Here is a 57,671-nt window from a genome sequence, read left to right as displayed (position 1 = left end):
TTTCCAGGATGATCGGCACGCCTTGATCGATTGCGGTTTGCCGAGATTCGGGCGCAGCGGAAGCCGGCTGCAGGACGAATCGGCGATAGCTCATCCCAGGTACGTCTTCGATCCATAGCTGCACGACGGACTGGGAGCGCGTGGAGCGCAATAGGCGCAGCGGCACCGGCTGACCCGACACGGGATCGATTACCTCTTCCCCTCTGGCGATTTCCACGATCACTTCGGAGCTCAATGGCCAGCTATGCGGATTATAGACCACGACCTCCCTGCCGCTATTGTTCCAACGCAAACTATGCCTCGTGGCGGCCGCAAGGAGCAGCCGCTCCCCCCAGCCTTCCGCGGACTCCGCCATCTGCCTCTTGACCTTCCATTGATCCTGCTGCAGCATGGCTTCCGGATCGGAGCCCGCCAGGAACGCGCCCCAGGTATGCTCGTCATATAACAGCACTTCCCGCCAGGCGGCATTGTAATGCTGCAGCGGATAGGCCGCGCCTTCGCCATGGATGACGGCGAGCGCATCCAGCTTCTCGGCGGCGGGCAGCATCGCTTGCGCGCGGCGAACCTTGATCGATTCGGCAATGCTGGAACCGACGCCGTCTTCCCAATAGGCGCCTTGGTCGCCCTTGACCGTCTGCAGCGTATCGCCGAAGTTCTCTTCGACGTAACGGAAGAAGCCGCTGACATCGCACGGGATCAGTTTCGGGTAAGCGTACGTCTCGTTCCACGCCTTGACGAAGCCGATCGGAAAGGGATCGATATCCGTATTGTCCGCATCCTGCCCGTACAGCATCACCGCGTCGGGCGCATAATGATCATGCTCGAACTCGTCCAGCCACACCTGCAGCCCCTTGGCAGCCGTCTCCGCAGTAGCCGGCGATCCGCATACTTTCTTGAGCTCGCAATACATCTTGGCCAGCCAGACAAGTACGCGTCCGCCGTTCACGCCTTCCCAGTAGAACGGGTTCAATTGATGCAGATTGCCGTTCAGACGGAACGGCCCCCGGTCTTGATTATTGGCATGGACCAGGTATCGGACGCCGCTGCCTTCCAGAATCGCCGGAAGCGATCCGCTCGCGGAGGCCACGTCCACGATGGCCGCATGATCGGCGCGCTGTCCGAGCTCGCGCAGATAATCGTCGCTAAACTCGCCATTTCGGATTAAATCCTCGATCGACGCGAATTGCGTCAGCAGATCGGTGTAATTGCTCGGCACGCCGATTTCCCCGCGCCGAACCGCATCCTTCAATGCGTCCTGCATGCTTTCGTCGCGGTAAGCGGCGAATTCCTCAAGCGCCCAAGACGAGTCGAGGACGTACGTAAACGGCGGGTACCCCCAGCGTTCGCTCGTTTCGCGCTCGGACTGCACGAGCTCGATCGTCTTGTCCAGATTACGGCATAGCCGTTCGGCGACTTCCCATTGACGATGGGTATATCCGATATCGGTATGCACATGGGGCGTCGTATAGACCTGCCATTTGCGCCGGCGCCGGAACCGCCCGCGTTCATCGATAGCTAAGCCGTTCGCGTTCCCTTCCAGCACATAATCGACGGGACCCTCTCCATCTTCGATGTCGAAGGACAACGCGGCGTGACCGAACCGGCTCGCTGCGGGCTGCAGCGGTATGCGCATCTTGCGGTCATCGGCGCCCGTAAGCATCAATTTCAGCTCCTCGCCCGCATAGGATCGGCCGAATTCGAGATAGGCGTCAACCCTTTCGAGCAGCTTATCGCCCTCTTGCCGATACAAGACGGATGGCTTCACGCGAAGCCGGACGACAGCCTGGTCCGGCAAGGCGGACAACGCTTCGAATGCCATCCAATCATAGTAGAAGCCGGCAGCATCGGCCATTCGGTCCAGACGAAGGACAGCTTGCGGATTATGGACATGCACGATCGGATCGTCGTCTCGCGCCTCGACGGTCAGTTCATTCCATCCGGTTCGAAGCGCATCGCCCGGAATGATCATCTCCATGGTGCCTTTCGCGAAAATCGTCGTATGCAGCGAATGCTTGGGCTTCATGATCCCGTCGGCCGCTGGCGCGGGATGCAAGAAGCCTTTCCCTTCCGTGCCGTTAACGATGATGGCGACATACGGCGTCCGCGGCGTGGTCACGATGAAATGAAGCGATAACCGGTAAGCGGGCGCGGCGGCTTCCTCAAGCCGAAACCGGACGGTATACGGATGCGGCTTGTAGCCGCCGTCCGGGTCCGCGTTGCTCACATGAAACAACGGCCATGAATCGGCATCCGTCTGCCTTCCGTTCTCCCCGATTGTCCATACGCGCCTCGTCACCGCATCCGGATCCCGATAATTGTCTTGAAAACCGCGTAAATCGCTGTTCGGCTCGCCGATTTGCCAGATTAACTTTCTTTGCTCGTTCACGTGTATGCTCGTCCCTTCATGCCGTTCGTAATGAAACGTTATTTGACGATGGATAACCTTGAGCGGCTCCCTTATTCCGCATGCGCGAAATAAGACCGAACTGTCGTTAGCCCCGGTCCCGTTCATGCTCCCATCGTGTCGTTCGACCGATCAAGTCGCCTCGCAAGCGATGACCTGCACCCCCAGCTTTCGAATTTCAGCCAAAATCATCGGATCTGCCAGCGTGCTTGTTATCAGTATGTCTACGTCCTGGAAGGCGCTGTAGGCGATTAACGCCTGCGCTTGGAATTTCGTGTGATCGGCGACGACGACGACCTTCTGGCCGGCCGCGACCATCGCCCGCTTGATCTCCGCCTCGTAGATATCCGAGCTCGTGAAGCCTTTCCGAAGCGAAATGCCGCTCGTCCCCATGAACACGTAATCGGCGTTATAATGCTGAAGCTCCGTTTCCGCGACGGGGCCGACCAGGCTCATCGATTTTTTGATGACTTTGCCGCCGAGCAGGAAGACATGGGATCCGTCGTTCTCCAGCAACTCCTCGGCGATATTGATCCCGTTCGTCACGGCAACCAGCCCGTCTCGCATTTTGAGATGGCTGGCAACGCACCACGTGGTCGAACCGGAATCGATGATGACGATTTGATTCTCGCCTACCAGCCCTGCCGCATAGCGGCCGATCGCGTTCTTCTCTTCGAAATACTCGAACTTTCTCTGCTGAACGGGAGGGATCGAAGCGGATAGCTGCTGGAAGTCGTCGACTAATATGGCTCCGCCGTAGTTCTTCTGTACAAGCCCTTCCCGTTCCAATTGATTCAAATCCCGGCGAATGGTCTCCTCGGAGACATTGAAGGTTTTCACAAGCTCCGCTACTTTAACGCTCTTCTCCAGCAGCAGCTGTTCTTTGATTTTGTTGCGCCTATGTGCGACGATCACCGTGACCCCTCCCGACAACTGTGTATGAACCGTACGAACTTCGGATACCTATGCATGACGGACGTGATCTGCCGCTTTTAGCAAGAAATCCGGCCGGCCGAAGCTGCCTGACTTCAGCACGAGAAGCAGCGGCTGCCCGCCGAGCGTGACGCAGGACGGCAGACCGGATTCGATTTCGCGATAGATCCGCATGCCGCTGACGCCGAGACTCGCGCATACCGCAGCGGAGGTGTCCCCGCCGGCAATGACGGCGCGATTCTGTCCGGTCTCCGCAAGCACGCGCCGCACGATCGCCGACAGGGCGCCGGATACGAGACGCGACACTTCCTTGCCGGCGATTCCGCGGCGTTCGCCTTCCGCCTTCGTACGGGCGACCGCTTCCGGCGTGTTCGGAGAATGAACCAGCGCGTCTCGTCCGCCCGAGATCGCGGCAGCCATGGACTGCGCGATTCGCTTAAGCTCCGCTTCGCGTTCATCTTCCGTGAACAGCTGCAGCGCGTCAAGCTCATACACCGATACGGTTCCGGCGGCCTTCGCCTCGGCGATCTGGCTGGCGGTTTGCGGCATCAGACTGCCGGCAGCCATCACGACGCCCATGGATTCGCGCTTGGGCACGCCGGAGCCCTCATCCGGCTTATGCTTGGCTCCCCATGCTAGCGCCAGTTCCTCCGAAAGCGCCGACGCTCCGGCCGTCACGCGTTCCTCTTGAACCGCTTCGGCAATCGCGCGCAGCGACGCCTGATCTTCCACGTCAATGATCGCGTAGTGATAATCCTGCTTCTTAAGCGCCGCGATGCGCGCTTGGATTGCCGCCGCGCCTTCGGCAACCGTCCCGCGATCGATAATCGTCACTTTGCGCTTGGTCTGCTGCTGCAAAATGCCGTCCATGTCCGAACGCGTCATCGGATGAACCGGATCGCTCCTAAACTCGGAGACCTCCAGTTTATTCCCGTGCACGTAGTGAATGCCGTTCAGCGTCACTCGGCCGTTCTTCGGAAATCCGAACACGACCGCGGCGAAGCGTTCGTCCAGCGCGTCAAGCATGGCATCGAATTCAGCGCCTATATTTCCCCTGCCAACCGAACAGGTCTTATTAATGAACGCCGAACAGCCGATTCGCCGTAAATCCCGGGTCGCTTGGAATACTTTGGCGTACGCCTTCTCCGGCGAATCGAATCGGGAATCGGTATCCAGCACAAGCACGTCGGGTCGTTCGGCGGCTTGAAGCGTCAGTCCCTTGTCGGCATTGTACGTATACACATGCGTCGCATAACCGGCCTTCGCGTACATGATGCCGATGTCGTTCGCCCCGGTCACGTCGTCCGCTACGATGCCGATCATGGCAGGCGCACGATGTACGAATTCGCTCACGCCTCCCACTCCCTTCTAGGCTTGTATCCGGCATGATTCAAGAAGCGCTGCACGGTCTCTCCAGAGAGCTTCGCTAACGAGACTCCGGCACTCCTGGCCGTGATTAGCATGCGACAGGCCATTTCAAGCGTTTGGAGCGCCATTCGCGCTTCGCGGATGTTCGTATCGTAGACGAGCACGCCATGGTTCTCCAGCAGCAGCACATTCGCATGCTTGACCTTCTCGGCCACAGCAGCGCCTAGCTCCTCCGAGCCCGGATGGCAATATCGGACACGCGCCACGCGTTCCAGGTAGTACATCGTTTCGACGAACAAATCGGACGGCAGCTCCTCGTTCGAGCATGCGAACAACGTGCTGTAGAACGGCGAAGCATGAAGCACCGCCCCGATTTCCGGCCGCTGCTCGTACACGGCCCTGTGCATGGGCATTTCTTTCGAAGCCTTCCGGCCTTGCGGGAACGTCAGCCCGCCGAAGGTGCATTCGGCGAAATCGTCATCCCCCAGCTCGCCCAGGAAGGTTCCGCTCGCGGTAATCAAATACCGGTCGTCGCCCGTCCGCGCGCTAATATTGCCGGCATTGCCCCAAGCGAGGCCATGCGCCATCATATAGCGGCCCGCGGATTGCAGCTCGCTGCGGACCGCCTCAGTTCCTATTAGCATCGAATTCGCCTCCTCTCCCCCGATTTCCTGCAGAGCTGGCCGGAAATCCTCGAAGGACCGCCGGCCGGATCAGGTTTACCATTCGATCATGTTCACTTCGCTTGCCGGTACGCTCGCATCTTTCGATACGCGGAACGTCTTGATCTCGCAAGGGCCGAACGATGCCTTGATGACGCGTCCCCACTGCGGCAGCGCGATCGTGGCGTCCGTCGCGATTTTCGACGTTTCGTACAGCCGGATAATCAGATCGTCGCCGTCCTCGCTGTTCTTCATCGCGCCGACGATAACGTTGTCTTTGTCCACCGACAAGAAGGAATTGGTTTGCGGCAATGCGCCGTCATGGTAGGTTTCGATGACCGAGACGGGCCGCTGGATCAGCTCCTGCGTCCGCTTGACCGTCCCTGCTTCCTCCCAGTTGCCTTCATGCGGCATGATCCGGTAGTTGAAGGTCTGGATGCCTTGGTCGATGAACGTGTAGTGGCCGTTCTCTTCCGGCACCTTCGGATCGTGATGCGCGTAGATCGCGCTGCGAAGCACCGTAATGGCGAGCTCCTTGTTCATGATGCTGTAGCTGTACTTCGCGTCGTTCATAATGCTGCATCCGTACACGACGCCCTTGTCCCGCGCGATGCCGCCGTAATCGACCCATGCCTGCCCCGGCTCTTCCTCGCCGTTATGCTCGCGTTCCTTGAAGCCGTACGGAATTTCGTACGTTTGGCGCGTGAAGACGAAGTTCATCGGGAAGACCAGCTTCAGCATCTTGAACTGCTCGCGCCAGTCCACGGTCACTTTCACGTCGATGTAATCCAGATCCCGGTACATGGTGAAATCCTGAACCAGCCTCGAGCTGCCGTACGCGGAGGTTACGCGGATGACCGATTTGACCGGACCGTGCTCGACCCGCTTCACGCTGGTCGCGTGGAATTCGCCGATCGTTTGATTGAAGTGAAACACGTTATGGCTCCATGTATCGCTCTTGTCTTCGATGACGACCGGCTTAGCCGCGCCGCCGTTCTCCGGTCGGAACACCTCGAAGCCGAGCTTCTTGTCGTTCAGGCTGCTGATGAAGCCGGTAGCCGGATCGAATTCGATGCGGAAACGGTCGTTCTCCATGGCGTAATCGTTCGCCTTGATCGGGTTGATCTGCAGCCGGGCTTCCGTTGCTTCCGTACGAAGCTTGTAGACCCGATAGCCCATCGGAGGCAGCTCGGCAACGAAGCTCAGACGATAACGGCCGTTCGCCGTCGCCAGCGACTGCACGCTCTGGAATGCGATCTGTTTGCCCGTCTCGTCCACGAGGATCGTGCCGTCCTTGACGGAACCGCCCATTTCAAGCTCGATGTTCGCCGAATAGGCCCAAGAGTGCGGATTGAAGACGACGATCGGCTTCATGCCCTGTTCTTCCTCGATCCCGATGTTCCACGAAAGCGATTGGATCGCGTAGTTCAAATTGCGGTCCGCGATGGCGAGCGCTTCGCCGTACAGATTCCGCGCGTCCTCGTATGCGGGTTCAATCGACGTCCCGGCAAGGATATCATGGAACTGATTGAACAATACGCCCTTCCAGGCGGTGATGAAATCCTTCGGATAAGGCTGATTGGCCGCGCGCTCGGCAATGGCGGAGAACTTCTCCGCGGCGATCAGCATATTCTCGGACTTGCGGTTGAATTTCTTGATTTCCGAATGAACCGCGTAGCAGCCGCTCGCATGGTGCTGCAGGTCGTCATGGACGACCGGATACCGGACGTCCTTCTCCTCGACGGCCTCGAAGAAGCGGTTCGGCGTGCTGAATACGAGCTCGGGGAGAGCGGGATCCTCGTTCATCCGGCGAATGCTCGCGATATTCTCCTTTGTTGGTCCGCCGCCATGGTTGCCGACGCCGTAGAAGCACATCAGCTCGTCGATCGGCTCGCGCAGCTCCGCGGCGCAGCGCGCGACATGGAGATCCAGTTCTTTGCCCCAGGTGCAGTATTCGAACATGATGCGGAAGGTCAGCACTTGCGAACCGTCATCCGATTCCCAGTGGAACAGACGGCCCGGAAGGCCCTTCTCGTTCGGCATCGGCCGCATCATGACGTAATAATCCATGCCGGACTTCTTCAGGATTTGCGGCATCATGCCGAAATGGCCGAAGCTGTCGACGTTATAGCCGACTTTGGCGGTAACCCCGAATTTCTCCTTGAAATAACGCTGCGCGTACAAGCCTTGACGCACGAAGGATTCGCCGCTCGGAATGTTGCAATCCGGCTGAATCCACCAGCCGCCGACGATTTCCCAGCGGCCTTCCCGGATGCGCGCGCGAATTTCCTCGAACATGGCCGGATCGTTATTCTCGACCCACTCGTAATAGACCGCGGAGCTGGACGTGAAGAGGAAATCGTCATTCTCCTTCATCCGGTCGAGCGCCGAACGGAACGTCGCCTTGACTTCTTGAAAGCCCTCTTGCCATTGCCAGAGCCACACCGGATCCAAGTGGGCATTGCCGATCATATGAAGCTTCTTTCTCGTAGACATATCAGATCTCCTTCGGATGGAATCAAGTTCTAGCTCTCAGAACGCGGACGGACGCGCGAAGATACTTCTACAGGGTAAAATCCGCGGCTTGCCCTTGGCTGCCCAGGAAGTTCGCGATCTTATCGAGAACGGTCGCTTCTACCGCGGCCAGTCCCGCGTTCAGCTCTTCCGGCGGAAGCGCCTTGAGCTCGGCATTGGTCATCCGCTCTTCCCGTCCCAGCGCTTCCAACAAGGACAGCTCCAGATCCGTCGCAATATTGACCTTGCTGACCCCGCCTTGCGGCAGACGGATCGCCTTCTCGATCATCCAGGCCGGAACGCCGGAGCCTCCGTGAAGCACGAGATGAACGGGAGTCAGCTGCCGGATCGCCTCAAGACGGGCAAAATCGATCTTCGGCTCCTTCACCATATAGACGCCGTGCGCGGTGCCGACGGAGACCGCAAGGGAATCGACGCCCGTACCCTCCACGAACCGCTTCGCTTCCTGCGGATCCGTGTACAGTTCTTCGTCATTGTCCGTCTCGATATAATCCGTCGTGCCGATCATGCCCAATTCCGCTTCCGCGGAGACGCCGTGCGCATGGGCGAATTCAACCGCTTCTTTCGAAATTCGGACGTTCTCTTCGAACGGCTTTTCGGATGCGTCGATCATGATCGACGTGAAGCCCGCTTCGACCGCTTCTTGAATCACCGAGAACGTCTTCGTGTGATCCAGATGGAGAACGGCAGGCACCGTAATGCCTTCGGATTGCAGCCGCGCATAGAATTCATCCGCGAATTCCTTCGGCGTAATGCCGTAGCGCTCGAGCTCCTTCTGCGAAATTTGGCAAATGAACGGAGACTGCGCTTTCTGCGCGGCGCGCAATACGGCCTGAATAACCGGCGTATAACGGGGAGAGAAAGAACCGATCGCATACTTGCCCTTCTCCGCCATGACGGAGGCCTGCTTCAAGGTGACGACGTTTCGTGGCTTGCTGGTTGAATTCAATGTAGTTCACTCCCGTTATCATTTTAAAATGAGTTCGTATGCTAATGAGTTAGTAAGAAAATGAGTGTATACGCGCCTAACGTATCCACAATGAACCTATGAATGTCTCGTATGAACCTATGAATGTCTCGCCGCGGCCGGCTTGTCGAACGCGAACCGTTCAACAAGCCAAAACGATTAGCGATACCGCCTTGCTCCGGGTTACGCCCACCAAGCGCCGCTCGCAGGCGCTTTGCTTGCGGCATCGGCAGTTCCCGCTTGCGCGGCGTCGCCGGCAGTCAAGGCTCCGCGCCTCGCCGCTTCCGCGATGCTGCCATTGCCGCCATTCTTCTCCGACCGTTCCCAAGCGTCGCGAATCAACTGATAGTCTTCTTCTTCAAGCGGTTCCTTCGTCATGTCGAAATGGCTGACATAGTAGAGGGACGGCACGCCGAGTTCCGGCTGCAGCTTCACGTATTCGCGCCAGTCGGAACGGTTCGTGATCGGCCAGTTGTCGGTATCGATGATCGCGTCCGGGCAGCCGATGGCGGCCACTTTCGCCCGTAGGGTCATGGCTTTGATGACGTCCTTGCCCGTATTGATATCGTTAAGCCGAATCATATCGACCACGTCCGCCAAATACGGATGCGGCGTATGCGACATGATAAGCGCGTCCCGTTTCGTTCGTTTGGCTTCATCGTTCAAGATCCACAAATATTTGCGCATGAGCTCAAGTCCCCATTCGTCCCCGTAAGCGCGAATGCCGGGACCGCTCGGTATGCGGGCCGAGAAGTCGATCTTGAAGCCGTCCGCGTCATAGCCGTCCGCCGAGAGCATCTGGCGAATCGATGCGCGCATCCGCCGTTCAAATGCCGGATTCGTCGGGTCGAAAGCAATCGGCAGCCCGGCGGCATTGCGAATGCATTCGTCAGCCGGCAATCCCTCCGGATCCCAAGCCTTCAGCCAGAGCAGCACCTTCTTCCCTTCTTCATGCTGACGGCGGATGAAGCCCATGACGTCCGGCCACTTCGCTTCATCGACGAGGTTTTCGCCGTACTGCGCCTGCCATTTGTCGTCCAGGACCACGATGCCCGGCGTAATCCCGTTCCGGTCGAGCTCCGTCATGAACTGTTCGTACAGCTCCTGCCGCGCATAGTTCGGCGCGCGATCCTGGGCGACCGCCGCGACATAACATTGCGAGCCCCAACCGCAGAAAATCGGGCTTCTCCACCAATCCGGCTTCTCGGCTGGCGCCTTGCTGCTGACCAATCCTTGCTCGCGCAGCGAGCGGACATGCGCCGCGAGCGCGCCGTACTCGGAATCCGCAAAATCGAAACCGACCGCCGGAAGGACATAATGACCGTTGACCGCTGTATGGCCTTCGTAAGATAAGGAAAGATGAAACCCGAATTGCGCATGATAGCTGAATTCCGTAAAGCGGTTATGCCCGGGCTTCGCTTCGACTCCGACGCCCACCCAGCCCTGCTCCGCTTCGAACGCGAAGCAGAACGGCGGAGGCGTGAAGAACCAATCGCCTTTGCCGGGAAGCGGCACGCCCATCATGTCGATCACCGATCCGCCGGTAGGCGCGAAGTAGTTCGTTTCCTGACCGTTGGGCTCCGGATTGAAGCCTTGCTTGAAGCGTTGGCCGGAGCAGAAGAAGCCCGAGCCCCAGCGGACATGCCCCGAATAATAGCCGCCGAAGTAATTCGCTTCGGCCAGCTTGCCCTCCCCGAATACTTCCATCTCATACGAGAAACGATGCGGGTGACACCGGAACCGGTATATTTTCTTCTCCCATGCGGAGCTCTTCGCTTCTATCGAGGCGATAAAGCTTCCATCGCGCTCTTCGATCGTCCACTCGCCGAGAATCTCCACGGTATCGTCCCTGTCGGCCAGCGGATGGATGCTCGAAGGCACGAACAGCTCCATTACGTTGTCGCCGGCGTTGTCTTTGACGTTAACAAACGGGCGATCCTTCGGAAAAGTCAGTTCGTAGCGCTCGGCTTTGATGCACGGGATGTCATTTTCTCTTGTGAACTGCAATATCGTTCCCTCCACTCGGCCTGAACGGATTCGCCCGGCCTCTCTATTTAGCCTTTCGTGCCCGAAGATATATTCATGCCTTCAATAAAGTAGCGCTGGAAGAAGAAGAAGAGCAGGATAACAGGCGCCAGGGCAATCAACGACGCGGCCATGAGGTAGTTCCACTGCGTCAGTTCGGCGCTTCGGAAAGCCGTCAGGCCGATCTGGATGTTGAACATCGATTCTTTATTCACGTAAAGGAGCGGACCGAGGAAATCATTCCATGCTCCCTGGAACGTCGTAATCGCGATGACGATGACAGCCGGCTTCGCGAGCGGTACCATGATCCGCGACCAAATATAGAAATGGTTGGCGCCATCCATCTTGGCCGCTTCGATCAAATCGTTCGGAATGCCCAGATAGAACTGGCGAAGCATGAAGATCTGGAAGGCGCTGCCGAAGAAGCCCGGAATCGTAAGCGGCAGATAGGTGCCTACCCAGTGAAGCTTAGAGAACAGAATATATTGCGGAATGAGCGTACAGAACCCCGGAATCATCATCGTTGCAAGCATTAACGAGAACAGGAAGCTCTTCCCCGGGAATTTGATCTTGGCGAATCCGTAGGCAATGAACGTGTTCGACAGGACGTGCGCGAACACGCCGACGCAGGACAGGAAGAGCGTATTCAGCGCATAGCGGCTGAACCGGCCGCTTATCCAAGCGTGCGTGTAATTGCTCCAGTGGATGGAATGCGGATACTTCGTCGGCGGGAAGCTCATGATTTCCTGCATGGATTTGAGCGACGTCGACAGCATCCACCAGAACGGAGCGAGACAAACGATCCCGATTACGACCATGATGAACGCAATGACGAATTTCGACATTCGTTTGCGCGCTCGCCGGCTTTGAAAATAATTGCCGGATGACGACGCGGTGGTCATGCTCATCGCTGCTCCCCTCCTTCATAGTGAACCCACAGCTTCGACAAGGCCATGTTAATCAAGGTCAAGAGAATGACGGCCACGAAGAGGAACCATGCCATCGCCGTCGCATACCCCATCTGGAAGGACTTGAACGCCTTCAGGAACATATGGAGGTTATAGAACAGGAGCGAGTTCATCGGCGAACCCGGCGTTGCCTGATCCTGCACCATGACGTAGCCTTCCTGGAAGATCTGGAACGCGCCGATCAGATTCGTTACGAGCTCGAAGAAGATAACCGGCGTAATCATCGGCACCGTAACATGCCAGAACCGGCGGAGCGGACTTGCTCCATCCAGCTCGGCCGCCTCGTACAGCTGCTCGGGTACGCCCTGCAGCGCGGCCAGGTACAACAGCATGCCCCCGCCGGCTCCCCACAGCTTCATCAGAATTACGGCTGGCTTCGTCCAGCTCGGATCGGTCATCCACGCAGGTCCGTCAATGCCGATCCAGCCAAGCGCCATGTTGACCAGGCCCGTGCTCGGATTCAGCAGCATCATCCACAGATAGAACACAGCGACGCCCGCAAGAACGGAGGGCAAATAGAAAACGGTTCGGAAGATCCGCATACCGGGAATTTTCTGATTCATCGTTACGGCCAGGAGCAAAGCCGCGAAAGTCGTTAACGGAACGTTAAACACCACGTAGAACAACGTATTGTGCAGCGATTTCCAGAACAAAGAATCATGCGTGAACATATTGCGGTAGTTGCGGACGCCTACCCAATCCATCTGCGAGGTAATGTCGTAGTTCGTGAAGCTCGCATACAGCGAGAAGAGCAGCGGGCCGAACGTGAAGACCAAGAACCCGATGATCCAAGGCAGTACGAACGAATAGCCCCATATCGCTTCCTTGCGCTCCAGCGATAACCGTCTTCTCTTGACGGCTCTATTGGCAGTGGACAAGTCAATCACCTTCCTCATTTACAATTGCTTTCTAGTCCATCACGCGGAGGCGGCTTTCTTGATACAAGAAGGAGTGGCTGACAACCAACCACTCCCCTGTACTGCGGCCATTTACATTAGCCTCCGTTTTGAGCAATCAAGTCAGCTATGTCTTTTTGCGCCTTATCCAGTCCTTCTTTAGGCGTGCTCTGCTTCTGCAGAATGGCGTCGACCTGCGGATCGAGCATTTTGAACATATCCGCCGCGGCCGCCGGACGCGTATACACGCGAGTGTCGGCCAGATTGTCGACGGATGCTTTGTAGACCGGATCCTTGATCAATTCCGCGTCGTTGGACGCCTGCACGTTCGCGACGTTGTCGTAGTTCATCTTCGCCCAGTACGTCTGCGCTTGAACGTCCGTCAGGTACTTGATGAATTCCCACGATTCCGCGGGATGCTTCGCTCCGGCCGGAATCTCGACGACGAAACCGCCGCCCGTGCTCCAGTGGCCTGCGCCTTCTTTGGTCTCGGGGATCGGCGCGATGCCTACGTCCATGCCTTTGCCGAAGTCGCGAAGCTGCGTTTGGAACGTTACCGCATCCGGCCAGATGGCCACTTTGCCTGCGATGAACGGATTCGCTTCTTTACTGCCGAACGCCGCCTTGAACTCGTCGATGTTCTTCTGGCCGAGGCGGTCGGTATAACGCTGCACGTAATTGAAGCCTTCGATTTTGCCCGGCGTGTTGGCATTGGCTTGACCGTTCTCGTCCAGCCATCCTTTGCCGCCGTCAAAGTTGACCGCGATGCTCTTGGCGTCGAACCCCGCGAACTGAGGCGCATACCCGATTCGCGTATAGTTGCCTTTCGCGTCTTTCTTGTCCAGCTTCATGGCTACCTGCTCCAGCTCGTCCCACGTATCCGGGAACTTGTCCGGATCGAGCCCGGCTTCCTTGAAGGCCGTTTTGTTATAGAACATCATGCGGGTGTCCGTCGTGAACGGAAGCGCGTACGGGTCGCCTTTGTACAGGACCGTGTTCCAGAGATCTTCGCGGAAACGATTCTTCACGTCCGGGTCTTTGGCGAGGAAATCGGCCAAATTCGTGTTTTGCTTCTTCGCCGCGCGAAGTCCCGTCTCTTCGATAGCGTTTACAATGACGTCCGGAGGATTGCCGGCCGCGGTTTGCGCGAGCGACTTCGTCCAAATATCGCCGAATGGATAATAGGAATGCTTGACTTCGATCGTACCTTCGTGGGCTTTGTTGAAATCGTCGATAATCTTCTCGATCAGCGGCCGGCGCGTTTCCGAACCCCAGAACGTCCAGAAATCCAGCACGACTTTTTCTTTAGGAGCAGCGTTGTCTTTCGATGCGTTCGACGCGGCCGAATTCGCATTGCCAGTCGCGTTGCTATTGCCGTTGCCGTTGCTTCCGCAGCCTGTCAATAGCGCGCCGGTCGTTAAAGTTAAAACAAGTGATGCAATTGCAGCTTTGTTTACTTTCTTCATCCCATAGACCTCCCATTGTTTATAAACCCACATTAAACCCCACATATATCGCTAAAGCCTTCATGTTTTCAAACGCTTACATGTGGCATTTAATGCTCATGAGTAAGTTATATATCTAATCGGTCATGATGTCAACATAATATTTTGTGGGTTTGAACGTTTCGAGCATTTTGGTCGATATCCCACACGTATAATTTAGCGATCCCTCGTTATCATCCATGAAATTTGTCACAGAAACGTCAAAAACCGTCGACTTCATCACTTCGACGGTTTCGAATCTTACTTATAATTTTCGACTTATCGGTTTTTTATCCCAAAATGGCCATGATCACGCTCGAGCATGCGGGATTCAAGCCTGTTCGGCCAGGTTCAGCGCAACGGAGAGGCTGGCCAGATCCCCGACGGCTTCCCCTAAACCGGCCGGTACGATGCTGCAGGCCCGCATTGAATAAGCCAACGCTTCTTCGCCCAGCGTCTTCATGACGATGGGCTCCAGAAGCGGCTGCTGGCGTCCGTAGATGCTTCCGATGACGATTCGTTCCGGGTTCAACACGTCGACGAGAATGGCCAGCCCATGCCCCAGCTTCTCGCCCACGATATGGAATATCTCGCGTGCAAGCGGGTCTCCCTGACGCGCCGCCTCGCCTATTCGCTGCGTCGTGAGGGAATCCAGCTCTTCCATGGATTCGCAGAACGATGGGACCGCGCCATGCAGCAGCGCTTCCCGGGCCTTCATTCTCCCCAGCTGGGCAATCCCCCCGCCGCTGCAATAGCCCTCGAACGAGCCGGGCTTCCCGTAGCCGACGGGTCCGTCATGCTCCATTCTCATATGGCCCACCTCGCCTGCCATGTCGTTCGTTCCCGCATACAGTCTGCCGTCCAGGATCAGTCCCGCTCCCATACCCGTGCCGAACGTCAGGAAAACCATGTTGCGCGTCCCTCTGCCCGCCCCCCATTTCCATTCGGCCAAAGCGCAGGCGTTGGCGTCATTCTGCAGTCCGACGGGAACGCCGAACCGTGCCCGCAGCGGCGTCACGACGTCAATGCCGTCCCACCCGGGAAGATTGGGCGGAGACAGGACGAGCCCGCTTCGACTGTCGAGAGGTCCGCCGCAGCTAATGCCGATCGCGTCGAGCGTGACCTGCGAATGCTCGGTCAACAAGCGGGTCAGCGAATCGACGAACAAGCGAATGGCGTCGCTTGGCGCGGCGGGAGTTGGAAATTTGGCCTTCGCGATGATTTCCACGTTGTCTTCATGTGCTTTGCCGATGGTTACTGCGCATTTGGTGCCTCCGATATCTACCCCGCCCAGCCATCTCATGATTCGAAGAACGCCTCCTCGAGCAGAATGCAGAGCGCATGGTAAACCGGCAGATGCCGTTCTTGAATGTCCGGCGTCATGTCATGGGGGATGCGGATGGTCGCGTCGCACAGCTCCCGCATACGGCCGCCGGAGCGGCCGGTAAGGCCAACCGTGCGTAATCCGGCTGCCTTGGCAACCGTAACCGCATGAAGAACGTTCGCCGAGTTCCCCGACGTGCTGATGCCGATCAGCACGTCGCCCGGCTTTCCGTAACCGTATACTTGCTGGGCGAACACGAGGTCGGGCGACATATCGTTCGCGAAGGCGGTCGCCAGCGCCGTATGGCTGACAAGCGAAATCGCGGGGAGCGCGCCTTGCAAGGAGTTTGCGACATAATCGGCCGAGTCCGGAGAGACGGCCCTCAGCTGCTCGCGAAACGCCTGCGGAATCGGACGCCGCAGAAGGAAGCCCTTCATGAGCTCCCCGACGATATGCTCGCAATCGGCCGCGCTGCCGCCGTTGCCGCACAGCAGCGTCTTTCCTCCCCGTTCGAACGAAGCCTTCAAGAGCTCGAACGACTTGACGATGTCGGCGCCGCAGGCTTCCTCCAGCTCCGGATATTTCGTATATAATTTGGCCAATGCCGGTTTCATCACTGTTCCCTCGCTCCGTTTTTAATTGCACATCTAATAATCTGAACGCCGTGCTGCTCGATTTCATGCAGGACCGCGGTATCGGCCAGCTCGCTCGTAATGAGAACATCCACCTCTTGGAAGGCCGCGAACGAGACGAAGGCGTTCTTGATGAATTTACTATGATCGGCGACGACGATGACCTTCTGCGCTGCCGTGATCATGGCCCGTTTCACTTGCGCCTCGTACAGATCGGAGCTTGTGAAGCCTTTGCGCAGGGAGATGCCCGACGTACCGAGAATCGCGTAATTGGCGTCGTACTTCCGAAGCTCGTCCTCGGCTTGCGGTCCGACCAGGCACATCGATTTGCGGATTAACTTTCCTCCGATCAGGAAAATGTTGCGCTCCTCGTTCGCGCTGCATTCTTCTGCAATATTGATGCCGTTCGTGATCACGGTCAGATCGGATACCTGCTTCAGATGCCGAGCCACGCACCAGGTGGTGGAACCGGAGTCCAGAATGAGGTTCGAATGATCCTTCACCAGAGCCGCGGCCGCCTTGGCAATCGCGTCCTTCTCTTCGTAGTATTGAAATTTGCGCTGATGAACAGGCGGCACGTTCGCCATCGCTTGCTGCAAGTCCTCCGCGAGTACCGCGCCGCCGTAGTTTTTCTCCACGATGCCTTCCTGCTCCAGCTGCACGAGATCGCGGCGGATGGTCTCCTCCGACACATTGAAGTGTTTGGCCAGATCGGACACCCTCACGCTGCGCTCTTCCATCAACATCTCCTTGATGATATTTCTGCGATGCGGCGCTAACATACCTTGTCCCCCTTCTCGTTCAATCGCTTCTATTCTTCCGGCACCCTTACGACAGCGTGATCAGCGCTTCTGCGTGCTGACCGATTCGCTCCCCGTTCACCTTGAGATCCGCGGCCAATCGGGCGCGGCGCACCGGTGCTCCATTGGGGGTTACGCGGAAGGACAGCGCGGCTTCTTCTCCGCTCCCGAGCAAAATGTTCATCGCAGGGGGATCGGCGGCCCAATCGGAAGGAAGCGCCAGCTCGACCTCGATATCGGCTTCCGTACGCAAGGGATTCGTCACTTCGATCCGAAACGCAATCGTCTCGCCGCTATGCGCTTCACTCTGATAAGGCGTTATACGCGCACCGAAGCCTTCCGCGCCGTAATCCAGCTGGTCGAGCGGCAGCAGCTCGAGATGCATGCGCTCCAGCGCTTCGCCGCGCTCGGCAAGCGCTTCGAAGTAACCCGGCTGCACCCACAACGGATCCCAATGTCCGGTCAATATGACGTCCGGCTTCAACGCCTGGTATAGTTCCGCGCTTGTCCTATAGTCTGCGGCATTGAAACGGTTCTTGTACACATAATTGTACGCCAGCCCTTCGTCGCCTTGATATTGATCGCCTGCGACCAGCACCTTCCGGCCGTCGACCTCCAGCGCGATCGCGACGGCATAGCGCGTATGCCCCGGCAGCGGATAGAGCGTAAGCTCATACTCCTCCCACGGGATCGGCGTTCCGATCGGAAGCTCGCGATCCACCGGAATCGGATCGTACCAGAGGCAAGGAAGATCGTACCGATCCGGATGGCGCAATATATCCGAAAACGCGTCCGCTGCCCACACCTTCGTGCCTTCCTGGCTTCGCAGCAGATTAAAGCCTGCTACGTGATCGTCATGATAATGCGTCGGGACGACCACGTCCACATGGGTGACCCCGTATTGCTTCTTCAACGTGCCGAGCGTGCGCAGCCAAGGGCGGCGGGCGGCGCGATCCGTCTCCGCGGGCTTGCCGGTATGGAAATCATAGCCGAAATCAAGAAACATCGCTTTGCCGCTCGCCGAGAGCAGCACGAAGTAATTGGACTCGCTGTTTCGGCTTCGCAGTAGATGCGGCGTAACCGCTTCGAAGGGCTGCTCGAGAAACAGGAACAAACGCGGATTCTGCTTGCGAAGCTTCATGAGTTCCCATAAACGATCATTGAGCATCGCAATTGCCTCGGCGGGCGGCTCCATCGTCTCGCCGTGAGAGGGCAGCAGCCGCTCAGGGCCGCGTTCCTGCAAATCAAGCAGCGATGCGACCGTGGCCGGCAGCCCTTCTCCCCCGTTGTACGTCCACTGCGTCGCGGCAAGCGACCACAGCTTTCCCGGGCCCGCGATGAGATCGCCCGTGAAGGCGTTAAGCTTCTCGTCGATCCGGGCAAGGATGCTGACGGAGCCCGGCGTATGTCCGGGAGTCGGGACGATCTGAAACCGGCAGCCGGCGAAGGCATAGCTCTCGTAATCCTGCAACGTGCCTGCTATCGGAACCTCGGCCAACAACGAGAAACGCTCCTGACGGACGTTATAATTGTTCAGTACTTGGCGCGCCTGCCAGATGGCGTCCATCTCGGCGAACAATTCTTGTTCGGCATGCGGCACCCAGATCGGAATTGCCGCCGCGGCCGCTCGGGCAAGCCCCTGTCCTTGATCGCGGTGATGATGGGTCATGAGAATGGCGCTGACGCCGGTAACCCCGATCGTGGTCAGCGCGTCGAGCACGTCGCCGCTGCCGAAATCGATCAGCACGGCATGCTCGCCGTTCTTGACCACATATACGCTGCAGGTATCCGGATACATATACAGATGCTCGGAGATTCGCTGCAACATGTCTACAACCCCTTCCTTGCCGCCATTCGGCGCATGACGCTACAGCCGGCGGTAATAATGACGCAATGGCTGCTGCAAAGGCAGATAGCCTTCTTCGAATAAGACTTTATATTGGGCGTGCGAGCGCTCCTGCGGAAGCACAACCTGATGTCCATGCGAGGCCGATACGCTTGCAGCCGCTTGTTCGATATCCGCGTAGACGCCCGCCCCGACGCCGGCCAGCATCGCCGCGCCCGTCAGCGCCGCCTCCGGCAGTTCCGGGTTCCGCAGCAGACAGCCGGATACGTTGGCCTTCGTCTGCAGCCATACCGGATTATGCGTACCGCCCCCTGTAAGAATGAGCTCCTGAATCGATGCGTTCGTCGCCTTCTCGCCCGCGCGGCGAATCCATTCCATCTCGTAAGCGGTCCCTTCCAGCAAGGCCGTCAGCATATCCGGCAGTCCATGCTCGGCGTTCAAGCCGATAAAGGCGGCCCGTGCCCGGGCGTCCGGTTCCGGAGCGCCGCTGCCGGACAAATACGGGAAGTAAAGGATACCGGTCGGCGTGCCCGCATGATGATGGTCAGACCGTTCCGTAAGCAGCTGCAATAGCTGCTCGTAGCTCATCGGAGGATCGGACCAGACCGAACGAAACCATTCCACCGACCCTCCCGAAGCCGACAAGCCGCCCATCCAGAAACGACGGCCGGCTGCCGGATGGCAGCCGAAGGCAAGTCCGGAATGAAAGTCCTCCTCCGTCAGCTCCCGATCGTCCATGACGCCGACGAGCGTTTCGGCCGTCCCCATCGAATCCATCACTTGCCCCGGCCGGATTACCCCCAGCGCGAGGCTGGCAGCGATGTGGTCATGGCCGGCTATGACGACCGGAATGTCCTTCCGCAGTCCCGCTTGGACGGCCGATTCGGCGCGGACGCGGCCGATAACCGCGCCGCTCGGCGCCGCCTCGGGAAATAATGAAGGAAGAAAGCCGAAATGCCGGATCCATTCCAGGTCCCATGCCTTCTTGTCGGTGCGAAAAGCAAATGTACGGGCAGCCAGCGTATAATCGGTCGCTAACGCCCCGGTCAGCTTATACGCGATAAAGTCGGAAGCCGATAACCATACGGCGTCATGAAGGGCTTCAGACCGATGCTGACGCAGCCAAAGCAGCTTCGCCAGCCCGTACTTGAAGCTTGCATGCAGCCCCGTTGCCATGAACCGCTCCCGTGCGTTCCCTTCGGCAGCCATGTCTTCCGCCTGGGGAACGGAACATTTCGAAAACCAAGGAATAAACGGCGACTTGGCCTCCCCTGTCGCCGGATCGATTAGAACGCCGGTTTCCGCCATGCTCGTAATGCCGATCGCCCCTACGGAAACTTCCGATTCGCCGGCCGCCGTCGTAACGACTTCCCGAATAAGGCCGGCAATTCCTGTCCATAGCTGTTCCGGATTGTAATAGACCCATCCGTTATCCGCGTAAGAGATCGTCTTCATCTTCGAGAGACGCAGAATCTCGCCTTGCTCGGACAATAACGCCGCCTTGCAATGCGTCGTGCCGACATCGATGCTTACTAACGTCAGATCTCTAGCGGGCATGATCCGCTCCCGCCGCTATTCGCGATATATACGCCATCCCAAGCCGAGGACTTGCCAGAAACTTCGATTGCAGCCCTTCAGGCAGCGAAGCAACCACCCGTGCCATAGAGGCTTGAGCCAGCACGACGACGTCAACGGATTCAATCAGCTCCAGGAGCGATGCGGCCAGTACGCGATCATGTCCTTCCTTGTCCCCGCTCATCAAGAGCCTGTAGGCTTCGGCTGCCAAAGCCGGTTTCAATTCGATGGCTTCGCCGCGCTGCTCCGCTTTGCGTTCAATCAAGCGAATGGTCGGCTGCAGCGTCGTTGCCAGTGACGCCGCTACGCCGATTCTTCGGCCGCTGCTCACCGCTTCCTCCGCCATTGCTTCATCGATACGCAGCACGGGCACCTTGACGACTTGCCGGGCCATCTCGGCCACCTCGCCGACGGAGGAGCAGGCGCTGACGATGCAAGCCGCGCCTTGCTGTTCAGCATACTTGGCGTAAGCCAGCCAGCGTTCGATGACCGTTTCGGTCATGCCTTCGTTGCGAATAAGCTCCGGGAGAATCGAATCATCGACGAAATTAATCAGCTCCCATCCCGGCAAATATTCGGCCGCCACCGCTTTAAGCGGATCGATCGTGACGGGCGTCGTGTGAATGATAGCTAGCTTGTGCAGGGCCATGATCCAATTACCTCCAGGTTTCCTATACTATGTGCGGACAATGCGACTCTCAACCATGAATGTGGTTTCTTGTGTTGATTATATGAATTGAAACCCACATAAGTCAACAAAAACTATGAATGGTTTGATAGGAACAAAAAAAAGCCTCCGTATCCGTTATAAGCGGACATGGAGGCGGTGCCTGATCGGACACGCTCTTCCGGCGTCTCCCTCAAGACAATCCCAGCTGGGACAGCCGCTCTACTAAGAGCGCTCGCAGTTCATCGGGAATCCGTTCATACGCGACGCCTTTCCCCAGAAACAACAGCCAATCGGCATAATAGGCCAGCGCCTCGGCATCGGTCGCATCCAGCTGAACATTGAACATCCCGCTCGATTGAAACATTCCGGTAAAGGACAGGATAATGCCCGGCGGATGCATGCGCTTAAAGCGCTGAATTCCCGTCGCGTCCAGCTTCACGACAAGATTGGACTCGCGGGCGACAAGCCGCTTTTTGTTCGCGATCTCTTGCTCGGTCCACTTCAGCTCAAGCCCGGAAATGGCCGAATCCCGCAGCAGCGCGACAGGCAAATAACGAAACGCATCCGTAACCAGGTCATAGACCTCGACCAGCCACTGCGCGTTCGAGTTGAAGATATGCAGCACAAACACGTCCAGCAGCTCCGGCCAGCCGGGACTCGGCTCATAGGTCACCCGCAAATGCTTATCCCGCACGGCAAGCGAAATCAACTGGTTCAGCTCCGGAGGCGCCGCATCGTCAAGTTCGAGCAGATTGGGATTGGCGGGATTGGTGTTCTCGAACAGCAGGATCCGGTTCAGCTCGATTAGCTCGTCTTGCTGGGTTTGCGAGGCGATGCCGATGAGTTTCTCGGTGATGGAGCGGCGATTTTGCAGATACGGAAGCTGCGAATTTTTCGAAGCGATGAAGCTGATGAAAATCGCTTTCAGCTCATCCGGCGTGAACCGGGCCGAGGGCAAGTACTGGTTCTGCAGGACGGAGTAGCCGCCGCCGCGTCCTAGCTCGGTCGTCAGCGGGAAACCCATCGCCTGAATCTCATTAATGTCGCGAATCGCCGTCGCGCGGGATATCTTGAACTCCCGCTGGATCTCGGCAATCGTAAAATGCGCGCGGTTATTGATGTAGCGCATGATCAGGTTTACTCGTTCCGTTTTCTTCATGGCTTTATTGTATCAAAAAAACTGCAATAAAAATGCCGGTTCGGAGGAAATACGTAAAAAGGTATCATTTTTTGATACATTCGGCCAATAGAATCGATCTTGTAACCATCATCCCCAAAGGAGCGAATAACATGTCTAACTACGCGATCAAAACCATTTCTGAAAACTTCAAAATGACGGCTTTCGGTGTTACACTTGAAGACTACAACGATTGGGCAGGCAACGCGGCAGCAACCGCGGCGAAAAAAGCCGAAATTACGGAGAACGGCAAGCTTGCCGAGCTACTCGCGCTGGCCGACGGCCAAGAGTACCAGATAAACTACGCCATCGACCGCAAGGCTTGGCGCGGCTTCGGCGTGATGGGAGCGTTCGACGCGGAAGGCGCGGTCGTCCTCGATTTCCTCGCCGGCGACTACCTCGTCGTCCCTGGCACGGGAGCCGACAAGGACCGCCTTGCCGACGAAATCACGGGCCGCGTATTCGGCGGGCTGCTGCAAGAGATCGCCGAATATAAATATGTCGGTCCCGGCAATTCCATCTTCGTCAGAGCGGCCGATAACGGCGGGTTCTACGGCGAAATGTGGCTGCGCGTGAAGAAAGTCGAAGGCTAAGCTTTGATCCAATCGATTGGACAGCCCTTCCGTTTCGAAAATAAAACTGGATACAAGGAGAACGCATATGGCCGAATATACGCTTGACCACAAAAAATCATTCCTCTTGACCGCTTACGGTTTTTCAATCCAGTCGAATTTCCAGGACATGCCGGCGATGCAGAAGGAAAAAGCGGCGTTCTGGGGCAAGCTCAAGGCTGACGGGCGTTTCGATAAGCTCAAAAGTGCCGCAAAGGACGATCGCGAATGGTCGGTCAACGAGGTGTATCAAGGCAAGCCGTGGAATTATTTCGCGGTGGAGGCTGGAAAATCCGTCGCTGACGCAACGCGCATCATCGAGTTTCCCGAGAGCGAGTACATCGTGGTCGCGGGAAACGGCGGCAAGGAAACGTTATTCGATGAGCTGACTTACCGCGCTTTCGGCGAAGTCTTGGCCCAAGTCACGGATTACGCTTACATCGGCGGTCCCAATGCGACGTATCGCCAAGATAACGGCGACGGTACGTTCTACGGTGAATTCTGGGTGCCTGTCGTGAAGAAATAAGTGCGTTTCATTTGGAACGAAGGCGTAAACAGCCGGTCCTAGCCGACCGGCTGCCAGGCTGTCGAGACAATAATAGACGGCATCGCATCGCCTGACGAGGTTGCCCCTATTCAACGGACACAGGATCCGCTATTTGTATGGAAATCGGTGTTTTGGGCCGGCGATCGGATACAGGATTCGTTATTGCCCCCGGATAACACCGAATGTCTACATGTAGAGTGAAATAGCGCATCTCCTGTCCGCAAGCACACGGAAAGACAAGGAAAACCGGCTAATAACGCATCTCTTGTCCGCTTCCTTGCTTCGACGGCCGTGCTGCTGTCCAGCCAGATAAGAAGCCGACGATCCAAGCACGAGAGAAACCCTGCGTTTTGAAAAAAACGCGGGTTTCTCTACAATCTCGCAGCCGGTCATTGCTGACCGGCTGTTGTTTTCGTGTTCGTTCGGAATACGTTGATCCCGAACGGCTACCGCAGCGAGGCAGTTCGTATAAACCGTTAGTTGCCGAATTTTACAAAGGCGGTGCCTTCCGTAATGCCGGGAGAAAGCGGCGCCAGCTGCCCGAAGCCCGTAACAGGCGCGGCGCGGCCGTCCTTCTCGGGGAGGACATAATGCGCGAACCATTCCCCGAGCCTGAGTCTCAGCGTCTCCAGCATTGCTTGGCATTCGGGATCGTCTATGCGGTTGACATCCTCGTTCGGGTCATTGCGTAAATCGTACAACTCATGCGGCCCGTACGGATAGCGATGGACGTATTTCCAATCTCGGGTGCGGATCATCCGGACCGGTCCGTATTCGTCATAGATGACGATATCCTCTCGTGCCCGGCTTTCTTGTCCGATCAACAGATCGTGGAAGCTGCGGCCGGGCAGCTTAACCTTCGAGATATACGGTAAGCCGGCATATTCCAACAGCGTAGGGAATACATCATACTGGCTGACAAGCTCGCTCCGTACTTCCCCGGCCGGAATAACGCCCGGTTGACTGAATATGGCGGGAACTTTCACGGACGTATCGTACATGTTGAGCGGGAACGTCCCATTCCCTTTGCCCCAAACCCCATGATGGCCCATGTTCATGCCGTTATCGCCCATAAATACGATTAACGTCCGCTCCCTCAGCCCCCGTTTCTCGAGCGCGTCCATAAGTTTGCCTATTCCGGCGTCCATGGCGGAGATGGAGGCATAGTATCCCTGCAGCAATTCTTTCCGCCGCGCGCCTTCCCCGCGGGGAGCCGTGGCAATTTGATTCGGATGTGCCGGCAGCTCGGGAACCGACTCGAACGGGCAATGCTCGTACATGGCGACATAAGGCTCCGGATGCTCGGCAAGCTCCCACGGCGAATGCGGAGCCGTATAATGAACGCTCAGATAGAACGGTTTCTCTTGCACGGACAGCTCGTCCAGGAAAGCGAGCGCATGATCCGTAATCAGATCGGTGACGTATTCGTCAGCCATCTTCACCTCGCCGTTCTCGACAATATCCGGATTCATATACGAGCAGCCTCCGCGCGCAATCGAGAACCAGCGGTCGAACCCTTTCCGTGGAACCGTGCTGTTCCCAAGATGCCATTTGCCGCTCAAGGCACAATTATAATCGGCATCGGCAAGCCGTTCGGTATAGGTCTGCTGACCGGCCAAATAATCGACGGCCGTGCGTTCATCCGCGAACGCGGCCCGGCTGCGTACTTCTTCCTGCAGTTCGTCGCGATTCACGTTGCCCGAGCGAATCCAATCATGAACGCCGTGCTGGGATGGGATGCGTCCGGTCAATATCGAAGCTCTGGCAGGCGAGCATACCGGAGACGCGCAGAAGAAGTGATCGAATCGCATCCCTTCGGAGGCAAGCCGGTCCAGATTCGGCGTGCGGACTTCGCGATTGCCAGCGCAGCCAAGTGCCCAGCTGCCCATATCGTCAGCCAATATAAATACGATATTCGGTTGTTGCCTACTCTTTTCCATACCGAACTTCCTCCCCGTCTTTGCACCTCTACTATAGCCGTCTGTTTCTGTTCCTTTTTCTGTTTCCCAGGATTGGAAAGTAAACTCCCGGGCCGCTTATCCAATCATCGTACTCCTTCTTAATTCGTCCTGCGGATATGTTTACCTGCATGGAAGTTGAATAACTGTCCGTCTGCCGGAACGCGAAAAACCGCGTGCCGAGGTCCGTCGTTGACTCCGCGTCGCACGACAGCATTAAGAAGCAGTCGCCGTCCCGCTCCGCGCTGCGCTTGTAATGCCCGTGAATCGTATGATAGATGCCCCCTTGAAGACAGAAGCTCAGCTCCAGCCGCGGAGGGCCGCCCAGATGATCCATCCGATTGGCGAGGTGAAACCTGACGTCGCTGACGACGAGCTCCATCCCTTCCCTCAGCCGAATGATGCGATAATACCCTTCCGAGCCGAAATAGGTTTCGACGGGTATGGTCGATTCCTCCATTTTGAATAACGTGCGCGAAGACTCGACGACCTCGCTGCGTCAATCGGCGTTCGGGTCGAGGCCGGGATTGAATGGCATGATGAATTTCCTCCAACTCCTCATTTTGAATTGCATTATAAGCGAGAACGATTCTCATTGCAATCCTATTCGGATGCCGCAACAAACGAAAGAATCCGTAAATTAAGATTCACGGATTCTTTCGACAGGTCTTATATAGGATAGATGCGAACAGCTAAACGCTGCTGCGGCCCGCTCCTAGCGGAGCCCGGCACGATCACATGAATGAGTCAGCCATTCTTGAAGTCAAGCTTGCCGTTCTTGACTGTAATGATTCTCGGCTTGCCGGAGTTGTTCCATAGCTTTTGAGTCGTGACGGCGTAAGAACCGTTCCGGGTGACGATCGTAATCGTCTTGTTGATGCTCTTGAACTGACTGACGTCGATCGTCACGCTGACCGAAGCAGCGCCAGTACCGGAGAGATCGATGATAATGTCTTTCCCCGAGGCATTCAGAATGGACTGCACAAGCGGCTTGTCCCGCAAATCGACGGCGACCGTGCCGTTGTTCACTGTGAAGCGTACCGGAACGCCGCTAATGTTCACCGTGTCCTGCGGCGTGACCGGCGGAGCTGCCGCCAATACCAGCTTGCCCATGCCCACGCCTTTGGCGCCCGTGGCGATGCCGTCGTAGAAGGCGAGATAGCCCCTGTTGCTGCCGTCCGAGTCGTTGAGCACCAAGGCGATATCGTATAGGCTGCCTGCATGGATATCGCTGCCGTCCAGTCCGAGATACGCCCACTTCATGGCGATTTCATACGTGGTGGTTCCGCTGCTGTCATCCCGCACGATCTGCGTTGTGGCCATATCCGCAGGGATGGCGCTGTTGCCGGTCAGCGTGCCGTCGGCCCCCCAGTTCCATTGCTGGACGCCTTGGACCGGATTAAGGGCGAAGCCCATCTCGCGATACCCCGCCGAACCTCTGACTGCAAGCTGAAGACCGTCCCCTTGCCAGATGTTGCCGCCGGTTTGGCTCTGATTCAAGTCAGGCGTGTTGGCCGTTACGGCAAGATAGAGATTGTCTTCGTCCCAAGCCAGTTTGCCTGCGGCGGTAACCGCTGGCCTCAAGCCGCTGGAAGTACCGTCGTCGAAATGGATCGGTTGCGCGGTTCCCCAGACAGCATCGTCCGTCAGATTGCCGTCGATATTGACCGGCGCTGCCGCCTGAGCGGCGGTCAGCGCGCCGAATTTGACGCTGGCCGATCCCGATCCGCCGTTATCGGTCGTGAAATCGGCCGTGAACGTGGAGCCGATGCCTGCGACTTTAGCCGGATCTACTGCAAAGTTGAATACCTGTTGGCCGCCCGGGGCAACGGAGTAATGATCGGTCGCCCCTTCGAAAGTAACGGTACCGGTCTGAGGGTCTCCGGAGGAGGCCGTATTCGTCAGCGTGGCTTGAATTTGCCATTGGCTGTTAACGGCATCGTATACCGGAGCAAGGCTCAGGTCCGCCGTGTACTTCGGACGATCGTATACGCGGACATAATCCACTCGCATTTCGTCATGCGTGAAATCGGCAGGCAGTGCGCCGCCGGCTTTCTCGATCGAGAGCAAGATATGAAGCGGGTTCTGATCGATGCCGCTGAAGCTGCCTGTCCCGTAACCTTGGTCGAGTATGCCGCCGTCTACTTTCCACATCGCTTTCCCGTCAATGTAGAAGGTATAGCCCGAGGGGGTCCACTGCAAGCCGAGTTTATGGTAATTGCCGTCGTAGATATTGGACGCATAATCGTTATACGAATAGTTCGTGCCGGCCGCTGCGTGCGCGCCTGCATAGCCGTTCCAGTGCAAGGAGCTGTCGGATCCGCCTTCGCCGTTGCCGATCGTTTCAAGAATATCGATTTCCGTACCGTCCAGGCCATCGTTCTGTTCGATCAGTACCGACGGTTCATACAGCCAGAACGCGCCCCAGGTGTTGGCGACATGCGGAAATTTGACACTGGACTCGTAGTACCCGTAGGCGTTCTCGAAGTTGACGACGCTTCGGTCATCCAGAGCGGTCTGCACCGCACCGGCCAAGATAAAGTTAGGGTCCGCGGCTAAGCCGTATTCCGTGCCTTGCTGCGGATCGCGCTCCATGCCTAATGCCAGATGGCCGTCTTCCACTTTAATCAGGCTATGATCCCAAGCGCTTCCCCCTGCGCGTACTTCTTCGACGCTCGGCACCCACTTGGCTGCATCCAGCGAAGTACCGTTGAACTCATCGTCGAACAATAACCCCTGATCTTCGTGAAAGGCCGCCGCGGTGCTGCCTGTAGGCGCATAGGTGATCTTGACCACCAGGTTGTCGCCATCCGTGCCGATATCGGTATTGGTCACGCCTTCTGTAGGCAGACCTGCAAGATTAGCCGTATCGAAGCCGTCGAAGGTCGTATTCGGCTGGATGGGCTCCAAGGTAACGGTCGCCGTATACACCGTATTCGTCTTGAAGGTAGTTGCTATCAACGGATCCCAAGTAATGGTCTCTGCAGCTACGCCTTGGCCGCCGTCTCTATAGGCCCATGCATCCGAGACGCCGTTGTTATAGAGGTAGTGATAACGGCTGGTCGGGAAGACGCCGGCTTGGGGAACGTTAATCGCTCCGATCGTAACCGGATCGGCGATCGTCTGCTTCCCGCCGCTGCCGCCGTCGCCGCCGCCATCGCCCGTCTTCAAGAGCGTGATGGTGAAATGCTCCAGCTTGACGTTGAGATTCTCCGCGGACCACTTCACGCCGCCGGATAACAGCTTGCTATCGTTGGTATCGGTATAAGAGAAGATCTGAGCACCGTCCGCATAGCCGGTGATGGTATTGCCGATCACGTCGAATTCATAGTGAATCGGGGTATCCGTGTACGCCGGCTGTGGGTTAACGCCGGTTAACGTGCCGCCGTCATATCTAACGGAACCGTTGCCGTATAGATTCATGCCCCAGTTGGCGATGTATGCCCAGTAATAATCTTTCGGATTGTTATTCGCATCCGGGCTGCTGTTCCTGAATTGCAATTTGAAATCATTCCAGCCCGCAGGCATCAAGTCGAAGTCGGAGATATCGAACGCGACCTTGTAATCCATCCAGGTGGAATCGCCGTAAGAGGCCGACTGTCCATTGGTCACCGAATAATCGGTTGGGCCGACTGCCGTTACGCCGCCGGGATCCAAGCTGGTGATGGTGAAATCATGAAGCGTTAGCGTGATATTCTCCGCCGTCCAACTCACGCCGCCGGATAACAGCGCGCCTGCATTGTCGTCGGTATAGGCGAAAATCCGGGTGCCGTCCGCATAACCGGTGATCGTGTTGCCGTGCACGTCGAACTCATAGTGGATCGGGGCATCCGTGTAGACCGGCTGAGGGCTGACGCTGGCGATGGGGCTGCCGTTATTGTAGCTGACAGAACCGTTCCCATACAGATTCATCCCCCAGTCGGCGATATAGGCCCAATAGTAATTATCGGCGTTGTTTCTGAACTGCAGCTTGAAATCATGCCAATCCCCGGAAGTATCGGCAAGATTCGAAATATCGAACGCGACCTTATAGTCCGTCCAGCCGGAGCCGCCATAAGTATGCGAATCCCATGCGTTCACGTTATAATCCGTCGGCCCGGCCAGTACCGTCCCGCCTTCGTCCGCGGTAGTCGTCGTCGCCGGACTGCCGGTCATGCCATTGCCGTCGGCAAAGACGCCCGTCGCGGAGCCGAACAACATCGTCACAATCATCAAGCTGGTTGCAAGCGCTTTCAAATTATTCGTATGAAATTTCATTATGCCTGTAAGCCTCCTCCTCTATTCTCGATCAAGACTTGCCCGCATTCACCGAATCATAATCGTCCGATGGCTCCACCTCCAATGCGTGAACAGAAGTGACCTCTGGGATGTATGGGTATAGGTTACTTGGTCGCTAAGCGATGCGAATCATACCTATTCATTATGGACGAGTCGCTCCGGGTTGTATAGGCGGTAATCCTATGATGAACATGGTCGAGAGGTAACGATAATACAAAAAAGCCGCAATTACGCGACTTTAATAAGACGTCCTTGCAACCGCCTCTCGTGTCTCGTGCTATGCCTGCCCTTGCAATAATCCGGTCGTGACCGCGGCATACAGCAGCCGGTTGATCTGCTCGCGCTTCGCTTCGCCCGGATGGCGCAAATAATAGCCGCACAAGCCGTTCAGCATTGTGAGCACGCCGGACGCCGCCATCCGCCCGTCTTCCTGCGCCATTCCGGCTTCGATCAGGATATCCGCAATAAATTGCATATACGCGTCGCGTTCATTCCGTACGACGAGCAGCACGTCTTCCTCGATTCCGTTCGAGATCTCGTTGAAGAAAATATGCGCCAGCTCGCTGTACTCCAGGAACAGATCGACGTTTAACCGAATGACCAGCTCGATCTGCTCTTGAAGCGTACGATCCTGGTTGATTGCCGACTTGATCCGGCCGGTAATCATTCGCATCCCTTCCGTAATCAGCGCCTGGAACATAAGCGCCTTGCTCGGAAAATGATAATACAGCGTTCCCTTGGCAACGCCCGCTTCCAGCGCGATCTCGTCCATGCTCGAACGGTGATAGCCGCTGCGCGAGAACACTCGGACCGCCGCGTCCAATATTTTGTCTCTGCTCATAAGCGATAGCCTCCATTCACAACTTTAGCCGCAGCTGCTTAATGCCGAACATCATATCGCTCTCCAGCCTCTCGAGCGGTTCGTCGCCGGTACGCTGCAGACTGTCGATTCGATCGACGATGGCGCTTAGCGCCACCTTCGCTTCAAGCCGCGCCAGCATCGCTCCCAGGCAGAAATGAATCCCTTGCCCGAATGCCAAATGCGGGTTCGGGCTTCGTCTAACGTCGAACTTCCCCGGGTCGACGAATACATGCTCGTCATGGCCGGACGCGCCGATATAAGTGTAAACCCGCTGCCCCTCTTTCATCGAATGCCCGTTCCAATTCATATCGGCCTTCACCCTGCGCTCCATGATTTGCACCGGCGAGCAGAAGCGGAGCGTCTCCTCGACCGTTCCGGGGATCAGCGAATGATCCAGGCGAAGCTCCTTGTATAATTCCGGACTGCTCTCGAGGCACATGATCATCGAGGCAATAAGATTGGTCGTCGTCTCGTTCCCGGCGACGAGCAGCAGGATACACATGCCGATCACTTCCAGCTCGCTCAGCCCGTTATCGTCCGCCATGCAGGACTGCATGAGCGCCGTGATCAAGTCATCCTGAGGCCGCACTCTCCGCTCTTCGATCCGGATGCGAAAATAATCCGTCATTTCCTTCTGGCATTGCAAATAGCGCGTATAATCCTTCCCCACGAGATCATCGGACCATCCCTTGAACAACGCCCGATCTTCCGAAGGAATGCCCAGCAGCTCCGCGATGACGATGACCGGCAGCGGACTTGCCAAATCGCCGACCACTTCAAGGTACCCCGCGCCGGCGGCCCGGTCAAGCAGCTCCTCTGCGATAATCCGTATTCGGGGTTCCATCGCTTCAATCACCTTCGCGGTAAATGCTTTCGCGACGAGGGATCTCATCTGCTTATGCTTCGGCGGATCTCGCCGCAAAATGCTGCCCTCGATCGGCTCCTCCTCGGATGGATGCTCCTGCATCTGAGAAGAAAAATGCTCGTAATCGGCTAGAATGCGTTTGACGCTGTCATGCGTATAGACCGACCATGAATCGCTATCCGGATCGTACAGCGCCGCTCCTGCCGCACGCTGCTGCCGGTACCGTTCAAGAGGAAGCAAATCATATCGGCTTACCCACTTCATCATAAACAACCCTCCATTATTGTACTGACTAGTCAGTTCAATTATGATTCAGAATGGGTGCTCTGTCAATGGCGTTCACCACATTCTAGCCGCTGCTGGCCTGCATGCGTTTCAATGATGACGACGACATAAAAAAGGCTTGCCGGAATTCGAAATTCCGGCAAGCTTGTTTCCTTCGTATAAGGTCCGACTGAGTTTCGCAATCACTTCATCGTAAAGATCGGGTTAAGCTCGCCTTTATAGGGCTCATGTTCGACGAATACAGTGATCGCTTTGCCGTCTTTGTCTTTGCCCGTTCGTTTATACGTAAACGTATGACTGTTCAATTCCGTTATTTCTACGGCGATCCCATACTTGCTCGTACCAATGGATACATGGGCTCTGACTTTATTGTCGTGCACGATAGCAAAGTAGCCGTAGTCGCCCCTGCTTTCGCCCGTAGTCGCATCGAAGAATTCATATCGGTTCGTCTTGTCGTCGAATTTGGCCAGACTGATAAAGTTGGCGTTGAACGCCGTGACGTCATTTCCTTGTTCGTCCAACACCTGCGTTCCGTGCCAAAGCGTGCTGCCCAAGATTCGAGCGCCATCCGCGTCCTTAGCAATTTCGCCGGTCGTCGTATTCAGGGGCTTGTCCGGATCCGTGAAAGCAAGCTTGCTGCCCGTATACGGAACATGCTCGACGAATACTTCTACATCGTTGCCCTGCGCATCCTTCCCCATTCTTCGGTACGTGAAGACATCCGCATTCAGTTCCGTTATATCTACAACCGCTTGATAGTTCATCGATTCCAAGATCAAGATCCTCTTCGCGCCGTCGTTTGTAATGAAGAAGGTTCCGCTGTCGCCGCGGCTTGCGCCCGTAGCCGCATCGAAGAATTCATAGCTCCCGGGTCGGACACGCTGCCCTTCGGATTGAAGGTTCCGTCGACCGCCTGCATAATGCCTGCTTCGACCAATTCCGCAGCATAAGGATAGTACCATGCGCCGGGCTTGATATCCGTGAAGCCGGCAGGCGACTGAACTTTGTCTTGCCGGTTGAACGTCATGACGACCATTTTCGCCAATTCCGCGCGGCTGACCGGATTGCGAACGGCCGTCGATCCGTCTTCATAGCCCTGCAGGACATGATAATCGGCAAGCGCGTCTATGGCCTGCTGGATGGCTTCATCCGTGAGTTTGACGGAAGCGGCATTCGCATGCAGCGCACCGACTGGAAGAGCTGTAAGTCCTAACGAAGCCGCCAGCATGAGCGAAGCCAGCTTAGTGGAATATTTCATCATTTCCGATTCCTCCTTTATCGTTCTCCATAACTATGTTAGCATGGGGTTATCCAAAGGAAAAATATATATTAAATTGATTTCGTATATGTTTTTCATATAGCCGAAAAGGATGTGCGCAAGGATGGATATCAGACAGCTTCGCTATTTCATTGCGATCGTGGAAGAACGGAGCATATCGGCCGCGGCGAGAAAACTTCATCTGTCTCAGCCGCCCTTGAGCCAGCAGCTGAAGGCCATGGAAGAGGAACTCGGCGCAGCGCTGCTGGAGCGAAACGGTAAATACATGGAAGTGACGGATGCGGGAAAGACGTTATATGCCTATGCGCTGCAAATGGATCAATTAATGCAAGAGGCCCAGATGGAGGTTAAGGAAGTTGGAAACGGGGTGAATGGCAGACTGGCGATTGGCGTGAATACGTTCTCGGTTGCCGATTTGCCGGGCATTCTGCATCGATTCCGGAAGCGCTATCCGAAGGTGACCTATAAAATTCAGCAAAATGAGTCCGCGCATCTCTGCCAGCTCGTCCGGGACCGGGCAATCGAATTGGCATTCATCCGATTGCCGCTTGAATTGGACGATTTTACCGTCCTTCACCTGTACACCGAACCATTTTACTTGATTACCTCCCGGAACCATAAGAGGTTCGAACAGGAAGTATCGCTCGCGGACATGGCGGACGAACGGCTCTTATTGCCAAGCACGCAGGGATTGGGCGTGCATTATCTGATCTTGGAGGCCTTCTCCCACCACCGCCTGCATCCCGCCGTGATCGGCGAATGCTCCGACATTTTGCTGTTGATGGATTTGGTTTCGACCGGCTTTTGTTCATCGATCGTTCCGGAAACGCTGCTTCAACGGTATCAAGGATTTGCGATTCATGCGTACAAGATCTCCCCTGCGGCCGGGATGTCTTCTCCGCTCGGGTTAATTTGGCTGAAAAATCATCGCTTGTCCAACACGGCCCGGAACTTTATCGACGTGTTCCGACAAGAAGGAAAGCATCTGCAGCACCATGCGCATAAGGAACCGGAATAACAGCGATGGCGTTATGCTTCCCTCGGTAAGAGCACTTGCCTCAATCGGCTTCCCGAGAAGATGCCGCACACGAGCAATACGAACCCGCCGAACAGATAAGGCAGGTCGAAATGGACTTCGAACAATATCCCCGCCAGCATCGGTCCGAATATCGTGCCGAGACTCGTGTAGGCATTATTCATTCCGGCCACGAAGCCCTGTTCGGTCCCGGCCGCTTTGGACATCAGCGTATTGATCGCGGGACGCAGGATATTATTGAACGTGAAGAACAACATGGTGACTGCCATGACGTAATAGTAGCGGCCCGAGAATAACAAGCATACGAGCGATACCGCCGATAACAGCAGCATGGCCACGATAATCCGCGTTTCCCCGAATCGCTGCGTGATCCGGTCCGTCAGCAGCAGCTGGTTCAACGTGCCGACGAACGAGCATACGGTAAGCAGCATCGCGATTTGACGCGTCGTGAACCCGTATACCTGTACGACAAAAAGCGGGAAAATCGCTTCGAAATGCGTTAAACCGAAGGTCATTGCGAAAACGACGAGCAGCAAGACAAAATAACGCGACCGAACGGACAGCGCGATTTGCCGGAATACATGGTCCTTCTTCTCCTTCGCATGCCGGCCCAGCCGGCGAATGTCCGCCGACAGCGATTCAGGCAAGCCCCATAGACTGCACAACGTCGCCAATAGCCCAACGCATGCGGATACATAGAATGGCGCCTTGATGCCCCATTCCGCGAGCAGCCCTCCGACGCCCGGGCCGATAATAAAGCCCGACGTCATCGAAGCGCCTAGCCACGACATGGCCTTGCTGCGCCGATCGTCCGCCGTAATGTCGGCAATATACGCGATAATGGGCGGGACCAGGGCGGCTGAGCCCACTCCGCCAATCAATCGCGATACGAATAGCAAGGTCAGATCGTTGGCGAACGCTGCGAGCAGGTTGGAGATTGCGAACAGGATCAACCCTGTAATAATCAGCGGTTTACGACCGTACCGATCCGACAACGTGCCTGCGAGGGGCGAGAACAGGAACTGCGTCAATCCGAAACAAGAGACCAAATAGCCTGCCGCCTGTCCGCTTGCCGAGAACGCCTTCAGAAGCTCGGGCACGATCGGAATGACGAGCCCCATGCTCAGATTGGCGAGAAACATGTTCAATAACAGTAAGGGGAAGGCTGACTTCTTGAGCATTAATGATCACCTATGCCGACTAGACAGAAACCATGAAATCGGAAACCGAATAGCGATCCTCTCTATTTTCCTCTGTATATGTTAGCATGCGGCTATCTCTATGAAAAATATGAAAAACATATACGATCCTAAAACTTTTCATATACATGGCGCGGCCGGCAGAGATGTGTATCCGGGCGCAGCACAAAAAGCCGCGATGACGCGGCTCAGGCTGTTGAGCAAGTTCGACGCCGCATATGCCGCATCTATTGAAAGGGAAAGTTCTCCGCTCCACGACCGCCGGACAGAGGTTCCGTTATTGGGGCGAAATCAGGCTATTTGGGGTATCGAACGGACATAGGATCCGTTAATATGCCCGGATGGTACCGAGAACATGTGAATCAGCTGATATAGCGGATATCTTGTCCGCCAGCACACGAAAACACGTGATCAAGAAGCGATTAACGGATCTCCTGTCCGCTTCCTTGCATCAACGGGCGCATCGTGAACCAGCCGTCATCAAGCCTTATTCTATATTAACGCGGCTTAAAATATCTCAATCCAAATTGCTGCCCGTAATGCGCATAAAAAGGGATTTTAACGGAGTCGTCAAATATTTATCTCGATGGCGAACGGCAATGATTTCGTTTTCCAATACTAGACCTTGAACGGACAGCGGAATCAATTTCCCCTGAGAGAGCGATTCGCCGACAAGAACATCCGGCAAAATTGTGATGCCCAATCCGGCCTTGGCAGCTTCAATCAATGCCAGGGAATTTACGCTTGTCCATACGGGCTGCGCGGTAAATCCGGACAAATAAAGAACGCTGTCCAACGTGTCGCGGATCGCACTGCCCTTCTCACGCAACAACAGCTTTTCGGAACAAAATTGTTGCAGCGTCAATTCCTTGTGAACGACGGGATAGTCAGGAGCGCACACAATATGTAACGGATAAGAAGCAAAAGCAGTACATATATACGGCCCTTGCGGAGACGCGCCTTCAATCAAAGCGATATCCGCTTTGCCCTTCCTCAATATTTCAATGGCATTCGCCGCGCTGACCACTTCTACCTTGATCGGTATATCAGGCCAATCTCCTTGAAAAGATTTCACTATTTCCGGTAACCAGAACGCCGCAATTGTAATACTTGAAACGATGTGCAGGGGGGCCCGTTGTTCCAAACAGCCAATACGTGCATCTAACGCTTCGCACGATGATAATATCGGCAAAATTTCTTCCAGCAACAGCCCGCCGCTTTTTGTAAGCTGGACGCTTTTGGATAATCGGTCAAATAAAGCCGTTCCCGCCTTGATTTCGAGTTCTCGTATCGCATGGGAAACAGCCGATTGCGTTATGAACAGCTTTTCCGCAGCCCTTGTAAAGTTTCCCGTTTCAGCTACCGCACGTAATATTTCAAAATGACGAAGCGTCATGACTGATACGCTCCCTTTCATGAATTTAACTAATCGTGATTGCAAAATCATATCATTTTACGGATGGCTTAACAACCTCCATAATGATAGGGTGCAAGGAGGCGATCGGATGATGAGTCCAAAAACCAGACGATATATCTGGCTGCTGGGGATAAATGTGTTTATCAGCACATTTACGTTTGGCGGCGGGTATGTTGTTGTTCCAATGATTCGGAAGTATTTTGTATCCCGAAAAAAACTGTTTGCTGAAGACGATCTCGTCAGTATGGCTGCTATCGCACAGTCGTTGCCGGGAGCAATTGCAATAACTTGTCGACTCTCGCAGGGCTTCGGGCAGCTGGGATGACGGGGGCTGTAATCAGTTGTATTGCTGCCATCGCTCCGTCGTTCGTCATATTGATCATCATCTCTGCGTTCTATCATGCTTTTGCGTCGAATTCTTTGATCTCTGCGGTATTACAAGGAATGCAGGCTGGCGTGGCGGCTCTTATGGTTGATTACGTTGTTGATATGTGCAGGATGGCGGTCAAGGAGCAATCCCTCCTTCTTACTCTGATGATTCCCGCGGCATTTGCTGCTAATTTTTTCTTCGGCGTCAATGTGGCAATTATCCTCGTCGTGTGCTGTGTGATATGCATGGCGAAGGTGTGGCGGAACGGAAGGAGGCAGCGTTGATTGGAGCAGCTATTGAAACTGTTGTCGGTCTTTTTTCAGATCGGTTTGTTCGGTATCGGAGGCGGATACGCAATCATCCCGTTCATTCAAGAACTGGTAGTTGAAAAATACGAATGGGTAACGCAACGTACTTTTAGCGACATTATTGCCATATCGCAAATGACGCCCGGACCGTTAGCGGTGAATGCCTCCACTTTTGTTGGCTGGCAAATTGCCGGGATTCCCGGTGCGTTCGTCGCAACTTTCGGCTGCATAATTTCCGGGGTCTGCATCTCGATTTTGCTGTATCGCTTATTCCACGGCGGAAGTAAATCAGTCTATGTGATTGAAGCTATGAACGGCTTGAAATCGGCTTCCCTAGGGCTTATTATTTCCGCTGCCGCAACGATAGTGTTACTGACGTTGCTTGGAACGCCTATATTAAGCATGGCAGCCGATGTAAATTGGATTGCTGTATGTATATTTTATGCTCGTTGTTTGTTTTGAGAAAATGGAGAATGAACCCCATCCTTCTTATCGTTCTGACGGGGGGCATTGGAATCATTATTCAAGGCTTGATGGGGTAGTCGTATGATGTATATGCAGTCATTAAGAATTGGAAAGGAGAATCGTTCCGGTTCAATACGATTTCGTGCAGCACGCCTTTCTTGCCGGGACGATCGTCGCCATCATGGCGGGCGCGAAACGGCGTATTCGTCATAGCCCGCAATCTCTCGTTCGTTGCGCACTCGTTCTCGCATGTCGGGTTCTCGAAGTGACGGTAAGCGTCATCTCTAGCTTCTTCCTGGGGCTCGGTCTTCTCTTCCTGTCCCTATCCTCGAAAAAAGCTTCGGCCAGTACTTATGGCGCCGGATGAGGGATCGACGAGCAGCGACAGCGGTTCCAAGCGAGGGGTAATGCAAAGGGACTGTCCTGGCAGTCGTGATTCATGGCCGAGACAGTCCCGCCCGTTGGCATAACGACTCTCTTCATCAGCCGCCTAAGTGCAGCTTTATCGAAATAATGGCAATCGGCCTATTCCGCCTGACTAGAGTCGCGTGTGGAAGCGGAAGTATGAGAGAGATAATAAGCATATTCCAACGGTCTGCTATATACTAGATTTTTCTGTTTTACACTCTTTATGTCTTTGTATATACTTTTTTGAGGTTTTCCGTTCAGTTCGATGATCCACAGCTTACCTTGTTCGTCTATAGCGAAATCCACGCTCAATTCTCCCAATGAACCTATTTGAGTCTCCGCTACTTGCGCAGCCGCAATGCTTACCTGATGTAGAGATTGGACAAACTCATCGGTTTTATCCTGACTTAATAGGATAGGAATAATTTCTGCGGCATCGTAGATGAATTCACACATACTCGTGTTGAAATAATGTTCATATGCCACACGGCATGCAAGCGTGGAAACCGTCCACTCTCCCGAAATATCTTTTTGAACAAGGACACGAATGTCAAAATATCGGCGATTGAGCTGCCGGATAAATATCCCTTGCTGAACCATATAGTTCTCTGTAACGAGAAGCTCATCTAATTTCTTTTGATAGCTTTCATGTTGTCTGCAAATAAACCTCGGAGCCAAAGAGTGCAAAGAAATGCGGACATCCCCATGAATAGTTTTATCAACCCGGTATACAGACTTTCCCTTGAATCCATAAATAGGCTTTACATATACGACATGATATTTCTCTAATAGCTCCGATACACTCGCTTGATCGTATAAAAAAGTTTCTGGAATATACGGGTTAAGCTCTGACTGTTTTAATAGGTTGTAGAGATCCCATTTGTTGAAAAAGTTAATCTTGTTGAAGCATTTGTTTGGGCCGATCGCGCTCTCAAGACGTTGAATCGTGATTGTTTTTTTGTTGAATGACCGATTATAGACGACGTCAGGAAAAGCGAAGGAGCTTTGTTTCCATATGCCCTTAATCAAGCTGGTTCCGTTAATACGCTGATTCTCCCAATTAATATCTGCCGGAGTAAAGGCGACGAGGCGAAGGTTCAAACGGTCATAACGCTGATAAAGCTCCAAAACACGCTTCCTATTATTCTTATTGGATACTAATATCCCTATCAATGGCCGATTCTCCATTCGCTCCACTCCCTGGTCTTCAAATCTATAACAATCTAATCCGGGAATAGATATTTTGAAAGGGACAATCACATAAAAGGAAGGAAAATTGGGTAAGAACCGCCACCCATTTCTCAAGTGTTATAGGCATGTATCGCCAGATACCGTCGTGTATTTTGAATATGATGAAGCACATCATAAATAGGGAGATGAAACAATGGGCAGATTTAAATGTCCTCCAGGACCTCCGGGACCTGAAGGACCACAAGGCCCCCGAGGACCAGCGGGACCTCGAGGACCTCGAGGACCAGTTGGTCCTCCAGCAGAAGGAGCCCAATTACTTCAAGGAATTGCTGGAGCAATCGGAGAAGCTGGACCTGCCGGGCTTGCAGGAGCGCTTGGACCTGCTGGATTAGCAGGACTCGCTGGAGCAATCGGCGAGGCTGGCCCCACAGGGCTTGCAGGACTTGCTGGCGCACTTGGAGCAGCTGGATTGGCAGGAGCAACCGGACCAGCGGGACCAGCGGGACCGGTAGGAGCAACCGGTCCAGCAGGACCGGCGGGACCGGTAGGAGCAACCGGACCAGCAGGACCAGTAGGAGCAACCGGACCAGCTGGGCTTGGGGGGTTAATTCCATTTTCAACCGGGATCATTATTAGCGGCGCTACAGTAGTCTCAGCAGCTCCGATTTTAATGGGTTTCGGTAATCACACGGTTGAAGTTATCGACGGTTCCGGAGAATCGACTATGCCCCCCGAAGCAGGCGGTTTTGCTTTCCCGATTCCCTTTGCAGGTACGATTCAAAATTTACAAATTAGCGCTGATCTACTGGTTGCATCCGTGGTTTCTATAAATACGCTCGGTCTTCAATATGATTTTACCGTATTCCTCGCATCGTCTGTTCCTAATAGCGGGATTGATCATAGTTCTTCACCTTACGTGACCACTCCATTAACCAGCTCCCTAAGATTCGGATTTCCGAATAATATCATTACGGCAGGTACGTTCCGAACCGCAACGAATATAAATCTGGGATCATTAGTAGTTGCCGCGGGTGATCGCATAGGGATTCGCGTAAGGACGCTTGAGTCTACGGATCCCTCTGCTGCTGATATCACCCAACTTTCATTTAGCGCCAGCCTGTCTTATACCCCGTCTTAATAGCCACATTACTGTAATGATCTGTCCTTAACGTAAAAAAGGCTGCCGAAAGGCAGCCTTGTCTTTATTATCAAAGTTCATTGATCTATTCAGTTACTTTGGATAACATGCATCGGCACGCATTACCCCATTGTATGGATGCGCACACCTATCCTTTTTTTACGAATTCGGATTTTAATTTCATGGCGCCGAAGCCTTCGATCTTGCAATCGATATCATGATCTCCGTCAACGAGCCGAATGTTCTTCGCTTTGGTGCCGATTTTCAGAACGGATGAGCTTCCTTTCACTTTCAGATCCTTGATGATCGTCACCGTATCGCCGTCGCTTAATTGATTTCCATTCGCATCTTTGACGAGCTTCCGTTCATTCGTCCCGGTAGCCGCTGTTGGCGTCCACTCATGACTGCATGCCGGGCAAATGAATAACCCTCCGTCTTCGTAAGTGTATTCATAGCCGCATTGCGGACAATTGGGTAAGGCTGCCATCGTTCTCTCCTTCTCCGACTAGTTATTCGGTTCATATTGCTGCAGCGCTCTCCGTAACCGGTGGAACGGACTCGCCAACACCTTTATGTTTCTTTCGATTTTCTTCCGCTTCTTCGGATCCTGCTCGCACTGGTTCAACCGGTCAATGTTTTTGTCTATTTTCTCCCGCAACGTCAGGATGAACCCGATCGCGATATGCTGTCGGACTAATTCCTGCAGGTCGGCCGCCAAGGCTTCGCTTAGCGGGCGAATGCTCCGTATTAGTAACCCCTTCTCTACGTCGAAAACCGCCGGCGTGAAATCTTCGCGAAAGTCTTGACCCGGCACCTGCCGCCAAAATTCGTCCCATTCCTTCAGCTGCCCCGTTGCATACAACAGGTACTTCAGATAGCCGCATAACCAGGCCGTGCAGCTCGTGTTGCGTCTGGTGCATCCGATTCCATCTGCAAGATGGCGACAACCATAGCAGCAGGAGCCCCCGTTAGCGATGCACACCTCGCAAATCAAATCGGATCCGATTTCACGCAAAGCATCGGAACCGATCTCGATGACCGTCTGCCTGCTCATCTTCATCCTTGTAGAGGCTACTTCTCTCACCACCATCTTCAATGAAATCATATATTCAAATGTTCAAATGTAAGAAGCATTATAATGCAATTGCATCCAAAATACAATCGATGCTTCGGCAATGGCCGTTGCCCAATCCCCATCCTCCTTCGACAGTGTGCGCGCGCCGGCTTGCGAGGCCGCCAGACTCGCGTGCGTCTTGATATGCGTCCTATGACGGCGGCCGTTCATTCCGCAGACACCGCATTGGCGTTCTTCCGTCTTCCGTTCCGCAGCCAATCGACGAATAAGTAGAGCGACGGCATCGCCGCCTTAAGGATCAGCATGGCGGAGCCGCCGCTGTCCGTAATCTTCTCGATATCGGCCATGGAATCGAACAAATACATGGATAGGAAGATCATGGCGGCGGACATCCCGTACGACAGCGGCTTATGGTCCTTCAGCCCGAACAGGTGCGTGGCCAGAATCGTGCCGACGATCAGGAACAAGCCGATTTTCAGCAGCATGCTGAACAGCCAGAACACGATCAGCAGCGGATCGAGATTCTCCAGGAACGAGCCCGCGCGCATGTATCGGATCAATTCCAGCGTCGGATAGGTGATGTTCGCCGTCAGATCGGAGCCGAACAGGAGCAGCACGGCGATCATGTTGACGACGACGACGACGAGGGCGGACAGGCTCGCCCATACGAGCGTCCGGAATGTCTTCCGGTTATGATTGAAGTACGGGAACAGGTAGATGATGAACGACATTTCGGCGAAGAAGGCCGTCGACAATATTCCTCCTTCCCAGATGCCGCGCGGGTGGAAATCCGTCAAGAGCGCGACGAGCCTATCGTTGTCGACCGGGTTAACGGTGAACAGCGGGAACGTCAAGACGGAGATGACGCTGAACAGGAACAAACCCTGCGCGCCGCGAAAGAAACCGACGGGGCCCGAACGCGTGCCCCTTGCGATGCATAGGCCGAATAAGGTCGTGACCGCCCAGCTCGGCGTTCCCGGCAAATAGATTTGAATGATGAAGTCGGTCAATTCGCGGAGAATGAACGCCGCCATGTACAGATGGATAACTACGGCAACGGCGAAGAGAATGTAGTGCGGCCACCGCCCCAGGATCTCTTTGCCGTATTCCCCCAGGAACGAATCGGGCCGCTTCCGGTACAGCCGGTACGAGAAATACGACAACAGCAGACCGAATCCCCATCCGAGCACCGTGCTCATCCATGACATGAAGCCGGCCATTTCGACGAGCGGACCGATGTAGAAGCCAATGGCCGTCGAGAAGAGAAATTGCGTAAGCATCACATACAGTTGAACTTGCGTGATTCCTTTCACATCGCCCTCTCCTTCGTCACCTCAAGTTCAACAAACGCTGTAGCGGATCGAACAGGCTCGCGAACGCAATGCCCAGCGAGAATCGCTGTTTCAACAGGGCGACCGCGACGACGATTCCCCAGAGCAGCGTCAATAATCCAAGTACGATGCGGAAGGCGCGCTTGCTCCGGTTGCGCTTTCGAAGATAGTGCCACTCGTAATATACGACGCAGCCGAACACGACCGTAGCCGCTATCATTTCTCCACCTCGTTCTCCGAAAGTTTCCGATTCCAGATCGGCTTATCCGCGCCGCCGAACCACTTGATCCGGATGGCCGTGTTCACGTCGATGCCGACTTGCTTCTGATAGACGTCCCGCCAGTTATCCTTGACCTTGTTCCACGTTCTCGGCTGCCGCCACCGAACCAGCTCCCCGAAGCCGAACACGTCGGCGCGCTGCCGCTGCGTATACGAAACCGTCGTGTGAATGCGTTTCTTCAATTCTTGGTCCAAGCCCTTCTCCAGGAGCGCTATGTTCGCTTTGTCCGTGACGTCGAGCGTCGATTCGCTGGCGATGATCTGCGCCGAACCCGAGCAGGAGATGCGGAACCGGATGCGGCCTCCGCTCAACATCGGCTTGATATCCGACTCGTTGCCGAACAGCACGAACGTGATGAACTTGCCGTCCGAAGGCGATCGCAGCTGTATGACGTGCTTGCCCAGCTCTTCCTGAACCCACATGGCCGCCCGCGTCTCGAGCGGCGACAGTCTGGCCACGAGCTTCCCCTGCCGGAAGATCCCCGCTCCGTCCGTTCCCATCCAATGCTGCCCGTTCTTCTCCGCTTCGGCTCCGGCTTCGCCGAACACCAGCATCGGCAGCATGAAGTCGCTGCCCGCCGCGGTATTCATCAGCATGTCTTTGGCAGATACGATCAGCGTCGTTTTCTGCTTCGAATAGGAAGTCAGAATGTCCGTCAGAAACCGTTCGAACGTAAGCGGAATGGTTCCGATCGTCTTCGCGGGACCGTCGGTTACGAAGAAATTGGCATTGATATGCACGCCCGTGTCACGCATCATGAAATCAGCGAGCGGATAGATGCCTTCCTGCGCGAATGCCTTGCTGATCACGATATTACGAAGCTGGCCGAACGTGATGCTCCGCGACAAATCGGCTTGTATGAGCCGGTACGCCTCGCCGATGTCATGGGCGCTCTTCGTGACGAATGCGAACGGCGGGCCCATCGTCGTGGAAGACATTCCGCCGTTACTGCCCCCGGACAAGCGGTTAGGCAGCGGGAAGCCGAGCGTCAGTTCGATGCCCTTCGGCGACTTGTCCAGCATCATGACTCTGGCGAATGCCCGTTCGTTCAATTCGACGCTCGACCAGCAGCCGCACGCCGAGCATGCCAAGGCGGCCAGCAGCAGTCCGATGCCGAGCGCGCGGACAGCCGTTGTCATCATCACTATTCCTCCTCATCCTGGTGCGTTGCCCATTGCCTGCCGTTGGAGCGCCGGCGGGACGCGTCGGAGAACGACGGATTCGACTTCATTGCCCACCATGGCGTGCGCACGAACACGTCCTTCAAGTCGTTCTTGTTGCGCGGCGTAAGCGGCTCCAGATAGGCCATCCCGAACGAACGCAGCTCGATGAGATGAAAGTACAGCAGAATCATGCCGCAAGCGATGCCGAACAAGCCGAACATACCCGCCAGGATCATGATCGGAAATCGGATGAGGCGAAACGCCAGCCCCAGATCGTAGTGGGGGATAATGAATGAGGCGATGCCGGTCATAGATACAATGATGACCATGCTTGCGGACACGATGCCGGCCTGCACGGCGGCGGTTCCGATGATCAGCGCGCCGATGATCGAGACGGCTTGGCCGATCACCTTCGGAATGCGCAGCGACGCTTCCCGCAGCGCTTCGAACGAGAGCTCCATCAAGAACGCTTCGAGCAGCGCCGGGAACGGCACGTTCTCCCGCGCAGCGGCCACGGTGACGAGCAGCCGTTCCGGTATAATGTCGGGATGAAACGTCGTGATGGCGATGTAGAACGACGGCAGCAGGATGGAAATCAACAGAAACACGTAACGGATAATCCGAATCCAGGTCGCCGCGATATAGCGCTGATAGTAATCTTCAGCCGACTGCATGAGCATGAACAGCGTGACCGGCGCGAGAATCACGATCGGCGTGCCGTCGACGACCAGCACGAATCGGCCTTCCAGCAGCGCGGCGCACGCAACGTCCGGCCGTTCGGTATATTGCATCTGCGGGAACGGCGAATTCGGATTATCCTCGATAAACTCCTCGAGATAGCTGGAGCCGAGCACCCCGTCGATGTCGATGGCGGAGAGACGCCGCCTCGCTTCGGCGAGCAGCTCCGGCTTGCACACGCCGGACAGGTACACGAGCGCGACGGCGGTATGCGTCTCCCTGCCGAAATGCATCGATTCGACCGTGAAACGATACGTTTTCAACCGTTTGCGCATGAGCGTCAGATTCGTTTCCAGTCCCTCGATGAACGCTTCGCGCGGACCGCGGATGACCGATTCGTTCGGCGGCTCGCTGATGGCTCTCTGATTCGCATCGTACAGCGAGAGCTGCAGCATCCGCCGCTCGCCTTCGACCATGAGCGCGGGCCTTCCGTCCAGCAAGCCTCGTTCGACTTCGGGCAGCGACAGACTGATCGTCTGCATCGCGATCGGCAGTTCCTTGCGGTCGAACAGCATCGCGCAGAGCTCGCCGCTTGTCGTGCCGGGATCGATATCCGTCAGCGTGCGAAGCACGAGCTCTTCCAGCATGGACGTATCGATCATGCCTTTGATGTAGATCAGCGCGCAAGCAAGGCCGGTCGGCGCGGCGAAGGTATGATAGACGATATCCGAGCTGTCCGAGAAGCGGCGCTGCAAATAGGCGATCCGGGAAGCCAGGCCGGTGACGGCGGCGGAATCCGCGTCTTCGCGGGCCGGGGCATTGTCGTCTTCGCCAGCCTCGGCATTCGCGTGCGTATGATGAAGCGGACTCGGAATTTTCAGTTTCATCGGTCTGCGGAACCAGTGGGTTCTGGACACTTGCGGCGCCTCCCGGTTTCTTTCCCCCTAGTGTGCCGCCTCTTCATCGAAATATGTATATACTTGGGATTGCACCGCTATCCTGGATAGGATTAGCCGGCAAAAAAACAGCTTCTTGTCCGTGGGAGTGGACAAGAAGCTGCAGTCGTCGCTATCTTTTTCGTTGGGACAAACGGATTACGCCCCTTCGACTACGCGCGCGGTAAGCAGCCGGCTGGCGAAATCGAAGACGAATTCAACGACTTCGTTATCCCGTTCTACGACCAACGCCGATTTCGTCGATGACCCGCTTCGAGGGTAGCCGTCGATCGAATAGGTCTGTGACAACGTGCCGTATGGAGCGCACGCATAATCGAAGCTGCCTCGGAACGGGAATACGAACGTGCGCCGATAGAGACCGTTCCCGATATAATACATACGGGTTGTCTCGCTGTTGGAATCGTAATTGATCGCCCCGACCTGATGCTGGAAGCTGCCGTACAGGATGACGCGGGCCGGAAGCTTGACGCCGGTCACCGGATCGAAGTCATTCGTTGCGCCATAGGATGCATTCGGTATCGGATTGCTTGCCCGGCCGCGGAGATTGCGTTCCGATTGCCATAACCGCTTGATCGTCTCTTCCTGACCGAAGCCGAGCGGACAGCCGGCGCTTGCCCGATTGGCCTGATAGCAGTCGGATACCGCCTCTTCCCCTTCGCCGCTTGCCGGCATGGCGATGCGGCAGCTGCCCAATGTTCTGCGGATCGGCATTTGCATGTACGCGCGGACATTGTTCACGGCCGTCCATTTGAACGCATAGGCCAGGAATCGATCGCGGCTCTCGGCATCCTGCGAGGCAAACCATGCAATCTGATCATAGCCCCACCACTCCATCCAGGCTCGGCGTTCATACGGAATGTTATCGCTTTCGCAGAAGAACTTCCCTCCCCAATTATCGAGCTCCATCAGCATGGGCAAGGCATCGCAGATCCAGCCGCTTGGCGTTACGCCGCCTTCGCTGAACCCCTCTTGCACCAGCGCTAGCTTGTCTCCCGTCAGGTCCAGTATCGGCATTCGTGAATAGGGCATGGAATGGAAGTCAAACAATAGCGTGCCGTTAATATTCACTCCGTGCGTATGCGCATCCAGCAGCACGATGCCTCGTCTTGCGCGCTCTCCGGCATAGTCCCGAATCTTCCGGAACAACGCGATCGTTCTCTTAAACCCGTCGTCTTCGGCGGTATATAAATGGACTTGGCCCATATGGATCGCTTCATACCCGGCATCGATGTATCGCGCCGCCCTGTAGAAGAACCATAGCTGCGTCTCCAGCTTATTCATGTTCGGAATGCCGCCGTCCCCATCCCACACGAATCCCTGCGGCTTCGAATCGAACAGCATGTCCGCATAGCGGAACGTGCGCCGTTCGACCGGCAATTGAAACGCCTCGAATACCCAGACCGGAATTTCAATGTTCCCCACGCCGGTGAATACGGCTTCAAAAATGCATGTCTGCAGCATTATGTCCGGATCGACCTCATGCACGCGTTCCGCAAGCGCTTGCGAGTTCCGGAAATGCGAGTCATCATCCGGTTCCAGCAGCCACACCCCGGAGGCGCGGCCGAGAAACTTGGCGCCGATGCTGCCGATCATTCTCAAATCGTCGTCGAGCGTCGCGCTGTTGACCAGATCCGCGGCCGTTACCGCTCGCGAAAGGTAGCGTTCCAGCGCATCGCGACTAATCGTTCCGTTAAAGTTAGTCAGGGTCATACGATCCTCCATTGGCGTGATATGTCTTGAAGAGAAGTGCTGTACTATCGATATGGAATCGATTCCAGATTAATAGCTAATCCTACTATACCATCTCATTACTCAAATGAGCGCTTATTTTTTGGCTAAATTCAAATTCGGTCATATGCCGGCCTATTGATTCATTGCTTCATCGCTCCATCGCTTCGTTGAGAACCCAGACCGGCTAATCGCGTCCTACAACGAGAAATAGCGGCGAAGGAACAACCGTCCCTCACGCCGCTATATGCGCATTCGCCTATTATCCTAATGCCGGGGCTACGATGTCGCGTTTGAATTGTTCTACCGCGATGTCCGTGTCAACGGTATAGCCGCACTCCAGACCGACAAACCCGTCGAATCCGGTTCCTTGAATCGCCTTGAGGATGTTCACGTAGTTGAGCTCGCCGGTCCCCGGCTGCTTGCGTCCCGGGTTGTCCGCGATATGGAAGTGGTTGATCCGGTCGATGTAATTCACCGCATTGCGAGTGACGTTGCCTTCCGTGATCTGCTGGTGGTACACGTCGAATACGAGCTTCACGTTCGGGCTGCCGATTTGGTCGACGATGTAGACGGACTCGTCGGAACGCTGGGAGAAATGTCCGGCATGGTCGACCAGACCGTTCAGCGGCTCGATCTCGAGAACGACGCCCGCTTCTTCCAGCATCGGGGCGCAGCGCTTCAGCGTCTCGATCATGGTCGCGCGTTGAATGTAACGCGGGATGCCGTCGAGAACGTTGCCCGTCTGGGAAATCATCGAACGAACGTTAAGGATTTTGCAAGCTTCGATCGATTGGCGCACGCCTTCGATATACGCGTCGCGAAGCGATTCGTTCACCAGGCTGATGAACTTCGTGCAGGTCGCGTTGATGCCGACGCCGATGCGCTCCTGCTCCTTCGCCGTACGGCGGATGTCCTTCAGATCCCACCAGGCGTAATACTCCAGACCGTGCAAGCCGTGTTCTTTGATTTTCTCCAGATGATAGATTTCGTCTTTACCGGAATAAGCGCCGATACAGAGTGAAAATTTCATGGTTACTACCGCCTTTGCTAATATTAGAGCGTAATGGGTTTGCCCGATGCAGCGGATTCGTTCGCAGCGATCGTCACGGCGTGCGTACGGAGCGCATCATCGTAATTCGACAGGATTCTGGAAGCGTCGCCGGTGCGCAGCGCATAAATAAAAGCTTCGTCCTCGGTGTTGTACGCGTTCGTGCTGCCGTTGAAATTATTGACGCCTTCCGGCGTGATCTCGCGAAGCGTGCCGCCGCGGATCTCCAGCACGCCGCGGTTCGTGTACAGGTCAAGTCCGACATGGTGTCCGACAGGAATGGCGCAGGTATTGGAAATCGTCGCAATCGTACCGTTCGCCAGCTTCATCGTTACAGAGCCTACGTCGGGAACGTCCGTGCCCGGAACTTGCTTATCCATGATTTGAAGCGCGTAAGCCGCATAGACTTCCTTGACCTCGCCGCACAAATAACGGAGCAAGTCCACGATATGCGTCGTCTGCTCGACGAATTGGCCGCCGGAGCCGTTCATCACTCTCCACCATGGAACCATCGGCATGCCGCCCATCCAGTAGCCGAGCGCCATCCCCTGCTGCGCGCCTTCGAGAAGCTTCTTCGCCTGAGCCGTAGCCTCTTCGTATCTCCAATGGTAGCCGACGGAGGTGAGCAGCTTCTTGCCATTCACCTGCTCGGCGATGCGTGCAGGCAGTTCATTGTTGATGCCGAGAGGCTTCTCGACGAGGAACGGAATGCCGCGTTCGACGAGCTTCAGCTCCGCATCGCCATGCGCCATTGGAGGAATGCAGACGTACACGCCGTCCAGCTTGCGATCGTCCAGCATGTCGTCAAGGTTCGTAAACGCTTTCGCTCCGGCGAATTCCGAAGCCGCCTTCTCGGCACGCGATGCGTCAACGTCGAAAAATGCCGTCATTTCGACCCCGTCCATCTTCACGAGGTTCTTCAAATGGTGATTCGCGATTCCTCCGGTACCAATAACACCAAGCTTCACGGACATGGCACAAATTCACTCCAATTCAGCGATTAGTATAATAAAACGCAACTCTCAAAATTATTTTAATTCAATAGATACGCGTTTAATATATAATATATCTCATTATTGGTATAAAAAAATGAAAGCGGGTAATGAGCCTGAAACCAAACTACGGCACTTATTTCGTGACGACGGCATGGGACCGCAGCTTGCCCCTGCATCTGACGGGCATGGGGCATGACAATGAACAGCACCCCATCCATAGAGAGCATGGCTTCCCTTCGTTCCACTGGCTGCACACGATCAAGGGATGCGGAGATTTCACGGTCGGCGGCAGCACTTACCGCCTTCAAGCGAACCAAGGGATCCTGGTGAAGCCGAACGTTCCCCACCATTACCAAGCGGTAACCGACAAATGGGAAATCTGGTATATGACGTTCGACGGCGCGCTGGCCAACCCGATCACCGCCTCGCTGGAGCTTCCGCAGGCGCAGCCGATCGGATGGGAGCCGGAATGTCCGATGGCGCATATCCACGAAACGGCGGAAGAGAAGTGCAAATACAGCTTCGATCTCGCCGGCGTCAACGGCTCCCTTGAGGTCTACGCCTTCCTTACGCTATTAAAGCAGTATGGGCAGCTAAGCGGTCAAAGCTCCTTGTCGGCCGGCCACGAGCGGCTGACTCCGATCTACCTGCTCATCGAGGAGGAATACGGCAACTCCGCGCTCGGTCTCGAGCAGATGGCCGCTACGCTTGCGATAAGCCCCCAGCACCTCAATACGCTATTTCGCAAAAGCTGGGGGTTAAGCCCCTATCAATACTTGCTGCAGTTCCGGATCCAGAAGTCGAAGGAGCTGCTGCGCGCCAACCGAAGGCTGACGGTGAGAGAAGTCGCGATAGCCGTCGGGTTCCAGGACGACAGTCATTTCGTGCATACGTTCCGCAGGCTGTCGGGGATGACGCCGGTACAGTTCAGGCTGCAGTTCAGCGATTGACGCCCTTTACTTCTTCACATAGACGCGGAAATAATCCAGGCTGAACTTCGCCGGGAAGGTGTCCGCGGTCGGTTCGGCGTTCGGGCCGCCGCCGATCGCCAAGTTGATGATCACCTGCGGCGGCGGGCCGTACCAGATGAACTTGGTCGTTTTCACCTTCGTGTCGTCCACCCATTTCTCGATGAGGCCTTCTTTCCAGATGAGCGTGTACGTATGGTAATCCGCCGAGAAATCGGTGCCCGGATGCCATACGCCTTGGTCCGTGATTTTGTAGGTATCGACGCTCGCTCCGGCGCCATGGTCATAGCCGGTCCAGTCGTATTGGTTTTGCTTCTCCGAATTGAAAAATTCGAAAATATCGATCTCGGAATCGGTCGAATCCGATCCGCCCGGCGAATACATCCAGAAGGCCGGCCAAGTAGCGACGCCGTTCGGAATTTTGGCCCGCAGCTGGAAGATATACGTCTTGCCATCCGAGGGGTAGAACGTTTCCTTCGTCGTGATTTGTCCGCTGCTGATGCCGCCGTCCTGGACGCCGCCAAGATTCGCGACCGCTGTCAAATCCAAGGATTTATCGGTCAGCACATGGTTCGTCGCATTGATCGGTTGATAGCGCTGCCATTCATGGTTAATGACAATCGTACCGGCGATGCCGTAAGCGTTAAAATCTTTCGAGAGCGCGTCCAGGCTGTTCACGCTGCGCGAGGTGCCGAACGAGTAATCCTTGTAGAGCGCATAGTCGGCAAGACTCGGTCCTAGATACTTGGCCTTGGCGGAGTTGTCGCAGCCAACCAGCAGCACGGCCGTCATCACGGCCGCCATGAAGATCTGAAACGCGGGTTTGATCCTTCCGGTCATGGTTCATGCCCCTTTTCTATCGTTAGTTTAGGTTATCAATTATTAACTTCTATAACTAACGGAACTTTCCTCCTGCTAACATTCCCGTAAAAACAAAAGCAACCTCCTTATTCAGGAAGTTGCGTTTGCTGCTATGCTATTCGGATTCTTCTTCATTAAGAAAGCCATCTCTGATGCATGTAATTATTACGATTTGAGTCAGCAATTGATTATTATAAGCCTCCTCTTACGTCGTCCTGATGAATAGATATCTCTTCCCCTGCGTTTAACTGTAATTATTACAACAAAAGTTTATCAGCATATAGATGGTTCGTCAATCATTCCCTGAGTAAACATGGGCTGTGAAAATTTACCAAAACACTTTACAGCGTTTCAAAACTGTTTTATGCTTATAGGCAAATAAGTTTCCCTGATGAAACATATTTTCATCTGGACAAATGTTTGTCCCAAGGGAAAAAGAGATGCTGCCCTATGTCAATAATCTAATAAAGTGAGGTGCGGGTAATGAAGCCGCCGGCTGTCTCCGTCAATCGTTTATTTGTCTCCTACCATGGGAAGGATGCTCTTGCGGATATTAGCTTTACGTTGGAACAAGGCCGCATGATCGGTATCGTCGGTCCGAACGGAGCGGGTAAATCCACCTTGTTTAAGTCTCTGCTTGAGTTGATTCCCCGTGACAAAGGTGAGATCGCGATACTCGGAAAACCGCTCAAAGACATGCGCCGACAGATCGCATACGTGCCGCAAAGAAGCGAAATCGATTTAACGTTCCCGATCACGGTTTCCGATGTGGTTCTGCTCGGCACTTATCCAAAGCTGGGACTGTTTCACCGCCCGAAGAAGCGGCACAAAGAATGGTCCTGTCACTGTCTTGAAAAAGTAGGTATGGCGGATTTCGGGAAGCGTCAAATCGGAGAATTGTCTGGCGGGCAGCAGCAGCGGGTGTTTCTAGCCCGGGCGCTGGCTCAGGAAGCGCAGTTGTTTTGTCTGGATGAACCGTTCGTCGGCATAGACGTGACAAGCGAAGAAACCATTATTACTTTACTGAAGGAACTGAGAGATCATAACAAGACAGTGCTGGTCGTTCATCATGATCTGAGCAAAGCGCACGCTTACTTTGACGAACTGCTGTTGTTGAACGTTCGCCTAGTAGATTCGGGGGCGGTGGAGAAAGTATTCCAACCCGGCAGCTTGAAAGAAGCTTACGCCGCACAGCTTCCATTTTCAGACTGGAATATAGGGGCGGTGTCCTCATGAAATTCGTGTATGGTTTAATGGATTATGCCTTTTTGCAAAAGGCGCTGGTCACATCGGTCATGGTTGGCATCATCTGCGGTGTCATCGGCTGCTTCATCGTCTTGCGCGGTATGGCGCTCATGGGGGACGCGATTTCGCACGCCGTGCTGCCAGGGGTCGCTCTGTCCTACATGATCGGTGTCAACTTCTTCTTCGGTGCGGTAGTCACAGGGGTGCTCACCGCAATGGGGATCGGATACGTCAGCCAAAACAGCCGAATCAAAAATGATTCAGCAATCGGGATTATCTTTACCGCCTTTTTTGCGGCCGGCATCATACTGATCACGTTCGCCAGAAGCTCGACCGATCTGTATCACATTTTGTTCGGTAATGTACTGGCCGTGCGTTTGTCCGATATGTGGATCACCTTTGCCATTGGCTTCTTCATCTTGACCGCCATTTACGTATTCTACAAGGAGCTTTTGGTCAGCTCGTTCGACCCGGTCATGTCCGCCGCCTACGGATTGCCCAACCGGCTGATTCATTACTTCCTGATGACCCTATTGACGTTGGTCACCGTGGCCTCCCTACAGACGGTCGGCATTATTTTAGTCGTCGCGATGCTGATTACACCAGCTTCAACCGCCTATCTGTTAACCAACAAACTCTGGAAAATGATTTTTTTGTCAGCCACCTTCGGTGCCGTTTCAGCAGTAATCGGTTTATTTTTCAGCTTTCAGTTCAATCTGGCTTCCGGGGCTGCCATTGTGCTCGCATCCGTCTGTTTATTCGCGCTCGCGTTTTCCTTCTCGCCCAAGCAAGGGGTCGTGTGGCGAGCACTGCTGGCAAGGAGAAAAAGAGCTTCGCTTCGCGCTTAACTCTATAGGTATCCATTATTTATTCGGAGGAATGACAAATGAAGCGTCAAAACAAATGGTTTATAGGATTAGTCGTCTTCGTTCTGCTGCTTGCTGCCACAGGCTGTTCTTCGAAAACCAATTCCAAAAATGAAGACGGGAAGCTGACGATATTGACCACTTACTCAATTCTGTACGACATCGTCCACAACGTCGCGGGCGATCGCGTCAACCTGTATTCGATCGTACCGGTAGGCACCGATCCTCATGAATACGATCCTCTTCCCGAGGACGTACAGCATGCAAGCGACGCGGATATTATTTTCTATAATGGACTGAACCTCGAAACCGGAAACGGTTGGTTCACCAAAATGCTCGCAACGATTGGAAAGTCAGGCGAGAATGCGGCTGTCTATCCGTTAAGCAAAGGGGTAGAGCCAAAATATTTGACTACGGCGGGCAAAGAGTCCGAGCAAGATCCCCATGCCTGGTTGAACATAGAAAATGGCATCAAATACGCTCAAAATGCTCTTGCTGTCTTGATTGAAAAGGACCCGGACAATAAAGAATATTACGAGGCGAATGCGAAAGCGTATATCGACGAATTGCAGAAGCTACACGATGACGCTGTCAACCGTTTTGCCGATATTCCCAAAGAACGACGCATATTAGTCACGAGCGAAGGCGCCTTTAAATATTTTTCCGCTGCTTACGGGCTGGAAGCCCAATACATTTGGGAAATCAATACGGAAAATCAAGGTACGCCCGAACAAATGAAGCGAATCGTCGATATCGTCAAAACGAAAAAAGTACCTGCCTTGTTTGTCGAAACCAGCGTTGATCCCAGAAGCATGGAAAATCTGTCCGAAGAAACCCGCGTCCCCATCAAAGGTAAAATATTCACGGATTCCACGGGTAAGCCTGGTCAGGCGGGAGATAGCTACATCAAAATGATGAAATGGGATTTGGATATGATCCATGATGGCCTGTCGCAATAAAATCTGATTTCAAGAAGACCATCAACTTTGATGGTCTTCTTGCTTATTCCATGGCAGTTTGTATCCATGTCTTGAATGAGCCTTTGGTCAAAAACGGAGAGGATTGCGTGAAAACTTTTTTCAATTAAACACTATTTCCATCAGTATGGTGATAGAAGCTAGCATAGCCGCTCCAAAGGACCCGTACGTTTACCGGACTTTCTAACAACGCATAAACGAATCGAGGTCGCCGGAATATTCCTGGGCGACCTCGATTCGTTTATTCAGCCAATTGCACAATATCTTTATCAAACGGATACGGATAAACATACGGATCCTTGGGCGCTTCGATGACAGTCGCTTGTTTTGCAGTAATCTCCAGGATCGTATTTCCGCCGTAATTCGTTTTTCCGATCACCCCCACCAAATGAATCCACGTATCTTTCTTATAATTGGTTTGCGGTGATTTGACCAGAATTCCGTAAGGCGACGCATCCGCGGAACAGCAATTCATAACAAGACGAGAGATGCTGAATTGATCGGATTTCATGTCAGGCTCGCGGTACACGAAACCGCTGATATCGATCTTCTTCCCCAGAAAATTATCCATGTACATGCTTAACATCGTGGACACCTCGAGAAAGCCTTCGGGCCTCACGTGAATGAGTTCGCTTGGATACATCGCAATGCCGAGTCTTGCGAAGTCCTCCGTATATTCATCGTACGGGAAGAGCTTCTTCAGCTTGGCCGTCTCACTTTCCTCTGCGCTTGGCTGCGACTTGGAATTCGTCGGAGGCATAGCCGCAGTATCTGTCGTTGGTTGCGTGTTAATAACAGACGCTGAGTTGGAAGAAGATACGGGCTGCCGGTCTGTAGCCGTCGTAACCGCAACCGGTGATTTCTTCATTGCGTTTGCGCTTCCGCTCAGGTTAATCCCTTTCACAGCTACGATATCGCTTCCCATAATCTTATCCGGCAAGACGAAACCGAAAAGCAACGGTGCCGCAAATAACCCGTACAATATGATATTCCGCCAACGAGAGCGGGAAGGCTCGTGTCCGCATTCGCACTCCTCTTCGGCTTCTCGCCATCCGAATCGATGCTGCAGCGCTTCGTAAATAAAGTAGACAGCCAATAGGAATAAGGCTAACGCTGCGAATTTGACGTAGATCATCATTCTAGGAGCAATATAATATTGCAAATGATCGCTCTTCACGAGGTATACGATGTATATGGTAAACCCGCCTAACAGCAGCCCCCGCAAAAAATAATGGTTGGCCAACCGTTTATCCTCCGTTATCGGCATCATTAATTCTCCCGTCCTCAGTTATACGCGGCGATGAGATGTTCCGCTACCATTGAGCCTGCTAACACGATTGCCGCTACTAGCACGATAAGCAACATGACGAATCTCGTCTTGAAGGTCGTAAGCAACATAAGAATGCCCTTCACATTCATCATCGGTCCGAAAACGAGAAAGGCAATCAAGGAACCGGCCGAAAACGTACCTGCAAATGAGGAAGCTACGAATGCGTCGGATGTGGAACAAAGCGACAAGACGAATGCAAAACCCATCATAAACAAATGTGATCCTACATCGGTTTGTGCAATGCCGACCAACTCCGCTCTCGGCAGCAGCGATTGGATAGCAGCTGTGACAACGGCACCGAATATTAAGTAACCGCCCATATCGAATAATTCTCCGCCTGCGTGATTTAATACGGCAAACATCCTGCCTCGTTTATGGATATGAAAGGACGTGTCCGCGGTTGTCCGATTTTGTTTCGCCATATCCGCGTACAGACTTTCTGGACGAATCTTAAGTTGATTGCCTTTCACGACAAAATGGACAAACAGCCCTGTCGCAATGCCGACTGTCATCGCTACCCCGATTCGTCCGTACAGCATTTCAGGGCGGGTTCGAAACGCATTGAAGGTCGCGGAATAAACGATCGGATTTACGATAGGCCCTACTAAAATGAATACGACCCCTGCATAAAGAGGCAAGCCTTTCGCTATGAGCCTGCGGACGATAGGTATCAATCCGCATTCGCATACCGGAAACACGATCCCGAGTAAACAGGCAATCAGAACGCCGAGCAAGGGATTCCGCGGGATAACCTTCCCGATCCAGCCTTCCGGAAGAAGAACTTGCATGAGCGACGACACGAATACGCTTATTAGTATGAATGGCATTGCTTCTAGCACGATGCTCACAAACATCGTTTTGAACGTGTTCAATCCGGATAAATCAGGCAGAGAAGGATGTACGATAAACGTTGGTTTGAGAAACAAAATAACTATAAATCCGAATATAAAGCCGAACACAAGATTTATCTTCCAAGTCGAACGCCGCCGATCGTCAATTTCCATCCCTCTCCCTCCGTCTCATATGCAAATGCAAACCGCTGCCTCATGCCATTAAATAGTAAATATTACGAAAGTATTTTTACTATAGCAGGCTCTATTCTGCTCGTCAAACGGTTGATGAAAAGCAAATAAGCCAAGCGAAGGCTTGGCTTAAGCGATGCACTTCCGTTCAACTCGACTTAACGCGTTTCGCGATGAATCGTAACCTTTTTCAGTCGCGGACAGTACTTTCGGACTTCCAGCCTCTCAGGATGGTTGCGTTTGTTCTTTGAGGTGGTATAGTTGCGGTCTCCGCACTCCGTGCATGCCAAAGTAACCGTTACCCTCATTTTCAGCGCTCCTCATTCATCGTTAATCGCTACGCCAATGCTTCCGTAAAAGCCTCTGCCTGTCGCGGAAACGGATCCGTGAACGAGCTCCAGTCCAGTTCCATCTCCTTGTCGGTCAACAAACAATGATTCAAGTCCTCTTCAATCCGGCAGCGGTCCATGTCAATTCCGATGAGGACGATTCTGCTTGCACGGTCTCCGAATTGCGGATCCCAATTCGTCATCAAGTCGCAATCCTCCATAAAGGCTTGTTCGCGCTCTTCATCCGGAAGCGCGGCCACCCAATAGCCTGCATCGCCGAATTGGATCGAAGGACCTGCTTGACTGAAGTTTTGACCGAAGTCGTTTCTTGAA

The 57,671-nt window shown here is 54.7% G+C and carries 50 protein-coding genes and 2 pseudogenes (2 of these 52 cut by a window edge); 12 read left to right on the top strand and 40 right to left on the bottom strand.

The genetic code is table 11. The annotated features are described in order from the left end of the window. From GXP70_RS15030 to GXP70_RS14950, 17 genes are all read right to left on the bottom strand, one after another. Nucleotides 1-2,386 carry the 5' portion of a glycoside hydrolase family 38 N-terminal domain-containing protein gene (locus GXP70_RS15030; protein ID WP_162357573.1) on the bottom strand. The gene continues 1,106 nt to the left of window position 1, outside the view, so the window shows 2,386 of its 3,492 coding nt (coding positions 1-2,386); it begins with the start codon at nucleotides 2,384-2,386; its stop codon lies off the left edge, out of view. 150 nt (nucleotides 2,387-2,536) lie between these two features. Further along, entirely contained in the window at nucleotides 2,537-3,319 is a 783-nt protein-coding gene (locus GXP70_RS15025; RefSeq protein WP_162357572.1) for a DeoR/GlpR family DNA-binding transcription regulator, read from the bottom strand. Between the two features lie 48 nt (nucleotides 3,320-3,367). Further along, nucleotides 3,368-4,690, bottom strand: a complete 1,323-nt coding sequence (locus GXP70_RS15020; protein WP_162357571.1) for a four-carbon acid sugar kinase family protein — start codon at nucleotides 4,688-4,690, stop codon at nucleotides 3,368-3,370. After that, nucleotides 4,687-5,349 carry a class II aldolase/adducin family protein gene (locus tag GXP70_RS15015; protein ID WP_162357570.1) on the bottom strand — a complete coding sequence of 221 codons (663 nt, stop codon included), beginning with the start codon at nucleotides 5,347-5,349 and terminating at the stop codon, nucleotides 4,687-4,689. The genes GXP70_RS15020 and GXP70_RS15015 overlap by 4 nt, the downstream gene beginning before the upstream one ends. Nucleotides 5,350-5,424: 75 nt before the next feature. Further along, nucleotides 5,425-7,863, bottom strand: coding sequence for an alpha-mannosidase (locus GXP70_RS15010; protein WP_162357569.1), 2,439 nt, complete (start codon nucleotides 7,861-7,863; stop codon nucleotides 5,425-5,427). A gap of 67 nt (nucleotides 7,864-7,930) precedes the next feature. Further along, nucleotides 7,931-8,851, bottom strand: a complete 921-nt coding sequence (locus tag GXP70_RS15005) for a class II fructose-bisphosphate aldolase (protein WP_225442815.1) — start codon at nucleotides 8,849-8,851, stop codon at nucleotides 7,931-7,933. 201 nt (nucleotides 8,852-9,052) lie between these two features. Beyond that, nucleotides 9,053-10,876 (bottom strand): alpha-amylase family protein, encoded by a 1,824-nt coding sequence (locus GXP70_RS15000; RefSeq protein ID WP_162357568.1) that lies wholly within the window; start codon nucleotides 10,874-10,876, stop codon nucleotides 9,053-9,055. Nucleotides 10,877-10,923: 47 nt separating this feature from the next. Next, on the bottom strand, nucleotides 10,924-11,802 hold the full coding sequence (locus GXP70_RS14995; protein ID WP_162357567.1) for a carbohydrate ABC transporter permease: 879 nt from the start codon (nucleotides 11,800-11,802) through the stop codon (nucleotides 10,924-10,926). Further along, nucleotides 11,799-12,749 (bottom strand): carbohydrate ABC transporter permease, encoded by a 951-nt coding sequence (locus GXP70_RS14990; RefSeq protein WP_318652437.1) that lies wholly within the window; start codon nucleotides 12,747-12,749, stop codon nucleotides 11,799-11,801. The genes GXP70_RS14995 and GXP70_RS14990 overlap by 4 nt, the downstream gene beginning before the upstream one ends. 107 nt (nucleotides 12,750-12,856) lie before the next feature. Next, nucleotides 12,857-14,224, bottom strand: coding sequence for an ABC transporter substrate-binding protein (locus GXP70_RS14985; RefSeq protein WP_162357565.1), 1,368 nt, complete (start codon nucleotides 14,222-14,224; stop codon nucleotides 12,857-12,859). A gap of 349 nt (nucleotides 14,225-14,573) precedes the next feature. Beyond that, nucleotides 14,574-15,545: an ROK family protein gene (locus GXP70_RS14980; protein WP_162357564.1), complete on the bottom strand. Its 972-nt coding sequence runs from the start codon at nucleotides 15,543-15,545 to the stop codon at nucleotides 14,574-14,576. After that, nucleotides 15,542-16,180, bottom strand: a complete 639-nt coding sequence (locus GXP70_RS14975) for a D-sedoheptulose-7-phosphate isomerase (protein ID WP_162357563.1) — start codon at nucleotides 16,178-16,180, stop codon at nucleotides 15,542-15,544. Before GXP70_RS14975 ends, GXP70_RS14980 begins: the two co-directional genes overlap by 4 nt. After that, nucleotides 16,180-16,980, bottom strand: coding sequence for a DeoR/GlpR family DNA-binding transcription regulator (locus GXP70_RS14970; protein WP_162357562.1), 801 nt, complete (start codon nucleotides 16,978-16,980; stop codon nucleotides 16,180-16,182). Before GXP70_RS14970 ends, GXP70_RS14975 begins: the two co-directional genes overlap by 1 nt. 46 nt (nucleotides 16,981-17,026) lie before the next feature. After that, nucleotides 17,027-18,826: an MBL fold metallo-hydrolase gene (locus GXP70_RS14965; RefSeq protein WP_162357561.1), complete on the bottom strand. Its 1,800-nt coding sequence runs from the start codon at nucleotides 18,824-18,826 to the stop codon at nucleotides 17,027-17,029. Between the two features lie 39 nt (nucleotides 18,827-18,865). Further along, entirely contained in the window at nucleotides 18,866-20,401 is a 1,536-nt protein-coding gene (locus GXP70_RS14960; protein WP_162357560.1) for an FGGY-family carbohydrate kinase, read from the bottom strand. Next, nucleotides 20,391-21,068 carry an aspartate/glutamate racemase family protein gene (locus GXP70_RS14955; protein ID WP_162357559.1) on the bottom strand — a complete coding sequence of 226 codons (678 nt, stop codon included), beginning with the start codon at nucleotides 21,066-21,068 and terminating at the stop codon, nucleotides 20,391-20,393. The genes GXP70_RS14960 and GXP70_RS14955 overlap by 11 nt, the downstream gene beginning before the upstream one ends. Before the next feature lie 211 nt (nucleotides 21,069-21,279). After that, nucleotides 21,280-22,218 (bottom strand): helix-turn-helix transcriptional regulator, encoded by a 939-nt coding sequence (locus GXP70_RS14950; RefSeq protein ID WP_162357558.1) that lies wholly within the window; start codon nucleotides 22,216-22,218, stop codon nucleotides 21,280-21,282. A 161-nt stretch (nucleotides 22,219-22,379) separates the two neighbouring features. Here GXP70_RS14950 and GXP70_RS14945 point away from each other — a divergent pair, with 161 nt between their 5' ends. Both GXP70_RS14945 and GXP70_RS14940 read left to right on the top strand, forming a co-directional pair. Further along, the gene (locus GXP70_RS14945; protein WP_162357557.1) at nucleotides 22,380-22,859 is read left to right on the top strand and encodes a hypothetical protein; all 480 of its coding nucleotides are present in this window, start codon (nucleotides 22,380-22,382) and stop codon (nucleotides 22,857-22,859) included. 67 nt (nucleotides 22,860-22,926) lie between these two features. Further along, on the top strand, nucleotides 22,927-23,403 hold the full coding sequence (locus GXP70_RS14940; protein WP_162357556.1) for a GyrI-like domain-containing protein: 477 nt from the start codon (nucleotides 22,927-22,929) through the stop codon (nucleotides 23,401-23,403). A 497-nt stretch (nucleotides 23,404-23,900) separates the two neighbouring features. Here GXP70_RS14940 and GXP70_RS14935 read toward each other — a convergent pair whose 3' ends face one another. The 6 genes and pseudogenes from GXP70_RS14935 to GXP70_RS14910 form a co-directional block, all read right to left on the bottom strand. Then, nucleotides 23,901-25,364, bottom strand: coding sequence for a sulfatase family protein (locus GXP70_RS14935; protein WP_162357555.1), 1,464 nt, complete (start codon nucleotides 25,362-25,364; stop codon nucleotides 23,901-23,903). Nucleotides 25,365-26,129: 765 nt separating this feature from the next. Further along, nucleotides 26,130-29,639 carry a family 16 glycosylhydrolase gene (locus tag GXP70_RS14930; RefSeq protein ID WP_162357554.1) on the bottom strand — a complete coding sequence of 1,170 codons (3,510 nt, stop codon included), beginning with the start codon at nucleotides 29,637-29,639 and terminating at the stop codon, nucleotides 26,130-26,132. A 298-nt stretch (nucleotides 29,640-29,937) separates the two neighbouring features. Next, nucleotides 29,938-30,501 (bottom strand): TetR/AcrR family transcriptional regulator, encoded by a 564-nt coding sequence (locus tag GXP70_RS14925; RefSeq protein WP_162357553.1) that lies wholly within the window; start codon nucleotides 30,499-30,501, stop codon nucleotides 29,938-29,940. Nucleotides 30,502-30,517: 16 nt separating this feature from the next. Beyond that, nucleotides 30,518-31,654, bottom strand: a complete 1,137-nt coding sequence (locus GXP70_RS14920; RefSeq protein WP_225442814.1) for a cytochrome P450 — start codon at nucleotides 31,652-31,654, stop codon at nucleotides 30,518-30,520. Nucleotides 31,655-31,854: 200 nt separating this feature from the next. Further along, nucleotides 31,855-32,547, bottom strand: a pseudogene (locus GXP70_RS14915) (DUF4822 domain-containing protein); the annotation flags it as partial. Continuing rightward, complete coding sequence (locus GXP70_RS14910; protein WP_225442860.1) at nucleotides 32,448-32,900, bottom strand: S-layer homology domain-containing protein; 453 nt, start codon at nucleotides 32,898-32,900, stop codon at nucleotides 32,448-32,450. The pseudogene GXP70_RS14915 and the gene GXP70_RS14910, both read right to left, overlap by 100 nt. A 154-nt stretch (nucleotides 32,901-33,054) precedes the next feature. On the opposite strand from GXP70_RS14910, the gene GXP70_RS14905 reads away from it, so the two are divergent. Next, complete coding sequence (locus tag GXP70_RS14905) at nucleotides 33,055-33,969, top strand: LysR family transcriptional regulator (protein WP_162357550.1); 915 nt, start codon at nucleotides 33,055-33,057, stop codon at nucleotides 33,967-33,969. 11 nt (nucleotides 33,970-33,980) lie between these two features. On the opposite strand, the gene GXP70_RS14900 is transcribed toward GXP70_RS14905, so the two are convergent. Then, a complete protein-coding gene (locus tag GXP70_RS14900) occupies nucleotides 33,981-35,168 on the bottom strand; it encodes an MFS transporter (protein WP_162357549.1) in 1,188 nt (395 codons plus the stop codon). Between the two features lie 100 nt (nucleotides 35,169-35,268). Between GXP70_RS14900 and GXP70_RS14895 the strand changes: the two genes are divergently transcribed. Further along, nucleotides 35,269-35,508 carry a hypothetical protein gene (locus GXP70_RS14895; RefSeq protein WP_162357548.1) on the top strand — a complete coding sequence of 80 codons (240 nt, stop codon included), beginning with the start codon at nucleotides 35,269-35,271 and terminating at the stop codon, nucleotides 35,506-35,508. Nucleotides 35,509-35,703: 195 nt separating this feature from the next. On the opposite strand, the gene GXP70_RS14890 is transcribed toward GXP70_RS14895, so the two are convergent. Beyond that, nucleotides 35,704-36,582 carry a LysR family transcriptional regulator gene (locus GXP70_RS14890; protein WP_162357547.1) on the bottom strand — a complete coding sequence of 293 codons (879 nt, stop codon included), beginning with the start codon at nucleotides 36,580-36,582 and terminating at the stop codon, nucleotides 35,704-35,706. Here GXP70_RS14890 and GXP70_RS30305 point away from each other — a divergent pair. Both GXP70_RS30305 and GXP70_RS14880 read left to right on the top strand, forming a co-directional pair. After that, nucleotides 36,581-37,257: pseudogene (locus GXP70_RS30305) on the top strand (chromate transporter). The gene GXP70_RS14890 and the pseudogene GXP70_RS30305 sit on opposite strands and share 2 nt — an antisense overlap. Beyond that, nucleotides 37,258-37,743 (top strand): chromate transporter, encoded by a 486-nt coding sequence (locus GXP70_RS14880; protein WP_225442813.1) that lies wholly within the window; start codon nucleotides 37,258-37,260, stop codon nucleotides 37,741-37,743. A 528-nt stretch (nucleotides 37,744-38,271) separates the two neighbouring features. Here GXP70_RS14880 and GXP70_RS14875 read toward each other — a convergent pair. Further along, complete coding sequence (locus GXP70_RS14875; protein ID WP_162357546.1) at nucleotides 38,272-39,342, bottom strand: YheC/YheD family endospore coat-associated protein; 1,071 nt, start codon at nucleotides 39,340-39,342, stop codon at nucleotides 38,272-38,274. Nucleotides 39,343-39,530: 188 nt separating this feature from the next. On the opposite strand from GXP70_RS14875, the gene GXP70_RS29855 reads away from it, so the two are divergent. Next, on the top strand, nucleotides 39,531-39,737 hold the full coding sequence (locus GXP70_RS29855; RefSeq protein ID WP_225442812.1) for a hypothetical protein: 207 nt from the start codon (nucleotides 39,531-39,533) through the stop codon (nucleotides 39,735-39,737). 278 nt (nucleotides 39,738-40,015) lie between these two features. Then, nucleotides 40,016-40,483, top strand: coding sequence for a hypothetical protein (locus tag GXP70_RS29850; protein WP_225442811.1), 468 nt, complete (start codon nucleotides 40,016-40,018; stop codon nucleotides 40,481-40,483). Nucleotides 40,484-40,631: 148 nt separating this feature from the next. On the opposite strand, the gene GXP70_RS14865 is transcribed toward GXP70_RS29850, so the two are convergent. From GXP70_RS14865 to GXP70_RS14825, 9 genes are all read right to left on the bottom strand, one after another. Next, entirely contained in the window at nucleotides 40,632-40,970 is a 339-nt protein-coding gene (locus tag GXP70_RS14865; protein WP_162357544.1) for a zinc ribbon domain-containing protein YjdM, read from the bottom strand. Between the two features lie 18 nt (nucleotides 40,971-40,988). Further along, on the bottom strand, nucleotides 40,989-41,543 hold the full coding sequence (locus GXP70_RS14860; RefSeq protein WP_162357543.1) for a DNA mismatch repair protein: 555 nt from the start codon (nucleotides 41,541-41,543) through the stop codon (nucleotides 40,989-40,991). A 221-nt stretch (nucleotides 41,544-41,764) separates the two neighbouring features. Next, entirely contained in the window at nucleotides 41,765-42,871 is a 1,107-nt protein-coding gene (locus GXP70_RS14855; RefSeq protein WP_162357542.1) for a GerAB/ArcD/ProY family transporter, read from the bottom strand. Nucleotides 42,872-42,887: 16 nt separating this feature from the next. Next, nucleotides 42,888-43,109 (bottom strand): hypothetical protein, encoded by a 222-nt coding sequence (locus GXP70_RS14850; protein WP_162357541.1) that lies wholly within the window; start codon nucleotides 43,107-43,109, stop codon nucleotides 42,888-42,890. Then, on the bottom strand, nucleotides 43,106-44,311 hold the full coding sequence (locus tag GXP70_RS14845; RefSeq protein WP_162357540.1) for a Ger(x)C family spore germination protein: 1,206 nt from the start codon (nucleotides 44,309-44,311) through the stop codon (nucleotides 43,106-43,108). The genes GXP70_RS14850 and GXP70_RS14845 overlap by 4 nt, the downstream gene beginning before the upstream one ends. A 2-nt stretch (nucleotides 44,312-44,313) precedes the next feature. After that, nucleotides 44,314-45,927, bottom strand: coding sequence for a spore germination protein (locus GXP70_RS14840; RefSeq protein WP_225442810.1), 1,614 nt, complete (start codon nucleotides 45,925-45,927; stop codon nucleotides 44,314-44,316). 177 nt (nucleotides 45,928-46,104) lie between these two features. Continuing rightward, nucleotides 46,105-47,676: a hypothetical protein gene (locus GXP70_RS14835; protein WP_162357539.1), complete on the bottom strand. Its 1,572-nt coding sequence runs from the start codon at nucleotides 47,674-47,676 to the stop codon at nucleotides 46,105-46,107. Nucleotides 47,677-47,956: 280 nt separating this feature from the next. Beyond that, the gene (locus GXP70_RS14830) at nucleotides 47,957-48,727 is read right to left on the bottom strand and encodes a TIM barrel protein (RefSeq protein WP_162357538.1); all 771 of its coding nucleotides are present in this window, start codon (nucleotides 48,725-48,727) and stop codon (nucleotides 47,957-47,959) included. A gap of 23 nt (nucleotides 48,728-48,750) precedes the next feature. Further along, the gene (locus tag GXP70_RS14825) at nucleotides 48,751-49,719 is read right to left on the bottom strand and encodes a Gfo/Idh/MocA family protein (protein WP_162357537.1); all 969 of its coding nucleotides are present in this window, start codon (nucleotides 49,717-49,719) and stop codon (nucleotides 48,751-48,753) included. A gap of 128 nt (nucleotides 49,720-49,847) precedes the next feature. Here GXP70_RS14825 and GXP70_RS14820 point away from each other — a divergent pair, with 128 nt between their 5' ends. After that, nucleotides 49,848-50,690, top strand: a complete 843-nt coding sequence (locus GXP70_RS14820) for a helix-turn-helix transcriptional regulator (protein WP_162357536.1) — start codon at nucleotides 49,848-49,850, stop codon at nucleotides 50,688-50,690. 6 nt (nucleotides 50,691-50,696) lie between these two features. Here the strand turns inward: GXP70_RS14820 and GXP70_RS14815 are convergent, their stop codons facing one another. After that, a complete protein-coding gene (locus tag GXP70_RS14815) occupies nucleotides 50,697-51,548 on the bottom strand; it encodes a glycoside hydrolase family 16 protein (RefSeq protein ID WP_162357535.1) in 852 nt (283 codons plus the stop codon). A gap of 504 nt (nucleotides 51,549-52,052) precedes the next feature. Here GXP70_RS14815 and GXP70_RS14810 point away from each other — a divergent pair. The 3 genes from GXP70_RS14810 to GXP70_RS14800 are packed head-to-tail and all read left to right on the top strand — an operon-like array spanning nucleotide 52,053 to nucleotide 54,639. Further along, nucleotides 52,053-52,805: a metal ABC transporter ATP-binding protein gene (locus tag GXP70_RS14810; protein ID WP_162357534.1), complete on the top strand. Its 753-nt coding sequence runs from the start codon at nucleotides 52,053-52,055 to the stop codon at nucleotides 52,803-52,805. Continuing rightward, nucleotides 52,802-53,662, top strand: coding sequence for a metal ABC transporter permease (locus GXP70_RS14805; protein WP_162357533.1), 861 nt, complete (start codon nucleotides 52,802-52,804; stop codon nucleotides 53,660-53,662). Before GXP70_RS14810 ends, GXP70_RS14805 begins: the two co-directional genes overlap by 4 nt. A 38-nt stretch (nucleotides 53,663-53,700) precedes the next feature. Then, nucleotides 53,701-54,639, top strand: a complete 939-nt coding sequence (locus tag GXP70_RS14800; protein ID WP_162357532.1) for a metal ABC transporter substrate-binding protein — start codon at nucleotides 53,701-53,703, stop codon at nucleotides 54,637-54,639. Nucleotides 54,640-54,898: 259 nt separating this feature from the next. On the opposite strand, the gene GXP70_RS14795 is transcribed toward GXP70_RS14800, so the two are convergent. The 4 genes from GXP70_RS14795 to GXP70_RS14780 all read right to left on the bottom strand — a co-directional run. Further along, on the bottom strand, nucleotides 54,899-55,900 hold the full coding sequence (locus GXP70_RS14795) for a TIGR03943 family putative permease subunit (RefSeq protein WP_162357531.1): 1,002 nt from the start codon (nucleotides 55,898-55,900) through the stop codon (nucleotides 54,899-54,901). A gap of 41 nt (nucleotides 55,901-55,941) precedes the next feature. Next, complete coding sequence (locus tag GXP70_RS14790; protein ID WP_162357530.1) at nucleotides 55,942-56,991, bottom strand: permease; 1,050 nt, start codon at nucleotides 56,989-56,991, stop codon at nucleotides 55,942-55,944. A 176-nt stretch (nucleotides 56,992-57,167) separates the two neighbouring features. Beyond that, the gene (rpmG, locus tag GXP70_RS14785) at nucleotides 57,168-57,317 is read right to left on the bottom strand and encodes a 50S ribosomal protein L33 (protein ID WP_162357529.1); all 150 of its coding nucleotides are present in this window, start codon (nucleotides 57,315-57,317) and stop codon (nucleotides 57,168-57,170) included. Between the two features lie 29 nt (nucleotides 57,318-57,346). Then, on the bottom strand, nucleotides 57,347-57,671 hold the final stretch of the coding sequence (locus tag GXP70_RS14780) for a GTP-binding protein (protein WP_162357528.1). The gene runs 899 nt beyond the window's last position; the window shows 325 of its 1,224 coding nt (coding positions 900-1,224); the start codon falls outside the window, past its right edge; its stop codon occupies nucleotides 57,347-57,349.

This window comes from Paenibacillus lycopersici (assembly GCF_010119935.1).
Lineage (GTDB): Bacteria > Bacillota > Bacilli > Paenibacillales > Paenibacillaceae > Paenibacillus_Z > Paenibacillus_Z lycopersici.
This window is presented reverse-complemented; position numbering and strand designations above follow the sequence as displayed.

What these genes read in the sequence shown, in the direction of transcription:
- GXP70_RS15015 (WP_162357570.1), bottom strand. Translation starts at nt 5,349, where the DNA reads ATGCTAATAGGAACTGAGGCGGTCCGCAGCGAGCTGCAATCCGCGGGC.
- GXP70_RS15010 (WP_162357569.1), bottom strand. Translation starts at nt 7,863, where the DNA reads ATGTCTACGAGAAAGAAGCTTCATATGATCGGCAATGCCCACTTGGAT.
- GXP70_RS14995 (WP_162357567.1), bottom strand. Translation starts at nt 11,802, where the DNA reads ATGAGCATGACCACCGCGTCGTCATCCGGCAATTATTTTCAAAGCCGG.
- GXP70_RS14985 (WP_162357565.1), bottom strand. Translation starts at nt 14,224, where the DNA reads ATGAAGAAAGTAAACAAAGCTGCAATTGCATCACTTGTTTTAACTTTA.
- GXP70_RS14980 (WP_162357564.1), bottom strand. Translation starts at nt 15,545, where the DNA reads ATGAGATGGCTGGGCGGGGTAGATATCGGAGGCACCAAATGCGCAGTA.
- GXP70_RS14975 (WP_162357563.1), bottom strand. Translation starts at nt 16,180, where the DNA reads ATGAAACCGGCATTGGCCAAATTATATACGAAATATCCGGAGCTGGAG.
- GXP70_RS14970 (WP_162357562.1), bottom strand. Translation starts at nt 16,980, where the DNA reads ATGTTAGCGCCGCATCGCAGAAATATCATCAAGGAGATGTTGATGGAA.
- GXP70_RS14965 (WP_162357561.1), bottom strand. Translation starts at nt 18,826, where the DNA reads ATGTTGCAGCGAATCTCCGAGCATCTGTATATGTATCCGGATACCTGC.
- GXP70_RS14960 (WP_162357560.1), bottom strand. Translation starts at nt 20,401, where the DNA reads ATGCCCGCTAGAGATCTGACGTTAGTAAGCATCGATGTCGGCACGACG.
- GXP70_RS14955 (WP_162357559.1), bottom strand. Translation starts at nt 21,068, where the DNA reads ATGGCCCTGCACAAGCTAGCTATCATTCACACGACGCCCGTCACGATC.
- GXP70_RS14950 (WP_162357558.1), bottom strand. Translation starts at nt 22,218, where the DNA reads ATGCGCTACATCAATAACCGCGCGCATTTTACGATTGCCGAGATCCAG.
- GXP70_RS14945 (WP_162357557.1), top strand. Translation starts at nt 22,380, where the DNA reads ATGTCTAACTACGCGATCAAAACCATTTCTGAAAACTTCAAAATGACG.
- GXP70_RS14940 (WP_162357556.1), top strand. Translation starts at nt 22,927, where the DNA reads ATGGCCGAATATACGCTTGACCACAAAAAATCATTCCTCTTGACCGCT.
- GXP70_RS14935 (WP_162357555.1), bottom strand. Translation starts at nt 25,364, where the DNA reads ATGGAAAAGAGTAGGCAACAACCGAATATCGTATTTATATTGGCTGAC.
- GXP70_RS14930 (WP_162357554.1), bottom strand. Translation starts at nt 29,639, where the DNA reads ATGAAATTTCATACGAATAATTTGAAAGCGCTTGCAACCAGCTTGATG.
- GXP70_RS14925 (WP_162357553.1), bottom strand. Translation starts at nt 30,501, where the DNA reads ATGAGCAGAGACAAAATATTGGACGCGGCGGTCCGAGTGTTCTCGCGC.
- GXP70_RS14920 (WP_225442814.1), bottom strand. Translation starts at nt 31,654, where the DNA reads ATGATGAAGTGGGTAAGCCGATATGATTTGCTTCCTCTTGAACGGTAC.
- GXP70_RS14910 (WP_225442860.1), bottom strand. Translation starts at nt 32,900, where the DNA reads ATGCTGGCGGCTTCGTTAGGACTTACAGCTCTTCCAGTCGGTGCGCTG.
- GXP70_RS14905 (WP_162357550.1), top strand. Translation starts at nt 33,055, where the DNA reads ATGGATATCAGACAGCTTCGCTATTTCATTGCGATCGTGGAAGAACGG.
- GXP70_RS14900 (WP_162357549.1), bottom strand. Translation starts at nt 35,168, where the DNA reads ATGCTCAAGAAGTCAGCCTTCCCCTTACTGTTATTGAACATGTTTCTC.
- GXP70_RS14895 (WP_162357548.1), top strand. Translation starts at nt 35,269, where the DNA reads ATGAAAAATATGAAAAACATATACGATCCTAAAACTTTTCATATACAT.
- GXP70_RS14890 (WP_162357547.1), bottom strand. Translation starts at nt 36,582, where the DNA reads ATGACGCTTCGTCATTTTGAAATATTACGTGCGGTAGCTGAAACGGGA.
- GXP70_RS14875 (WP_162357546.1), bottom strand. Translation starts at nt 39,342, where the DNA reads ATGGAGAATCGGCCATTGATAGGGATATTAGTATCCAATAAGAATAAT.
- GXP70_RS29855 (WP_225442812.1), top strand. Translation starts at nt 39,531, where the DNA reads ATGAAACAATGGGCAGATTTAAATGTCCTCCAGGACCTCCGGGACCTG.
- GXP70_RS29850 (WP_225442811.1), top strand. Translation starts at nt 40,016, where the DNA reads ATGGGTTTCGGTAATCACACGGTTGAAGTTATCGACGGTTCCGGAGAA.
- GXP70_RS14865 (WP_162357544.1), bottom strand. Translation starts at nt 40,970, where the DNA reads ATGGCAGCCTTACCCAATTGTCCGCAATGCGGCTATGAATACACTTAC.
- GXP70_RS14860 (WP_162357543.1), bottom strand. Translation starts at nt 41,543, where the DNA reads ATGAAGATGAGCAGGCAGACGGTCATCGAGATCGGTTCCGATGCTTTG.
- GXP70_RS14850 (WP_162357541.1), bottom strand. Translation starts at nt 43,109, where the DNA reads ATGATAGCGGCTACGGTCGTGTTCGGCTGCGTCGTATATTACGAGTGG.
- GXP70_RS14845 (WP_162357540.1), bottom strand. Translation starts at nt 44,311, where the DNA reads ATGATGACAACGGCTGTCCGCGCGCTCGGCATCGGACTGCTGCTGGCC.
- GXP70_RS14835 (WP_162357539.1), bottom strand. Translation starts at nt 47,676, where the DNA reads ATGACCCTGACTAACTTTAACGGAACGATTAGTCGCGATGCGCTGGAA.
- GXP70_RS14830 (WP_162357538.1), bottom strand. Translation starts at nt 48,727, where the DNA reads ATGAAATTTTCACTCTGTATCGGCGCTTATTCCGGTAAAGACGAAATC.
- GXP70_RS14825 (WP_162357537.1), bottom strand. Translation starts at nt 49,719, where the DNA reads ATGTCCGTGAAGCTTGGTGTTATTGGTACCGGAGGAATCGCGAATCAC.
- GXP70_RS14820 (WP_162357536.1), top strand. Translation starts at nt 49,848, where the DNA reads ATGAGCCTGAAACCAAACTACGGCACTTATTTCGTGACGACGGCATGG.
- GXP70_RS14815 (WP_162357535.1), bottom strand. Translation starts at nt 51,548, where the DNA reads ATGACCGGAAGGATCAAACCCGCGTTTCAGATCTTCATGGCGGCCGTG.
- GXP70_RS14810 (WP_162357534.1), top strand. Translation starts at nt 52,053, where the DNA reads ATGAAGCCGCCGGCTGTCTCCGTCAATCGTTTATTTGTCTCCTACCAT.
- GXP70_RS14805 (WP_162357533.1), top strand. Translation starts at nt 52,802, where the DNA reads ATGAAATTCGTGTATGGTTTAATGGATTATGCCTTTTTGCAAAAGGCG.
- GXP70_RS14800 (WP_162357532.1), top strand. Translation starts at nt 53,701, where the DNA reads ATGAAGCGTCAAAACAAATGGTTTATAGGATTAGTCGTCTTCGTTCTG.
- GXP70_RS14790 (WP_162357530.1), bottom strand. Translation starts at nt 56,991, where the DNA reads ATGGAAATTGACGATCGGCGGCGTTCGACTTGGAAGATAAATCTTGTG.
- rpmG (WP_162357529.1), bottom strand. Translation starts at nt 57,317, where the DNA reads ATGAGGGTAACGGTTACTTTGGCATGCACGGAGTGCGGAGACCGCAAC.